Genomic DNA, 57,671 nt, shown 5'->3' on the forward strand with positions numbered 1-57,671 from the left:
GTGCGGGTGACGGCCATGCCGCCGGTGCCGGGTAGCACGCGCGGCACACTCACCACGATGTGGACCAGGCTCTCCCCGTCCAGCGACTCGTACACGTGCGGCCGGTCGCCCGGGTACCGGACGAAGTCGCCGGCCGTCAGCTCCACGGGGGCGTCGACAGGGCCGACCCGTACCCGGCCGCTGATCACGTACAGGTGCTCCAGAGTGCCCACCGGGTGCGGCTCGGACGGCCTGTCCGCGTCCGGCGAACGGCCCACGCGGACCAGGTAGTTCTCGATGACACCGGAGCCGTACACATGGTCCAGGGAACGGGACTCGTACCCGTCGTGCCGCTCCCAGACGACGTCGTCACCCCGCTGCACGGTCATCACCTGTTCCCGCTCGGACACCAGCCGGGTGACCGGCACGCCGAGCGCGCCGGCGATGGAGAACAGCGTGTCGACGGTGGGATTCCCCGTCCCCAACTCCAATTTGGACAGTGTCTGTTTGGCCAGGCCGGCCTGGCGGGCCAGTTCCGCCAGAGACAGGCCTCGCTGCTCTCTGAGGCCGCGCACATTGCGCGCCACCACGCTGTTTGCCGAGGACACGGCACCACTGTAAGGGAGAGGGCAATAGCGCACGCAGGGAAGTCGACTCCGGCTCGTTCGGCGGACGCCGAGGTCCGTAGCGCGCTCCACGCCCAGCGGGCGGTGCCTCGAACGCGCGGTACGCCGGAACCGGCAATGGCTCCTTGACGCCGTGTCCAATTGGCTCTGGTGACCCGGCCGCCCCCCGCCTACCTTGTTGAAGTGTCAAGCGACCCGCCGGAGACTTCCGGCCGGTCCCCCCCCCCGCAGATGGCTTTTTCCCTCCCCGCCTCCCCCCAGCCGAAGAACTCGGACCGCAGCCAGGGATTGGAAGCCCACCCCTCATGCAAACGGAAATCCACGCGTCGAGCTTCTCCGTCTGGCACCCCTGCGCGGGTCTTGTCGCCGAGGAGAATGCCGAAAGTCTCGTCGTCGCCGATTCATGGCTCCTGGCCGACGGGAAGGCCCGCGCGTACGAAATGCACTGGGCGCGGTTCACCCGGGCCGTCGCAGAATTCGGCGTCGAGCCCGGGACGGTCCGCCCCTTCCGTGCCGAGGTCACCGAGACACTGCCACGGACCGGTACCTGGTTTCCCCGCGTCGAACTCCTGGCCGGAACACAGCCCAGACTCGCCTTGCGGGTCCGGCCGGCGCCTCCCTTGCGGGAAAGGGCGAGCGTCAGGGTGGCGGACGGACCCGACCCCCGCACCCGGCCCGACCTCAAGGGCCCCGACTTCCCCCTCCTCGAACCGCTCCGCCGACGTGCCCAGGAGCAGGGCGCGGACGAGGCCGTACTGCTGGACGAACACGGCAGGGCCGTCGAGGGCGCCTTCAGCAGTCTTCTGTGGTGGCAGGACGACGTGTTGTGCACACCTGCCGAGGACGGCCGGATCCTCCCGGGCGTGACCCGGCGCCTGCTGCTCGACCGGGCCGAGCGGCTCGGCGTCACGGTCCGCCACACCCGGGCCACACCGGCCGAACTCGCCGGGCGGGAGGTGTGGATCACCAGCGCCCTGCACGGCATCCGGGTGGTCACCGACTGGGGGCCCGGGCTCCCCGTGCCCCCGGCGCCGACCCGCGTCGACGAGTGGCGCGCCCACCTGACGGACCGCCTCGCACCCCTGCCCCGCCACTGACCACCCGCCACAGGCCGTCGGGCCCCCGGCCCGCACGTCCCCGCAACTCCCTCACCCAAGGAGAGGTCGAACATGAAACTCCGTTCCCTGCAACGACACCTGGCCTCTGTCCGGCGCATGCACCTCGGCCCGTCGCAGCGCGGTCTGCGGGCCCGGCTGGAACTGGTGGCCGAGAAGTCCCTGGGGGTCGGCACCTTCCTCTGGCACACGCTCGACCGCGCGGAGGACCTGGACGCGCCGCTGCTGCACCACCTGCCGCGCGGCGGAGGCGAGAAGGACGTCCGCGTCTTCACCCTGGGGGACCTGCGGGACGCGACCGAGCGCTACGCCCGCTGGTACCACGCGGCGGGCGTGGCGCGCGGAGACCGGGTCGGCATCCAGTCCGAGGACGGCATCGCCAACTTCGTTCACTTCCTGGCCGTGAACAGCCTCGGCGCCATCCCCGCGCCGGTGAACCCGAACATGGCGCCCGACACCGCCGCACGCTACCTGGCCCGTCTGGAGCCGCGTGTCGTCGTCGCCGACTCCGGCCGGCTCACCGCCCTTCTGGAGGCCGCCGAATCACCGGGGGCCCTCGGTCTCACCGTCACACAGGAGGAGATCGACGCGGCGGGGCCCGCGGGCCCGCTGCCCACGGGTTACCCGTACCGGCACGGCGACCGGGACCCCGTGCTCATCGCCCACTCCTCCGGTACCACCGGCATGCCGAAGGCGCCGGTCCTCGGCCACCGCCAGTTCTTCACCGGCAAGCGTCCCCGTATCCTCACCATGCCGTCCGGCCTCCAGGACAAGAACCTGCTGACGTTCCCCCCGTCGCACGGATCCGGCCTCAGCTACATGATGATGGCCACCCTCACCGGCGTACCCACCCTGGTCATGGAGGACCAGCGCGGACCCGCCGTCGCCGAGGCCATGCGCTGGTGGAAGCCGACCGTGGTCATCGGGTTCCCCATCACCTTCGGTGAGTTGGCGACCCTGGGACTGGAGCCGTCGGCGGCCGCCCATGTGACGACCTGGCTGGCCACGGCGGACGCCTCGCACGAGGCGCACATCCGCGAGCTGGTCCGCCTCGGCCGGCACCGCGAGGGAGGCAAATGGCGGCAGGGCTCGCGGTACATCGACGGACTCGCCTCGACCGAGGTCGGCATGGCCGTCTTCCAGAACATCCACGGCCCGGACACCGAGGCCTATCAGCGCTGCGTCGGCTACCCCGAGCCGGTCGTGGAGGAGGCGACCGTCTTCGACGAGCACGGAAAGCGGCTCGGCCCGCACGAGATCGGCTACATCGGGGTCAAGTCACCGACGGAGACACTGGGTTACTGGGCCGACGCCGACCTGACCCACCGCTCCAAGAACGACGGCTTCTGGCTCACCGGCGACATCGGCTACTACGACGAGAAGGGCCGCTTCTACCAGTACGACCGCGCCACCGACGTCATCCAGACCGTCAACGGGCCTGTCCACAGCCTGCCGACCGAGGAGATCATCCTCAAGGCGTGCCGCCGGGCGGTGGACTGCACGGTGGTCGGCGCGGTCAGCCCCGCCGACCCGGAACTGTTCGAACCGATCGGCGTGATCCGGATGCAGGAGAACTGCGCCGACACCGCGGAACACCTGCTGTCGCAGATCAACGCGGCACTGCGCAAGGCCGGCATGCACCAGCTGTCCGCACTCGTCGTCTGCAAGGGCGAGAACGACATCCCGCTCGGTGTCACCGGCAAGGTCCTCAAGCGTGAGGTCCGCAGCGCCTACGCCAAGATCCTGGTCTCCGACGACGATCCGCGCCTCGACGTGGCCCGTGTCCGCTCGGTGAGCGGCGCGTTGGGCCAGCTGCCGCCCGCCGGTCCGCAGTCCGGCGCGGCCGCCTGACCTTCCTCCCCGGGCGGGGCCACGCCGTCTCCGTACGCCGCCGTAGGAGCTGCCTCCGTACGCCTCCCCGGTGGCCCCGCCCGCGTCCGCACCGCGTACCACGTACCAGAAGGGAAACCGGCCAGTGATCAGCGTCGCGCCCGGCACCGTGGCCGTCTACGCGGACCTCGCCTGCCCGTGGGCCCATGTGGCGGTCCACCGGCTGTGGCAGACCCGAGCCGAACTCGGCCTCACCGACGTGGTGCGGTTCGACCACCGCGCCGTTCTGCTGGAGATCATCAACCGAGGCACGCTGCCCAAGCCCGTCATCGACGCCGAGATCCCGGTCACCGCGAAGATGGAACCCGACGCGGGATGGCGTTCCTGGGACGAGCCGGACTGGCGCTGGCCTGTCAGCCGCCTGCTCGCCGCCGAGGCGGTCCAGGCGGCCAAGGCGCAGGGCCTGGCGGCGAGCGAGGCCCTCGACCGGGCCCTGCGCCGCGCCTTCTTCGCCGACAACGCGTGCATCACGATGCGCCACGTGATCCTCGAGGCCGCCGAGTCCAGCGCCGAGGTGGACGCGAACGCCCTGCGCGAGGCCCTCGACCACGGGCGTGCCCGGGCCGCGGTCCTCGCCCACGTCGACGACTTCACCTCCGGCCAGGTCGTCACCAGCCCGCACCTGTTCACCGCGGACGGCGGCGCCTGGGCGAACCCCGGCGTCGACTTCCACTGGGCCGGGCGCCCCGGTGCCAGTCCCGTCGTCCTCGACGAGGACGACCCCACGGTGTACCGCCGGATCCTGACCCGCGCGGCTCAGCAGCCCCGCCCCTGACCCGCCCAGGCCTGAAGGACACGCATGAGTTCCACGCTGGAGCCGACCACCACGACCGGGTCCGCCCACGACTCGGGGCGCGGGCGACGGATCGCGCACTGGGACCCGGAGGACGAGGAGTTCTGGCGGAACGGCGGAAAGCGCGTCGCCACCAGGAACCTGGTGTTCTCCGTCCTCGCCGAGCACATCGGGTTCTGCGTCTGGAGCCTGTGGTCGGTGATGGTCCTGTTCATGGGACCGGAATACGGACTGTCCGCCGCGGACAAGTTCCTGCTGGTCTCCGTACCGACCCTGACCGGCGCCGCGCTGCGCGTTCCCTACAGTCTCGCGGTCAGCTGGTTCGGCGGGCGGAACTGGACCGTCATCAGCGCGCTGCTGCTGCTGATCCCCACCGCCCTCGCGGCCGTGGTCATGCGACCGGGGACGTCACTGGGCACCTTCGTCCTCGTCGCCGCCGTGGCGGGGGTCGGCGGCGGAAACTTCGCCTCGTCGATGACCAACATCAACGCGTTCTTCCCGCAGCGCCACAAAGGATGGGCGCTCGGTGTGAACGCGGGCGGCGGGAACGTCGGTGTCGCCGTCATGCAGGTGCTCGGTCTGGCCGTGCTGGGCACGGCCGGCGCGAGCCACCCCCGGCTGATGTTGTGGGTGCTGTGCGCGGCGATCGTCGTCGCCGCGGTCTGCGCCGCCCTGTTCATGGACAATCTGCCCGGCACCCGCAACGACACCGACGCACTGCGGGCGGCCGTCAAGGACGTCCACTGCTGGTTGCTCTGTCTCCTCTACCTGGGCACGTTCGGCTCGTTCATCGGGTACGGCTTCGCCTTCGGGCTGGTCCTCCAGCACCAGTTCGGGCGCACGCCCCTGCAGGCGGCGGGGCTGACGTTCCTCGGGCCCCTGCTCGGGTCACTGACCCGGCCGGTGGGCGGGTGGCTGGCCGACCGGTTCGGCGGCGCGCGGGTCACCTGCGCCGTCTTCGCCTCGCTGACCATCGCCACCGCGGTCGCCGTATGGGCGTCCCACGTGCACTCGCTGCCGCTCTTCACGGCCGCTTTCATCACCCTGCTCGGACTGGCCGGCGCGGGCAACGGATCGACGTACAAGCTGATCCCGGTGGTCTTCCGGGACCGGGCCGCCCGAGAGCCGGGTGGCGGGGACGCCGGCCCGGATCCCGTGCGGGCACGACGGCTCGTGGGAGCGGTGATCGGGGTCACCGGAGCGGCCGGCGCGCTCGGCGGGGTCGGTATCAACCTCGCCTTCCGCTTCTCCTTCGCCGAGTGGGCGAGCGGAGTGCCCGCCTTCATCGGGTTCCTGCTCTTCTACGTGGTCTGCCTCGCCGTCACCCGGACCGTCTACGTGCGCGGCGGCCCCCCTGGCGGCCCATGAGCGAGTCCCAGCCCCCACCCGGACGGCCCGTGAGCGACGGCCCGGTCCGGGCACCCCGGCGGCACGTGAGTGACGACCGCCGACTCCACGTCGTGCGATGCAAGGAGAGACCATGACCCTGCTCATAGATCCGGTGCTCGATCTCCCCACGGGCCGGGTCCCCGACCCGGAGGAGTTCATCGCCGCCGCCATGCGCTGGCACTTCAGCCCGGAGACGGGGTCGCCGTACTGGCTCGAAAGGGCCAGGACCCTGGACTTCGACCCCCGGCGGGACGTCCGCACCTTCGCCGATCTCCGGCTCTTCCCGAACGTGGTCAACGAGTTGCGGAACGTCCCGGTCCGCGATCTCGTCCCGCGCGGCTACGGCGCGTCCCCCCACATCGTCGGCGTGTACGAGAGCGGCGGCACGACCGGCGCCCCCAAGCGGGTGCCGCTGCTGGCCGATTGGGCGGACCGCTTCGTGACCTGGTGCACCGGCCACATGGACGAGCGCGGTCACCCGCGCGACGCACACTGGCTGGCCGTGATCCCCACCGGGCCGCACATCTGGGGCGAGATGGTCGCCCGGCAGGCCCGGCACCGCGGCGGCTTCGTCTCCTACGTCGACCTGGACCCCCGCTGGGTGAAGAAGTGCCTGGCCGAGGGCCGGACCGAGGAGGCCGAGCGCTACGCCGCCCATGTGATCGCACAGGCGGAGTTCGTCCTGGACAACCAGGACATCGGCGTCCTCGTGACCACGCCGCCGCTGCTGGAGCGCCTCGCCCGCAGTGAACGGCTGGTCGAACTGGTCAACGACAAGGTGCGGGCCATCATCTGGGGCGGCGCCCACATGGACCCCGACACCCGGGACCTGCTGCGCACGGAGGTCTTCCCCGGTGTGCAGCTGTTCGGCCAGTACGGCAGCACCATGATCCTCGGCGGGATGGTCGAGCGGGAGGGCATCGACGACGCGTGCGTCTTCGACCCGTTCACTCCCTACGTCACCTTCTCCGTGATCGACCCCGAGTCGGGCAAGGAGGTCGCCCACGGCGAGCGCGGCCAGGTCGTCATGAACTTCGTCAGCAAGAGCGGCCTGCTGCCCAACAACCTCGAACGGGACCTCGCCACGAGGATCGCCCCCCTGCCCGGCCAGGTCGGCGACTCCGTGGCCGACGTCAGCCCGGTTCCCTCCTTCGACAACGAGGCCGTCATCGAGGGGGTGTACTGATGGAGGCCGGCCGTGGCGGGCCGATCCCGCTCGACGCCCTCGGGCCGCGCGGCTCCCACCGGACCCGCAACCGCCTGACCGTGCCGGACGTCACCGGAAGCCCGGTGGCCGAACTCAGCCTGGTGCCCAGGCTGTTCGTGCAGCGCAGCCTGGCCGCCCTGCGCAAGGCGCCACCGCCGGACGCGGACGAGCTGTCGGCCGTTCTCGCCCGGGCGGGGGAGGCGTTCGCCACCGGCACGGTCGGCGGTGTGTCCGCGGCCGCGTACCGGCATCGGGTGAGCCGGGTCACGGGCCTGCCCATGTCCGTGGTGCGCAAGGCGACCGAGCACATCGCGCACTGTGCCCGCGAGGTGTTCCACACGGTGGAGTGTGCCCGCCCCCGCGGCACCGTCAGCCACTGGCAGGACCCGCTGACCCGGCGTGGCGGCGGCATCTGGACCCGGCGCGGCGACGTCTTCGCGGTGCACGCGGCGGGCAACCACCCCGGGGTGCACGCGCTCTGGCTGGAGGCCCTGGCCCTGGGATACCGGACGGCCGTACGGCCCTCCAGCCGCGAACCCTTCACCCCGCAACGGCTGGTGACGGCACTGCGGGAGGCCGGCGTCGGCGACGACCGGCTGGTGCTGCTGCCCACCGACCACACGGTGGCCGACGACATCATCAGCGGCGCGGACCTGTCGCTCGTCTACGGCGGCGACCCGGTCGTGACCAAGTACCGCTCCGACCCGACGGTGCTCACCCAGGGCCCCGGACGCTCCAAGATCCTGCTCTGCGCCGGTCAGGACCCGGCCGCGGCGCTCGACACCATCGTGGCCTCGGTGAGCGAGGAGGCCGGGACCGCGTGCGTCAACACCACCGCCGTCCTCGTGGACGGCGACCCCGCGCCGGTGGCCGAGGCCCTGGCCGAACGCCTCGCGGCCCTGCCGAGCCTGCCGCCGGAAGACGACAAGGCCGTCCTCCCCGTCCACCCCGTGGCCGGGGCGCGGGCCCTGGAGAAGCATCTGCTGGAGCACACCGGCGGTGGCACCGTACGGCTCGGCGGCGACGGGATCGTCGAGGAACTCGGCGACGGCAGTGCCGTCCTGCGGCCCGCGGTGATCCAACTGGACCGGCCCGACGCCCCACAGGCCGGCATGGAGCTCCCGTTTCCCTGTGTGTGGGTGGCGCCGTGGGCACCCGCCGACGGCATCGCCCCCCTGATGAACTCGCTCGTCCTGACGGTGTTCGGCGGCGACGAGGCTCTGATCGAGCGGTTGATCGCCGAACCGAGCATCAGGAACATCCACCTCGGCGACCGCCCGACGCACTGGATGGCACCCGGCGTTCCCCACGACGGCCATCTCGCCGAGTTCCTCATGCGCAGCAAAGGCATCGTCAGATCGGCGACGGCCGGACCGTGGAGGGAAGGATGAGGGAAGAGTGACCCGCCTGCTGCACATCGCCGCCTCCCCGAAAGGCGCGGATTCAGATTCCCGGGCGATCGCGGAGACATTGGTCGAGGCGTATCGCGACGCCCACGAGGACGGGATCGCCGACACGTTCGACCTGTGGAAGGAGCCGTTGCCCGCCTTCGACGCGGCCGCCGTAGCGGCCCAGAAGGCGGTGCTCGCCGGGAAGCCGCTGGAGGGGGCCGCGCACGCGGCGTGGCAGGCGGTGCGCGGCACCTTCGAGCGGTTCGACAGCTACGACAGATATGTGTTCAGCGTGCCGATGTGGAATTCCGGAATTCCCTATGTGTTGAAACACTTCATCGATGTGGTCAGCCAGTCGGGGATGCTTTTCCGGCTCGATCGGACATCGGGTTACACCGGGCTGCTGCAGGGAAAGAAAGCAGTGGCGATCTACACGAGTGGCGTCTACGCGCCAGAAATGCCTGAGGGCTTCGGCTCCGACTTCCAGTCGGCGACCTTCAACGACTGGCTGCGCTGGGCAGGCATCACCGAGATCGACGAAATTTCCGTCAGGGCACTGCGGTTCGCCGCGGACCCGGATACCTTGCGCCGCGAGGCACACGCCCGGGCGCGGGAACTCGGCAAGACGTTCTGATCCGTCGGGAGAGAACATTCCCCCGTCCCGGTAAATCGGCTCTCTTCAGTGCCGAAGTCATCCTCGAATTGGCTCTGTTCCCCGCCGAACGACATGAATTACCGTGGCCGGAACGACCTCGTTTTTCCATGAAGAACCTTCGCTGTGGCGGCCCGTCAGGACAACCGTGCGCCGTGCGCCGAAGTGTTTCGCCTCAATTCGGTGGAGGAATAGCCGCATGTTACTTTCCCCCTCGCTCCGGCGAGCTCGCCCGGTCGACGACCCGGCCTGGCACCCGGCCTCCTGGCGTGGACGGCCGATCCAGCAGCAGCCGCCGTGGCCGGACCCTGACGAGGCGGCGGCGGTCTCCGACCGCCTGGCCGTCATGTCGGCCCTGACCACCCCGCACGACATACGCAACGTACTCGCGGCCATGGTCCGGGTACAGGCCGGTGAGGCGTTCCTGCTGCAGGGCGGGGACTGCGCGGAGCCCTTCGGGCCGGAGGCCGTCGCCGGGGTCCGGGCCAAGCACCGGGCGCTGGGCGGCCTCGCCGAGCGCGTCAGCAACCGCCTGGACCTGCCGGTGGTCACCGTCGGCCGGATCGCCGGACAGTTCGCCAAGCCGCGCTCGCGGCCGGTGGAGACGGTGGACGGTCAGGAGCTGCCGGCGTTCCGGGGACTGATGGTCAACGCCCCCGGTCCGAGCACGTCCGACCGCACGCCCGACCCGCACCGCATGCTGTGCGGCTACTACACGGCGAAGGCGGTGCTGCACGAACTCGCCTCGCTGGCCCATTCCACCGCTCAGACCCTCGGCCCCCAGGTGTGGGACGCGCGGGCGGCCCGCGAGCTGCCGCACGTCCCGGGCCGGGCGTACGAGCACGACGGCTCACTGCGCTCGATCGTCCCGGGCTATGGGCAGACCCGCTGGTCCGAGGGGCCGGGATGGCGGCACACCGGGCTGTGGACCAGCCACGAGGCGCTGCTCCTGGACTACGAGGAGCCACTGACCCGACGGGACCCCCTCACGGGAGAATGGTTTCTGCTCTCCACTCACCTGCCGTGGATCGGGGACCGGACGCGCCAGGTCGACGGCGCCCACGTGGCGTTCCTCGCGGGCATCTCCAACCCGGTCGCCTGCAAGATCGGCCCGGCCGCCGAACCCGACGACATCGTCCGGCTCTGCGAGCGACTCGACCCCTTCCGCAGGCCCGGCCGGCTCACCCTGGTCTGCCGCATGGGCGCGAGCCAGGTCCGGGAACGCCTGCCCGCGCTGGTCTCCGCCGTACGCCGTGCCGGGCACCCCGTGATCTGGGTGTGCGACCCGATGCACGGCAACACGACCACCACCGCCACCGGCCTCAAGACCCGTCACCTCAAGACCGTGGTCGACGAGGTCACCGGCTTCTTCGAGGTGCTGCGCGGGCTGGGGGAGTGGCCCGGGGGCGTCCATCTCGAGATGGCGGGCGGCGATGTGACCGAGTGCCTCGACGGCTCCCGCCTGACCGACGAGGCCCACCTCACCGAGGCCTACCACACCCTGTGCGACCCCCGGCTCAACGACGAACAGGCGCTGACGCTGGCCGACATGGTCGCCAAGCTGGCCGGCTGAGGCCGCCAGGGCGAGTCCGCCTCACCACGCGGCCCTTCACCGCCGCGCACCCCCTTTCCGGACCCCGCCGGGTCCTTCCGCGCCGCTTCCCCGAGGAGAGCGACGATGCGAACCCTGCTCATCGACAACTACGACTCCTACACCTACAACCTCTTCCAGCTCGTCGCGCAGGTCAACGGCACCGAACCCGTCGTCCTCGCCAACGACGCGCCGGAGTGCGACGGCATCGACCTCACCGACTTCGACAACGTGGTGATCTCCCCGGGCCCGGGCAACCCGACGCGCGCCAAGGACTTCGGCGTCTGCGAACGGATCATCGCCTCGGCACCGCTGCCCGTCCTGGGCGTCTGCCTGGGCCACCAGGGCATCGGCGCGGGCGAGGGCGCGGAGGTCGTCCGGGCCCCGGAGGCCCGGCACGGTCACCTGACCGCCGTACGACACGACGGAGAGGGTCTCTTCAAGGGCATCCCCCAAAGCTTCACCGCCGTCCGCTACCACTCTCTGTGCCTGCGCGAGCCGCTGCCGCCCGCGCTGGCGGCCGTCGCGTGGGCGGAGGACGGGGTGCTGATGGGCATCCGACACCGTGAACGGCCCGTGTGGGGCGTGCAGTTCCACCCCGAGTCGGTCGCGACGGAGTTCGGGCACGAGCTGCTGGCCAACTTCCGGGACCTCACGGAGCAGTTCCACACCGCTCACCGCCGCTCACCGGCCCGCGCCCCGGCCGTGCGCCTCCCCCGGCCCGCCGCCCCGCGCCCCGCACCGTCCACGGCGCCCGGCCCCACGCTCGCGCAGCCCTCCCCGCCCGCCGGAGCCCGTCCCGCGCCCCCACACGCCGGCGAAGGAAGCGGACACAGCGGGCGGCCTGCCCAGAGCGGGCAGCCGCACGCCCCACGGCGCTCCTACCGGCTGCGCACACGGATCATCGACTCCGCGGTGAACACCGAGGCCGCCTTCAACCGGCTGTTCGCCTCCTCCTCGCACGCCTTCTGGCTCGACAGCTCCCTGGTCGACCCCCGGCTGTCCCGCTTCTCCTTCCTCGGTGACGCCTCGGGGCCCCTGTCCGAGGTCGTCCGCTACCGCGTCGGCGAGGGCACGGTCGAAGTGACCGAGGCCGGGCGCCCGCCACGGAGGATCGACGGCGACGTCTTCGAACACCTGCAGTCCGTGCTGCACAGCCGCCGGGTCGACGACCCAGGGCTGCCCCTCGACTTCACCTGCGGCTACGTCGGGTATTTCGGCTACGAACTGAAGGCCGACTGCGGCTCCACCGCCAAACACACCGCGCCGACCCCCGACGCGTACTGGATCTTCGCCGACCGGATGATCGCGGTCGACCACCAGCAGGGCGTCACGTACCTGCTCTGCCTCACCGACGGCGCCCTGCGCTCCGACACGGAGGCGACCCGCTGGCTGGAGCAGACGGCGTCGACACTCGCCGCGCTGCCCCGGCCCCGGCCGACACTCGTTCCCGAACGCGTCGCCGTGGACGCCACCCGGCTCGAACCGGCGCTGGTCCGCGACCGGGAGCGGTACCTCGCCGACATCGAGGAGTGCAAGCGGCAACTGCTCGCCGGGGAGAGCTACGAGATCTGCCTGACCAACGCCGTCCAGCTGCCCCGCCCCGCCGACGGGCTGCGCTTCTACCAGGCGATGCGCCGCTACAACCCGGCCCCCTACTCGGCGTACCTGCGTCTGGGCGAGGTCGAGATCGCCTCGTCCTCACCGGAGCGCTTCCTGAGGGTGACCCGCGACGGCACGGTCGAGAGCAAGCCGATCAAGGGGACCGCGCCGCGCGGCGCCACCGAGGAGGAGGACGCCCGCCTGCGCCGGGAACTCACGACCAGCGCCAAGACCCGCGCCGAGAACCTCATGATCGTGGACCTGCTGCGCAACGACCTCGGCCGGGTCTGCGAGGTCGGCAGCGTCACGGTCCCCCGGCTGATGAAGACGGAGACCTACGCCACCGTGCACCAGCTCGTGTCCACGATCCGTGGCAGGCTGCGCGCCGACGTGGACGCCATCGACTGCGTCCGGGCCTGTTTCCCCGGCGGATCCATGACCGGCGCACCGAAGCTCCGCACGCTGGACATCATCGACGCGCTCGAGACCCAGGCCCGCGGCGTGTACTCCGGCACCATCGGCTTCCTCGCCTGCAACGGCACCGCGGACCTCAACATCGTGATCCGCACCGCCGTCATGACGGGCGACCAGCTGCACGTGGGCGCGGGGGGCGCCATCGTCCTCGATTCGGACGCCGTCGAGGAGTACGACGAGATGCTGCTCAAGGCGACGGCACCGCTCCGGGCCCTGCTGGCGGGCGCCCTCGACACGGACACCGCGGCACCCCGTGGCGCGCAGCAGGCCCGGGCGGCCGGAACAGCCGCGCTGGACGACCGATGACCGAGCCGACGGGCACCCCCACGCACTGCCCCTACTGCTCGCTCCAGTGCGGGATGGTCCTGCGACCCACCGACGACCGCACGCACCACGCGGGACCTCCCGCACCCAGCACGCCGGCCACTCCGCTCTCCGTCGAGGAGTGGCCCGGCTTCCCCGTCAACCGGGGCGCCCTCTGCGGAAAGGGCCGCAGCGCCGCCGACCTGCTGAACCCGGCCGTACGGCTCACCGCTCCGCTGGTCCGCGACCGGCCCGGCGCGCCCCTGCGCCCCACGACCTGGAACGAGGCGCTGGACCGGGTCGTGTCCGGGGTCCGCCGGATCCGTGACGGGCACGGCGCCGAAGCCGTCGGCGTGTTCGGCGGCGGCGGGCTGACCAACGAGAAGGCGTACCTGCTGGGCAAGTTCGCCAGGGTCGCCCTGAGAACACCGTCGATCGACTACAACGGCCGGTTCTGCATGTCCTCGGCCGCCACCGCCTCGAACCGGGCCTTCGGCCTGGACCGGGGACTGCCGTTCCCGCTGGCCGACATCGCCGCGACGGACTGCGTGCTGCTCGTCGGCAGCAACCTCGCGGACACCATGCCGCCCGCGCTGCGGTACCTGACCGAGCTGACCGGGCGCGGCGGACGGCTGATCGTGGTGGACCCGCGCCGCACCCGTACGGCGGCGCAGGCCCATCTGCACCTCCAGCCCCTGCCCGGAAGCGACCTGGCCCTGGCGCTCGGCATGCTCCACCTCGCCATCGACGGGGGCCTGGTGGACTCGGAGTTCGTGGCACGGCGCACGACCGGCTTCGAGGCCGTGCGCACGATCGCCATGGACTACTGGCCGACCCGTGTGGAACGGCTGACCGGTGTGCCCGTGCACCAACTCCGCCGAGCGGTACAGACGCTGGCCGCCGCACCCGCCGCCATGGTGCTCACCGCCCGGGGCAGCGAACAGCACAGCAAGGGCACCGACACCGTGCACGGCTGGATCAACCTGTGCCTGGCCCTGGGCAAGGCCGGGCGCCCCCGCAGCGGCTACGGGTGCCTCACCGGCCAGGGCAACGGCCAGGGAGGCCGCGAACACGGCCAGAAGGCCGACCAGTTGCCCGGCTACCGCAGCCTGACCGACCCCACGGCGCGCGAGCACGTGGCGCGCGTGTGGGGGATCGAGCCGGCCGACCTGCCCGGTCCGGGCCGGTCGGCGTACGAACTGCTCGACAGCGCCGGAACGCCCGGCGGCGTACGGGCGTTGCTGGTCTTCGGCTCCAACCCGGTCGTGTCCGCGCCCCGGGCCGCCCATGTCGAGGAGCGGCTGCGGGCGCTGGAACTGCTGGTCGTGAGCGACGTCGTGCTATCGGAGACGGCCGCGCTCGCCGACGTCGTCCTGCCGTCGGCCCAGTGGGCGGAGGAGACGGGCACGCTGACCAACCTGGAGGGCAGGGTGGTGCTGCGCCGCAAGGCCGTCGACCCGCCGCCCCAGGTGCGCACCGATCTGCAGATCCTCTCCGCGCTGGCCGACCGGCTGGGCGTCCCCCACGGGTTCCCCGCCGAACCCCGAGCCGTCTTCGAGGAGTTGCGGCGCGCCTCCGCCGGCGGCCCGGCCGACTACTCGGGTATCAGCTACGACCGGATCACCGGCGAAGGAGGAGTGTTCTGGCCGTGCCCCGGCGAGGAGCACCCGGGCACGCCCCGGCTCTTCCTGGACTCCTTCGCGACCCCGGACGGCCGCGCCCGCATGGTGGCCGTGGACTACCGTCCGGTCGCCGAACCTCCCGACGAGCGGTATCCGCTGTACCTGGTGACCGGGCGGGTGCTGTCCCACTACCAGAGCGGAGCACAGACCCGACGGGTGCCCGCCCTGCGGGCCGCCGAGCCCGGGCCGTTCGTCGAGCTCCATCCGCATCTCGCCGACCGGCTCGGCGTGGCCGAGGGCGACCAGGTGGCCGTGGTCAGCCGCCGGGGCCGTGCCGTCGCCCCGGCCCGGCTCAGTACCGCGATCCGCTCGGACGTGGTGTTCATGCCGTTCCACTGGGCCGGGCCCGGGCGGGCCAACACGGTCACCAACCCGGCGCTCGACCCGCTCTCCGGCATGCCCGAGTTCAAGGTGTGCGCCGTACGCCTGGAACCGGTGACCGCCCCCGTCCCGAACCCCGCCCGCAAGGGCGTTCGGCACATCGTCGCGCACGGGGAAGCGGCCCCGCACACCGCCGCCCCCGTGACCTCACGGACCTGACCCAGGAGGTAACCCATGGGAAGGAGCGTCGGCCGCCGAGTGGTCGTGGTGGGCCAGGGCATGGCGGGCGCCCGCTTCGTCCGCCGACTGGCGGCCTGGGCCCCGGACGTCCGGATCACCGTCTACGACACCGAGGCCCGCCCCGGCTACAACCGCCTGCTGCTCACCGGCGTCCTGGCGGGCCGTCACCGGCCCGAGGACATCTCACCGCCCCAGGTGCCGGGCATCGACGTCCACGCCGGAGTCCACCTCGTCGCGGTGAACCGGAACACCCGTACCGTCATCGCCTCCGACGGGACCGCGCAGCCGTACGACACGCTGGTGCTGGCGACCGGCAGCCGCCCCACCCACCCCTGGCGGCTGGGGCGAGCGGGGGACGGACGGGCGCTGCACACCCTGACCGACTGCCTGCGGCTGCGCGAGGACACCAGGAAGGGGCGCACGTCGGTCGTCGTCGGCGGGGGCCTGCTCGGGGTCGAGACCGCCCTCACCCTGGCGGGACGCGGCCAGGACGTGACCCTCGTCCACCGCGGCCGGCATCTGATGGACCGCCGCCTCGACGCCGCGGCCGGCGCCATGCTCCGCGCGGTGCTCCGCGACTGCGGGATCACCGTCCGGACAGGCGTGTCGGCCTGCGCTCCACTTCACGGGCCGGGGGCCACCGGCGTGTTGCTCGACGACTCCACGGTGGTGTCCGCCGACACGACGGTGATCGCCTGCGGTGTCACCCCGCGCGTCGGCCTCGCCCGTGCCGCCGGACTCGCGGTGAACAAGGGCCTGATCGTCGACGCCGCGCTGCGCAGCGTCACCGACCCGTCCGTCCACGCCATCGGCGCCTGCGCCGAGCACCGCGGGGTCGTCCACGACACGGCGCTGCCCGCCTGGGAGCAGGCCGACGTCCTGGCCGCGCGCCTGTCCGGCCGCGATCGTGGCGCGACCTACCGCGGCACCCGGGTCCTCACCCGTCTCACCGCGGCGCCGGTCGACCTGGCGGTGTTCGGAGTGACCAGGGCCGACGAACCCACCACGCGAGGGCCGTCGGCGCCTGCCCGACCGGACACCGACGTGGTGTGCCTGTCGGACGCCGTACGCCGGATCTACAAGAAGGTCGTCACCCGGGGCAACCGGGTCGTGGGCGGCATCCTTCTCGGCGACCTGTCCACGGTCGACGTGGTCCGCCGCGCCTACGAGGAGGCCGTACCCCTGCCGCAGGACCGCGTCCACCTGGTCTCGGCCGTCGGAGCGGCATCGTGAACGAGCGTCTGGTGCTGGTCGGTTACGGGATGACGGGCCACCGGCTGCTCACGGCGTTGCGAGCCGCGAGCGGGCCGCACGGCAGACAGGTCACGGTCCTCGCCGAGGAGACCCGGCCCGCCTACGACCGGATCCGGCTCTCCGAGTGCCTGCGCGGCACCCGGCCGGAGAGACTCCTGCTCGACGACGTCACACCCGGCGGTGACGGCGCCGGTGTCCGCGTTCACCTCGGCGACCCGGTCGTGGCCGTCGACCGCGCAGGGCGCATGGTCACCACGGCGTCCGGTCGTACGTTCGGCTATGACGTCCTCGTCCTGGCCACCGGATCCCGGCCCTTCGTGCCCGAGGTGCCCGGGGCGGACGCGGAGGGGTGCTTCGGTTACCGGACCGTCGACGACGCGGCCGCCATCCGCGACCGGGCCTCCCGTGCGGGCACCGCGGCCGTGGTCGGCGGGGGACTGCTGGGGCTGGAGGCCGCCGGAGCGCTGCGCGCACTGGTTCCGGACACCCACATTGTGGAGTTCGCACCCTGGCTGATGCACCGCCAGCTCGACGAGCAGGGCGGCCGCACCCTGCGCCGTCACATCGAGGACCTCGGTGTGACGGTGCACACCGGTACCCGCGTCACGCACGTCACCACCGACGAGCACGGCCGGGCGTCCGGACTGCGGCTCGCGACGCCGGACGGGGATCCGCTCCCCGGCGTCGACGCCGACCTCGTCGTCTTCGCCGCCGGAGTACGGCCACGCGACGAACTCGCCAGTGCCTGCGGGCTCCTCGTGGGCCCCGGTGGCGGCATCGTCGTCGACGAGTCGTGCCGCACCAGCGATCCCCGTGTCCACGCCATCGGCGAGTGCGCGCTCACCCCGGACGGCCGGGTGCACGCCCTCGCCGCCCCAGGCTTCGCGATGGCCGATGTCGTCGCCGACGGGCTGCTCGGCACGGCAGCCGCCTTCACCGGGGCGGACACCTCGACCAGCCTGAAGCTGCTCGACGTGGCCGTGGCCAGCTTCGGGGACGCGCTCGGCGAGACCCCCGGCGCACACGAGGTGCGCTACCTGGACACCGCGGCCGGCGTGTACCGGAACCTGCGCGTCGGCGACGACGGCCGGCTGCTCGGCGGCGTCCTCGTCGGCGACTCGTCCGGCTACGCGGCCCTGCGCTCCCTGACGGACGCCGCCGTCCCCGGGGCCTCCTCGGCCCGGGACCTGGTCGTCCCGGGCCCGGCGGGAGCGGCGGTCGCCGGACGGATGCCGGACGACGCGACCGCCTGCTTCTGCCACCACGTGTCGGCCGGCACCGTGCGTCGCGCCGCCGCGGCGGACGGCCGACCGGACCTGGACGGGGTACGGCGGCGGACCCGCGCCGGGACCGGGTGCGGCAGTTGCGTGCCCGCCCTGGCGTCACTGATCGACGAACAGCTCACCGCGCATGACCACGGATGAGATCGGCGGCCTTCTCACCGATCATGATGGTGGCCGCGTTCGTGTTGCCGCGCACCAGGGTCGGCATCACGGAGGCGTCCACCACCCGCAGTCCTTCGACACCGAGGACCCGCAACCGGGGGTCGACCACACCCCCGATCGCACAGGTGCCGACAGGGTGGAACAGACTGTTCATGACCCGCCTGGCGAAACGCAGGACGTCCGCCTCGTTGTCGGACTCCGGCACGCTGAGCGGGGCCCGTCGGTGCGCCTTGAACGCCGGCTGTTCGGCCACCTCCAGCAGCATCCGCACACCCCGGACCGCCGTCTGCCGGTCCTCCTCCGTGGTGAGGTAGTTGTGCACGATCCTCGGCTCGCTGCCCGGCATCGTCGTGCGCAGCGACACCTTGCCGCGGCTGGTGGGGCGCAGCAACGTCGGGCCGAGCATGAAGGCGTGGTCGTACGGGGCCGTCAGCCCCTCGTCGAGGAACATGGCCGGACTCGCCGTCACCTGTACGTCGGGGGCGTCCAGATGAGGCAGGGTGCGCAGAAAACCCCCGGCCTCGCCGAGGTTGGAACTCATGGGTCCGTCCGCGGTGTCCCGCCACCGGGCGAGGTTCTCCGGGGTGAAGTCGGTCTCCTTGGTCCGGGTGTTGGAGAGATATACGAGCGGGATGTGCGGGTGGTCCTGGAGGTTCTCCCCGACGGGCAGGTCCGCCAGCGGGGTGATGCCCATCGGTTCCAGGTCGGCCGGGCGCCCGAGGCCGGAGAGCATGAGCAGCTTGGGCGAGTTGTACGACCCCGCGCACACCACGACCTCGCGCCGGGCGCGCAGCTGGACCACCGCACCACCGTGCGAGGCCTCCACCCCGACCGCGCGCGTGCCCTCGAAGAGCACCCGGTGCGCGAGCGTGTCCGTGAGGACGTGCAGGTTCGGTCGGTGCGCCGCCGGACGCAGATAGGCGTCGGCGGCGCTGCACCGCCTGCCGTCGCGGACGGTGACCTGGTACCAGCCGAACCCGTCCTGCTCCGGGCCGTTGAGATCGGCGTTGAACGGATGACCGGCTTGCAGGCCCGCCTCGATCAGATCCGACATGATCGGATGCGGCGCGGCGTTGTCGGTGACCCCGAGCGGGCCGCCCACCCCGTGCAGGGCGTCCGCTCCGCGTGTGTTGTCCTCCGCGCGCTTGAAGTACGGCAGCACGTCGTCCCAGCCCCAGCCCGTGGCACCGAGCGCGGCCCACTCGTCGAAGTCGAGCCGGTTGCCCCGTATGTAGATCATGGCGTTGACCGAGGAGCCGCCCCCCAGGGCCCGCCCCGCGGGCAGCACCCGGCGCAGCCCGTCGAGGCCCGGCTCCGGCTCGCTCAGATACGCCCAGTCGTAGACGGAACGCATCAGCCGTGGCCAGGCGCTCGGCAGCCGGATCTCCTCCGCGGTGTCGTCGGGGCCGGCCTCGATCAGCAGCACACTGGTGTGGGGATCCTCCGTGAGCCGGCCGGCCAGAACACAACCCGCCGATCCCGCACCGACGATGACGTAGTCGTACATGGACTCCTCCTGGAGATCGTTGATGTGAGGTCGCTCAGACCGCGATCCGGGTCGCCCGCGACACGGCGGCCGCGAGGTGCCGGGCGCCGAGGGCCGCCTGCGCCGGGGGAGTGGCGCCGTAGCCGAGGACCAGACCGGGGACGGGTGCGCCCGTCTCGGAGTAGTAGGAGGACAGCGGATAGACGGTGGTGCGGGACTCGTTGCAGAGCGCCGCCACCCGGCTGTCGTCCGTCCCCGTCGGCAGCCGCGCCACCAGATGCATGCCGGCGGACGCGCCGGTGAGGCTCACCAGCCCGCCGAGCCGGCCGCGCAGCGCCGCGACGCAGCCCTCACGCCGCTCGATGTAGGCCTGTCGCATCCGGCGGATGTGCCGGGCGAAGTGGTCGTCCCGGATGAAGTCGAGTACGGCTGCCTGTTCGAGCACCGGCAGCGCTCCGGTGGTGACGCGCTGGGCGGCTGTCACCGGGTCCACGAGGTCCGGTGGCACGACGGCGTACGCCATGCGGAGCGCCGGGAAGAGCGCCTTGCTCAGCGTGCCGACGTACACCACGTGGTCGGCCTCGTCCATCTGTTGCAGAGGCGGCGACGGAGTGTCCGACCAGAACTCGCCGTCGTAGTCGTCCTCGATCACCCAGCCGTTCACCCGCTCTGCCCAGTCCAACAACTGGCCGCGCCGGGAGCTCGACATACGCACACCCAGGGGGAACTGGTTGTTCGGCGTGACCACCGCCAGGCGGGCGCCCGGATGGCGCTTCTCACCGAGGGCGATGCAGAGCCCCTCGTGGTCGACCTCGACCGGACAGGGGGCGACGCCCGCGACCGACAGCGCGGTCCGGACGCCCGGGTATCCCGGGTCCTCGACGAGGGCCTGCTCGCCGGGTTCCAGCAGGATCCGGGCCAGCAGATTCGTCAGTGCCTGGGTGCTCGACGCGATCAGTACCTGCTCCGCCGTGCACTTGACGCCGCGTGCCAGGCCGAGATAGGCGGCCAGTTCCTTGCGGAGGGGCCAGTATCCGGCGGGGTCCTGATGGGTGAGCTCCGCGCTGCTCAGCCGCGCGGCGCGGCGGGAGAGGACTCGGCTCCACAGGCCCGTGGGAAACAGGTCCAGCGCGGGCACACCGAGCACGAAGGGCTGGGCCACGGGGGAGGCCGTCTGGTGACGGACGCCGTAGGCGCGCGCCGCCCGCAGCATGCCGTGGGTCGCCCGGGAGAGCCGAGGGACGGGGCGCGCCATGACGGGCGGCACCGGAAGGCGGGTCACCGTGCGCGGGCCGACGGCGGCGACCCGGTGGCTCCGCGCGGCCACCCGTGTGCCGGACCCCACCTGACTGTCGGCGAGACGTTCCGTCACGAGTTGCTCGTATGCGACGAGCACCGTGTTGCGGGAGACCTGGAGCTCCTGGGCGAGGGCCCGTGTCGCGGGGAGGCGGAGGCCCGGCTGGAGCTGCCCGCTCTCGATGCCGGCCCGGATCTGTACGTAGAGCTGCTGATAGAGCGGGACCGGAGACTCGCGGTCGAGAACGAATCCACCGAAGGGAAGAGACGTCGATTCTCTTGGCACGCGGACCTAACCTCCTGGATCGGATGGTTTGGGGGGAAGGGGCCTCGTACGGTCGACCTCCAGATGAGCAACTCTCTGTTGCCGTCCCGTCACGGTAAATTGCCGTGCCCGGGCGGACGAGGTGTCGTGCCGAGGGGCGGAACAGCCCGTTCCAGAGAGTGACTTGACGTGCACCCGAGCCTGCCGGGAACCGGCTGCGAACCGGCCCGCTGAGCGCGCCTGTGGGCTCCCCGTTCGGGTGGTTCGGACGACCGGTCCGCAGTTACCGCGGGTAATCGCTGCCCGCGCCTTGACGCGCCTACTTCGAACAGCTGAGATGTGGGCACTTTCGTTGGAAAGTGTTCTTTCCACCCGCTCGGAGAGCCGCATGCCGCACATCAACGCACGAAGCTGGACCCGCCGGATCACGGCCCAGTTCCTCACCCTCGGCCTCGCCGTCGTCGGTCTGGCTGTTGTGGGCGGCCAGGAGTCCCCGTCGGTCCTGCCGGTCGAGCCGGCCGCAGTCAGCACCGACCAGATCGACGTCACGCCGCCGCCGATGGGCTGGGCGTCCTGGAACACCTTCTTCAGCAGCATCGATCACAACGTGATCAAGCAGCAGGCCGATGCCCTGGTGTCTTCCGGGATGGCTGCGGCCGGCTACAAGTACGTCAACCTCGACGACGGCTGGTGGCAGGGGCAGCGCGACGCGAACGGCAACATCGCGGTCGACGAGACCCAGTGGCCCGGCGGTATGAAGGCGGTCGCCGACTACCTCCACAGCAAGGGCCTGAAGGCCGGTATCTACACGGATGCGGGCAACGACGGCTGCGGCTACTACTTCCCGACCACGAAGCCCGCGACGCCCGGCTCCGGTATGGAGGGCCACTACCAGCAGGACCTGGAGACCTTCCAGCGGTGGGGCTTCGACTACGTCAAGATCGACTGGTGCGGCGGCCGTGCGGAGAAGCTGAACCAGGAGACCCAGTACAAGCAGATCGCCGCCGCCAACGAGGCGGCCTCCGCTGTCACCGGCCGCAAGCTGGTGCTGTCCTTCTGCGAGTGGGGCACCGGTCTGCCGTGGAACTGGGCGCCGGGCCACGGCGACCTGTGGCGTACGAGCGACGACGTCCTCTTCTTCAGGGAGACGCCGGGGCTGACGAAGATGTACCGCAACTTCGACCAGGCACTGCAGCCCGCCGCCCAGCACACCGGCTACTACAACGACCCCGACATGCTGATGGTCGGCCTGAACGGTATGAGCGCCCAGCGCAACCGGCTGCACATGAGCCTGTGGTCCATCGCCGGCGGCCCGTTGCTGGCCGGCAACAACGTGGCCACGATGACCACCGAGACCCGTGACATCCTCACCAACCCCGAGGTCCTCGCCATCGACCAGGACCCGCGCGGCCTACAGGGCGTCAAGGTCGCCGAGGACACCCGCAACCTGCAGGTCTACGGCAAGGTGCTCTCCGGCAGCGGCAAGCGCGCGGTGATGCTGTTCAACCGCACGGGCTCCGCCGCGAACATCACCGTCCGCTGGGCCGACCTCGGACTGACCTCCGCGTCCGCCACCGTCCGCAACGCCTGGACCCGTGCCGACGCCGGCTCGTTCACCACCGGCTACACCACGTCCGTCCCCGCGAACGACGCGGTCCTGCTGACCGTCTCCGGTACGGAGGCCGCCGGTTCGACGTTCGAGGACACCACCACCGCCGCCACGCCCACGCTCACCGGTGTCACCGCCGGCTCCGCGGGCACCAAGCTCATCGACATCACCTACGCCAACGGCGGCACCACCGCGCGGAAGGCCACCGTCCAGGTGAACGGCCAGTACGCCTACCGCGCGGCCTTCCCACCGACCGGCTCGGCCACCACCTACCGCACCGTGTCCGTACTCGCCCACCTGGCCAAGGGCGCGAACACGGTGAAGTTCGCCGCCGTCTCCGGCAGCACCGCCCCGGACATCGACGCCATCCGCGTCCAGGGCATCCCCGGCACCGACGGCACCGCCCTCGCCGGCGGCGCCTCCAACCGCTGCGTGGACCTCGACAGGAACACCTACGTCAACGGCACCCAGGCCCAGCTCTGGGACTGCTCGGGGGGCCGCAACCAGACCTTCACGCAGACCTCGCGCGGCGAACTCGTCGTCTACGGCAACAAGTGCCTCGACGCCCTCAACAGCGGCACCACCAACGGCACCAAGGTCATCATCTGGGACTGCACCAACGCCACCAACCAGAAGTGGACCGTCAACCCCGGCGGCACCATCACCAACAACCTGTCAGGGCTCTGCCTGGACGCCTCGAACGGGGCGACGGCCAACGGCACGAAGCTGATCCTGTGGACGTGCAACGGCCAGAACAACCAGAAGTGGACCCTCAACTGACCCACCCCTGACCACCCGTCGCGAAAACGCGACCCCAACCTCCGGCGACCCTACTGAGTATCCGCCGCTGCCCACACGGTGGCGGAGCCGTCCTTGGCTACGAGCGCGAGCCGGCCCCCGCCGTGGCAGAAGGCGAGGCGGACGAACTCCTCGGCCAGCCAACCGGTCGTCGCCACAACCTGGAGATCCTGGATCCGCAGTATCACGACCATCCGTGAACCGATCCCGGCAGCGATGAACCTGCCACTCGGATCACAGGCCAGCTGCGTCACCGGGCCGACCCCGAGGTCGTGGTACCTGGGGACGGTCGCCTTCCGCGACAGAACACCGAGGTACGTGGGGTGGGGCAGGTTCTCCGTCATCGCTGAGTCCACAGCCCCCTGCAGGCTCCACAGCATGGTCCGGTAACGCGAACCCCAAGTCGAGGAGCGAATGGCGCCCAAGCGTTTGTGGAAGTCCTCCGACGGCGCACTGAAGTAGACCGTGCCCGAGACGGGGGCCACCGTCGCGCAGATCGCGTACGGCAGTACGACCAGGTGGTGGCTCCCGGACTGCTCTCTCAGCAGTTCCGACCTTCCCGTGCCCGCGGCGACCACTGTCCGGCCGCCCGGCCCTACGGCCAGCCAGGCCCCGCTGCCCTGATTGAAGTGCGCCCGTGCAGGATCCCAGCCCTCCGACGTGGCACTGCCGAGGGTGGTCGGTTGGTAGTGGTCGGAGATACCGCCGGCGAAAGAGCCGTCCCGGTCCGTCATCAGGGCCTTGACCGTCACTCCGGTCTCCCAGGTCGGCTTCCAGACGCCGGACGTCGAGGCCCAACGTTGGACCTTCTCGGAGGAAGCCAGCAGCGCACAGTCCGGTCCGGGCATCACCACGTGCGTGACGGGCTGCCCCATCCGGATGACAGTGATCGGCTCACCCGACTCCAGGCTCAGGATCTCCACGTCACGGGCGCCCGGGGCGACGACACGGGCCAGGCGCGTGCCGTCCGTGCTGACGGCGACCGGTCCGCAGGGCTTCGTGGCGGGAACGCGCATGCCGGGGCGGAGGATCCGCAGGCCGTCCTCGGCGGCGCCGAGCGGGGCAGCCCGGACACTGGCCAGCCAGTCTTCCGAGGCGAAGCTCTCGCCCTGACGGCGGTGCTGGTGAACCAGGGTGCCGGGCATATGGGTACGCAGGTCCCACAGGGTGCCGTCGGGCAGGGACACCCGAGCCACGGGGGCACCGTCGGCGAGACGTTCGCCGGGCTGGGCCAGCCACCGGCTCAGGGTGGCTCGGCCCTGCGGGAGCGGCCAGCACAGCGGGACCAGATCGGGGGCGGGCCGCCCCGGCAGAAGCGTGCGAGTGGGGGCGCTGCGGGCCCAGGCCGTGGCACCGTCCACCACCGCACAGCCGATGTCCATGGGGCGGAACTGCGTGAACGACGCCAGGAGTTGGGTGACCATGGGCATCCGGCTGGTGCCGCCCACGAGAAGGACCCCTGCCAGCGCCTCGCGGCTGACGCCGCATTCGTCCAGCAGCTTGTCCACCAGAATGAGGGTGCGTTCCAGCAGGCCCGACTGGTGGACGAGTTCCTCCAGACGGTCTCGGGTGAGGCGGATGCCCTCGTGCAGGGGGCCCAGGTCCACCAGGCAGGACGGGTCGCTGGAGAGCTGGTGCTTGACGTCGCGCGCGGCGATCCGGAGGGCGCTCTCGGCCCGGTGCAGGGCTTGGCCTTCGAGGCCGGACATGCCGACGATCTCCTGGAGGATCAGCGCGTCGACATCGGCGCCGCCGCAGTCGGGCAGGGAGTCGGCGGCGATCACATGATGGTGGTCCTCGCTGATGCGGACGACGGCCGCGTCGAAGGTGCCGCCGCCGAAGTCGTAGACCAACAGCAGCTGTCCGGGCACCGGGGGGCGGCCGGAGATCGGCGCGAAGGCGGCGGCGACCGGTTCGTGGAGGTACTCGATGTCGCGGAAGCCCGCGGCACGGCAGGCATCGTCGAGTTCGGCCCAGCGCTGGTCGTCCGGATTGCCGATGGCGAAGTCGCCGGGACAGGTCACGAGCAGCCGGTCGATGGCGGTCTCGGCCAGCCGCTCGGCCTCGGTGCGGATGGCGGAGAGGAGGGCGGCCGAGAGGTCGCCCGCCGTGACGTGGCGGCCCGCGGGCACTGTGCCACCGGGCGGAAACGAGCTTGGGTGGGGCGGCCCGCCCCGGTGGTCGCCGGCGGGGAACTCGATGTACTCGCGGGATATCGCCCCACCGCCGAGACGGCGCTTGAACTCCGCCCGGAAGCGCAGCGGATCGTTGCGGCGGCGGCCGTCGGCGAGTTCCCCGACCACGATCTCATGAGGCTCGACGAATGCGTAGCTCGGCCAGGAGCGGGCTCCGGCGACCGGCTCGGGGATCGGCTGGGCCTCACCGCCCATGAGCAGAGTGGCGGTGGTCATGGTGGTTCCGAGGTCGACGACGAGGATGTGTTCCCCGGTCGGGTCGGCGGCCTGGCCGGCGGCGGCTGCCCCGGGCTGGGCGTGGGGCGGTGTCACCTTGGGTCCTCCAGATGGCGTCGGGCGGCGTCGATGTGGGCGATGAGGTTCTGGCAACGGTCGTGGACGATGCGGGCGGTGGCGCGGTTCCCGCCGGGGAAGCCCAAGGCGGTGCGCGGCAGCCAGCGTTCGGCGAGTTCGAGAGCCCGGCGGCGGGCCTCGTCGAGCGGTGTCGCGGGCGGCAGCCCGAGGCGGGCGTGGACGGCCCGTCCCCGCGCTCCGACCAGGGCGAGGAGTTGCTCCTGGTCATCGGCGGTCAGGGCCAGTTGGCCGGTGGCGATCTGGTGCAGCAGGTCGAGCTCGCGAAGTGCGGGTTCGTGGGTGAGGAAGCCGGTGAGCAGGCGCTCCACCGCGTCCGCGGCGAACCGGTCCTCGCCCGTGAGGCTGTGGCGCAGCCGCCGTACCGATGCGATCACCATGCCCGCGACCATGCGGATCTTGATGGTCTCGGAGCGGTGCGCGAAGTGGTGGTTGACGGTGCCGCGCAGTGCGTTGATACCGGATGCGTCCTCCAGGCCGGCTCTCAACGTGGACGAGGTGTCCGCGCCCTCGCGCACCAGGCCGGTGGCGGTGAGCAGCCCGTAGCCGCTGAAACGCTCGTACAGTGCGGCCCGGCGCCCGGGGGTGAGCGGAAGATCGCGGTCCGCGCGGGAGAAGACCTGGGCGGTCAGCAGATCCGCCCGGAGGCGTTCCGGCGGTACCCGGGCGAGTGCTCGGAGATCCTTCAGGTCCTCGACGCTCAACCGGGTGGCGGTCTCGGCGAGCAGTCCGCACACCGGGGTGACCTCGAACATCAGACGGCGGATCGCGGGGCGGGCTGTCAGCCGGGCGATCAGTTCGCGCGCGGTGGCCATGGGGTCCGGGCTTTTCGGCCACAACTCCTCCACCTTGGTGATCACACCGACGGCAGTGACCGGTGAGCGGGTGACGGCGTCGGGTCCGAGGAAGGCGTCGAGCATCTCGGTATCCGTCTCGGCCATGCCACGCCTGCTCATCACGACGATCAGCCCGTCCGCCTGGGTGGAGGCGGCCGCCGTCTCGGCGTGCACGTTCTCCCGGCTGCGGCTGAGGAAGTCCAGGGTCCGCCGGGAGTCCCCGTCCCGGACCGAGCACAGCCCCGCGGTGTCGATCAGGTCGAAGCCGGTCAGGTGCCGACTGGGGCAGACCACTTCCAGGTGGTCGATGGCGGCGAGCAGCTCCTGGTTGTCCGTTGCGCGCGCGGCGTACCGCTCCAGTTCGTCGAGGTCGGCGGGGAAGGACGTGCCGTCGCGGTGGTGCACGGTCAGTGAGGGGGCATCGCCGTAGCGGACGCGGTTGATGCTGTACGACAGCTCCAGGGCGCCGGTCGGTGTCAGGCGTTCCCCGATCAGGGCGTTGACCAGTGTGGACTTGCCCTGGCTGACCCGGCCGACGACGGCGACCCCCATTCTCGTGCCCAGCCTCGCGGCCCCGGTCCCGATGGTCTGCCGCACGGGGTCCAGGGCCGGCCGGTCCGCCGCCCGTTCGGCCTCCGTCAGGACAGTGAGGAACCGCCCGGTCAAGGTGGACTCGTCGTGCGGACCCGCGCTCACTCCTCTTCCCCGTCCGCCGGGTCGCCGGAGGCGTTGCTGCCGGCTCCGTCGTCCCCGTCTCCGGGTGTGCTGCCTCCGCTGTGTGGGGCGTGCGCCTCGCGGGCCAGGGCTTCGGTCTCCTCGAGCAACCGCTCGGCGGCTTGGCGGGCCGTGCGCAGCGGCTGCTGGGCGTCGGCCAGCGTGCCCAGGGTGGCCAACGCCGCCTCGCGGGTCGCCCGGCGGGCCTCCTCCAGAAGCGGGAGGGTGATGTCGAGGGACTCTCGCTCGCGGTCGATGAGGCTCTCCATCTCCGCGATCACGGCCTTGGCGAACTCCGCCACGCGCGTGTCGATTTCGCTCGTGACGACCTGCTGGGCGAGGGGGCGCAGCCGCAGCAGGTCCGACTGGAGCTGGGCACGCCGGGCGGCCAGACGGGAACGCGGAATGTTCCTGATCTCGACGGTGGTGTGGCCGGGGCCGCGTACCGTTCGGGTTTCCTGCACGTAGCGGACGTTGAGTGCCCGACCGACCTTCTCTCCCATCGCCGCGCTGAAGGTGCGGGCCAGGCCGGCGGCCCCGCTGCGAATGATTCCGGCGCGGTTCCCCGACCCGTCCTCCCAATGGGCGCCGATCACCTCGGTGCGTTGCGGGCCCGCGTGGTACACCTTCTTCTTCTTGGGCCTCAGTCTCCGGTACGAGGGCAGGTCGACCACCGAGGAGTGGGCGGAGCCGGCGAACGCGGGCGCCGCCAGGGCCAGTCCGGACTCCGCGGCGAGGGCCTGGACGATGCCGGTGGCCTGCCGCGCTCCCCACTCGTCCACGGAACCCATGGCCAGCAGGCACTCGTTGTTGACCTGCTCGTCCAGGTGCTCGGGCTGGGTCAGGTAGTACTCCTGGGCGCACAGTTCGGTGGACGCGCGCTGCCAGATGCTGTCGAAGGCCTCCGTCACTCGGCGTTTCATCTCGCCGTGCAGCTCCTCCAGTCTCGCGGCGGCCTGTTCACGCCACCTTGCGCTCTGCTCGGACAGTTGGTCCAGACGGTCCCGCTGCGCGGCGGCCTCGGCCGCGAGCCGTTCCAGCTCGCGGCCGGTGGTGTCGCGCAGCGCCGTCTCCTGGGCGACGAGCGGGGCGAGGAGGGCCTCGGCGGTGGCCCGCGCCTCCTGCAGCGGGGCACCGAGCAGCACACGTATCCGGCGCGCCGCGAGAGTCCGCCACAGCGCCTCCTCGAACGCGGGTAATCCGCTCTCCTCCAGGAAGGCCGGATCCCCGGTGCACAGATAGTGCAGCTTGCCCAGCGCGGAGACCGGGTGGACCGGAGTGGCGGCGGGGGTTCGCCCGACGCGTTCCGCCACCCGTCGCCGCATCTCGTCCGCGAACGCGTGGTAGTCCGGCCTCTGGTCGATCATGTTGAGCACCACGAGCAGAGCGTCCTCGCTGTCGGCGGCTCGCAGCGCAGTGCCGGCCGTGGCCAGGAACGTCAGCTCGGGCTTGGTCAGCGGATCGGTGACATCGGCGACGAAGACGATCGCGTCGGCGAGCCGCAGGGCGGCGTGGGTGATCCGTGAATGCGCGGGGAAGGTACCGCCCACGCCGGGCGTGTCCACGAGTACGAGTCCGGAGCGCAGGCGCGGATTGGGCAGGCGCAGGTGCACGGTGACCGTGGCGTCGGTGTGCTCCTGCCCAAGTCCGTGGGCGGTCTCCCCGGCGTGGTCGTCGATCTCCTCACGGGTGATACGGCGCTCCTCCACCGAGCCGTCGCCTCGGGTGACGCGGACGTGGTACTCCTCCGTCTCGCCCCACTCGACCGTGGTCACCAGCCGGGTCGTCGGGTACGGGGCCGTCGGGAACAGATCGGTGGACTGGTCCAGCAGTACGTTCAGCAGGGTGGACTTGCCCCGGTTGAACTCACCGCAGATCACTACGGTGAGCCGGCCGTCGACGAGGCGTTGCAGGACCTCGTCGAGCCGTTCCGCGGTGTGTGGGGCGGCCGCGTCGTCCACCCGGCGCAACAGGTCCCGGCAGAGGCCGGTGACATCCTCACGGAGTTGTTCGAAGGTGTCGGTCACGGTGGCTGTGCTCTCCTCGGTCCGGGTGGGTGCGGCCGGTGGGGCGGTGGGACATGCGAGCGGGAAAGAAGGATCGCGCCCGGAGCGCGTCGCGCGAGGGGTTCTGGAGCGAGGCAGGGGGTGGCGTGTCCCGGGGGCGACGGACGCGGACGGCTATCCAGTGCTGGGGTTCGGACCGCCCTCCTGCCGACCCTCCCCGGGCGTCGGGACGGAATCCGGGGCGGAATCCGGATATGCCGTCAGCGGCAGGCGGGGCAGGGGCTCGTCGAGTTCGGCCACGGCCGCGCTGCGGTGCCGGTCCAGCGCGGTCGCCGCCCGGCAGCCGAGATCTTCCGCCCACAGCGCGTTCAGTGCCTCCCGCGCGTCCTCGTAACCGAGCCGGTGCAGCGCCTCCACACGGGCGGGGGACAGGTCGAGCGCCGCGCTCGTCGTACCCAGCACCGGCGCACGGTGGGCGAGCGAGCGGCGGGGGTAGATCTCCACGATCTCGCAGCCGGGGTGCCGGCCCGGCTCGAAGAGCGGGGCGTGCGACAGGTGCACGGCGATCACCCGCGTCGCGGCGATCCGGCCCGCCAGGGCCGGAACCGGCAGATTCCCCCCGCCCAGCACATCCCCGTCCCGGTAGGCGACCCCGCCGACCATGCGCGGCGGCATCACCAGCGGGATGGCGGCGCTGCCGAGGATCGCCTGGTGGATCCGGGAGTCCGGCAGATCGTTCACGTACAGCCAGATGGAGCGGCGGCGCAGCACCTTCGAGCGGGCGACGTCGGCGACCCACGTCAGTCGCAACGGTCTGCCGCGCAGCGCCGGGCCGTCATGCGGATCGCGGGGCAGCAGGTCTGAGGCATGCGCGCTGATGACGTCGGGCGGCAGAGACCGGAAGAGGGTGGCGTAGAACGGCACCCCGGCCCTCAGCCGCGCCGGATCAACGCTCCGCTCCACCAGGGAATCCAGATATCCGGGCCGGAGCATCGGGCCCTTCAGCCGGTGGACCAGATTGCCCATCTGGTACCCGGCCGGTTCCCCGAAGGGCTCGTGGTGCGGCCGGGGCGGCGCACCGCTCTGCTCGGCGGTCTCCTGCCACAGCCGGCTCAGCCGCCCCGCCGCTTCCTTCAGGGAGGGCGCGCAGGCCACGACCGCCCCGTTGAGCGCGCCGATACTGGCCCCGGCGACGGCGACGACCGGCACGCCCTGCTCCGCGAGGAAGGCCACCACTCCCGCCTGGTAGGCGCCCTTCGCCCCGCCTCCAGCCAGGACCAGCCCGACCGGCAGCCTGCGCGGGTCCTGGAGCCCCGCTTGCCGCAGGACCTCCACCGGATCCCGCAGCCCGAGCGGCTGGGGAACGGGCAGCGGTGCCCCCTCCGTCCAGACCGGGCCAGAGGCCAGTGCCTCGGCTCGGGACTGCACCTGGCGGGCCCGCCGGGCGACTTCTTCGGGGTCCACGGCCCATCACCTCCGCCCAGGGAAGGGGCAGGCGTCCCGCCGGGCGCGCAGAGCGTGGTCGGCCTGTTCGTCCACGGCTTGGCGGACGAAGCCGCGCCCGTCCAGGCGGCCGGGCATCCAGCCGTCCGAGCGTGGCGGAGGCCCGTCCTCCGGAGAGAGCCGAACCCTCAGTGCCGCGGTCAACGGCCCTCGGGGGCCGTCCAGTTCCGGCAGCAGCCCGGCCCCCAGGATCTCCGCGACCAGCAGCCGCGGTTCACCGTCGCCCAGATCCTGGGCGACGGCGTCCAGTACCTCCGCCAGCGGGCGCCGCCGCGTCCAGGCCTTCGCGGGCTCGGCGAGCAGCCTGTCCGCCAGTTCATCGCGGTACCGGCGGACATCACCGGTGAGGAACTCGTACATGCCGCAAGGCCCCCGGAACACCTCCTCCGCCAGCAGCAGCACCTGGCAGGTCCAGGGAAGTCCGGTGTAGGTCTGTCCGGATCTCCATCGGCGGACGGCCGTACGCAGATGGAAGTCGGCTGCGTCGGCGGCCTCCAGCCCCTCCACCCGACGCTCCAGGACACCCAGCGCACCGCTCAGTTCGCCCCATTCCCGCTCCATGCGGCTGTGCAGGTCGCCGATGAACTCGGCCAGACCCGCAAGGCTCTCGCCCAGCTCCGCGACGAGTCGGGCGTTCTCCAGACCGCGCCGCTCCACGGCGTTGAGGATCATGTCGGTACGCCGCAGGTGGCCGGCGATCCGCGCCACCTCCGCGTCCACCCGCAGTGCCTGGCTCGACAGTCGGTCCAGGTGACGAGCCACCTGCACCTGGTTGAACACGAGAGCCCGGTCTGCGGACACGCGTTCCTTGTGCGCCCGGCCCCGAACGACGGCCACCAGACGAGCGAACGGTCCCCGCCCCGCACTTGTCTCGATCTGGGTCTCGGTACGCCGCACGCCCCGCATCAGCTGCTGAAGCATTTCCAGATCGGCGCGGCCGCGTGCCGCCGGCACCCGTAGAACAAGGCGCTCCAGCTCGTCGCCGCGCTTCACCACGCGGCCCGCCGCATGAGGCGGGCGCGGTGCGCCCGTATGTGTCTGCTCCGATCCCACTGCACGGCCCCCCGCGCATCGCCCCCACCGGATCGGCGCGCATGCGCCTGACCGAATCAAGTCACCCTAATACGGTCCTTGTCGGTGTGCCACCGATAGAACCGAAATACCTCCCGAACTCCCCAATGCCGGTCAGTCGGCCTGTGTTCTGGATGTGTCGGACTATGTCGCGCGGGACCGGCAACGGCCCGAGATGCCGCTCGGTGTCCGGCCGACGGGCGGTGCGTCGAAGCACTCGATGAGCCGGCTGCCGCCGGTGGTGGTCGCGCCGCGGCTCAGGCCCCGCACCCGTGTGCCGCCACGCGGCTCCACCCCTGGCAGCTCCGCCACACGCCGCCGGACCACGTGCTCGACCAACGGGCGGATCGCGGGGACCAGTTCCAGCACGGGTGTGCCGGAGGGCGCCCATCCGCGTTCGCCCAGCCCTGCCAGGTCGCCCGTCCGGCGGTACCCCGCCCGCGTCGACCAACTGCCCCCGCAGCCCGGGAAGAAGCTCCTCGATCGCCGACAGCCCGCGGTGGAGCGGCACACGGGGCACACGGGCTCAGAGGAAGGCGTGCCCTTCTCCCCGGTAGGTGGGGGCCTGGCCGACGATCTCGCCGCCGGAGACCAGGTGGAGGATGTTCACCCGCTCGCACAGTTCGCCGGCTTTGGCGTGCCGGAACCACACGTGGTCGCCGAGACGCAGTCCGTGGGCTGCCGGGCCGAGCACCGGTGTCTGCGCTTCCCCCGCTCCTTCCAGCGGGTGCATCCGCAGGCCCCGGGGCCAGCTGAGAGTGGGCAGACGGTCGCGGCCGGGCGGGCCGGAGGCGACCCAGCCGCCCTCGAGTACGGTGGCGATCCGGTCCGTGGGACGGCGTACGACGGGCATGACGAAGTAGGCGGCGGCCCGTGGACGGAAGCGCCGGTAGAAGTCGAACAACCCGGGCCCGTACAGGCCCGAGCCCGCGCCGATCTCGGTGATGACGTGCTCGGCCGAGGTCTGCTCCACGGAGCCGGTGCCGCCGCCGTTGACGAACTCCAGCGGGGCGACGGTCTCGACCGCGGCGATCGCGGCGGCACGCCGGTCGGCCAGTTCGCGTGCCGAGAGGCGTTGCACGGCGCGGAGCGCGGCGCGCTTGAGCGGGGATCCGGGCTGGTTGTCGCCCATGCCGGCGATCTGTCCTTCGTAGGACATGACCCCGGCCAGGTGGAACCCCTGACGGCTCTGGATCGCCCGGGCGAGCGTGGCGGCCTGGTGCGGGGTGTGCACGGGGGAGCGGTACGGGCCCAGGTGGATGCGCCCGCCGGCCAGTTCCAGGGAGGCGTCCAGGTCGATGCACAGCCGCAGAGGGAGGCGGGCGGCACCGACGGCCTCGTCGATGAAGTCCAGTTGGGCGACGGAGTCGATCATGAGGGTGACGCGGGAGGCCGCCCTTTCGTCCTTGGCCAGGTGCACCAACGCGGTGCGGTCCGCGGTCGGGTAGCCGATGACCACGTCCTCGTGGTCCTCGGCCAGCCACAGGGCTTCGGGCAGGGTGAAGGCGAGAATGCCCCGGTAACCCTGACGCTTCAGGACACGCTGGATCAGGTCGCGGCTGCGGACCGACTTGCTGGCCAGGCGGATCGTGGCGCCCCCGCCCGTGCGGTCCGCCAGATCGCCGGCGTTGGCGTCGAAGGCATCGAGGTCCACCACGGCGAACGGCGGGTCCAAGTGCTGGGTGGCCCGCTGTATTTGGGTCATCCGGACCTCGCTGAAGCCGGCCACGGCGGAGGCGGCCGATTTCACGTCCGGCCAGGACGCCACACGTGCGCTCACATCCGCACCCTTTCTCGATGGTTCGGTGGACCGGCCCGGTAAGCGGCGGCCGGGAACCCCGTCAGCCGGCCGAGCGGTCCGAGGGCCGCGCCGCATCGGACCGGCGGCGGCCCGTGGGGTCGATGATGCGCTCCCGTTTCCTTCTTCCCCTGGTCTCGGCGAGCGGGATCACCCACCGCATCAGGCGGGGGAGGACGCCGGCGATCCGCTGGACACGGCCGCCCAGGGCAGGGAACACCACCTCGACCGGCCTGGAGGTGATCGCGTCGACGACGGCCTTGGCGATGTCCTCCGGCGCGCAGGACTTCTCGGCGAAGGAGATGGCGCAAGCGGGGTCGGCCAGTTCCTGCTCCAGCATGTCCGTGCGCGTGGACGGAGGATGAATGATCGTGAAGTCCAGTGGCCCGTCGCGTTCTTCCAGGGCCGCGCTGTGGTGAAAGGCCCGCAGCCCGTGTTTGGAGCCGCAGTACGTCGCGTATCCGGGGAGCGGGAGGAACGCCGTCATGCTGCAGACGGTGATGATGTGGCCGCGGCCCTGCGCGGTCATCCGCTCGATCGCCGTGCAGGTGCCGGTGATCGCGCCGAGCAGGTTGACCTCCAGGATGTCGCGGTGCTGTTGGGGGCCGAGGTCACGTGCGTGGCCGGTATGGATGATGCCGGCGTTGTTGACCAGCACGTCGACGGCTCCGAACGCGGCCTCCGCCGCTTCGAAGGCCCTGACCCACGCCTGCGGGTCCCGGACGTCCAGGACACAACCGGCGGCCCGGCTGCCCAGACTGAGCGCCCTGGCCCGCACGGCCTGCTCGTTGACGTCGGACAGCATCACGCGGTGACCCCGTGCGACCGCCGACTGCGCGATCGAGGCCCCGATGCCGGAGGCCGCGCCGGTGACGAGGAGGACCCGGCTGTCTTCAGACACATCATTCATGGCCACAGAGTCTCCTGGTCGTATGTCCAAGTCAACCGTCCGACATGAAGTCGCCCCCCGTTGTCGCCCGCGGGTTCACAGCCGGAGCATCTCGACGCGACCACCGTTCAGCTCTGCGGCGCGGACGGGGTCGTCGGTCGGTACGGTCGCGGCGAACAGGGTGCGTCCGTCGTGACCTGCGACCAGGCAGCTCAGGGTGTTCTGGCTCGTCGTCACGCGGTCGAGGACGCGACCCCCCTCGGCCACCCGCACGCATTCGCCACGCAGTGCGTTCGCGATCCACATCGTCTCGCCGTCGCTGTGCCAGGCGATGCCGTCGGGGGCGATCGGTGAGGCGGAGCGCTTGGCGATGGCCGGGTGGTCCAGCAGCGCGGAGATCCTGCGGGTGATGCGGCCGAGGAGCCCCGGATGGTTCACGGCGTGCCACAGGAACGGCGAGATCAGCGGGGCCCAGGGGCGCGGCTGTCCGAGTGTGCCGTCGGGGAGCACGGGGAAGGCGGTGAGCCGCATGGCCAGGGTCTCGGCCGCCACCATGGTGGTGCCGTCGGCCGTCAGGGCGCATCCGTTGGGGAAGAGCATCGGCTCGGTCAGTCCGAGCAGGGTCCCGTCCGGGGCCAGGCACGCGATCGGTGCTTTCGTCGGGCCGGGCGGCGCGTAGAGCATGGCGTTGGCGTGCTCGCGGGCGAACGCGTGGTAGTCGAAGCCGAAATTGCCCACGTAGGCACGTCCGCGCGGGTCGACGAGCATGTCGTTGACCGGGCCGCCGACGAGATGCCGCAGATCCGCGTGCTCGACGAGCTCGCCGTCCGTCTCCAGCCGGTACACGACACCTCCGTCCATGGAGGCGACGAGCAGGCGCCCGTCCGGAAGCCAGCCGAGCCCGCCGGCCCGGCCGGGAACCTTCAGGACCGTCTCCGCCTCGCCCGCGCCGTCCCAGCGGTGCACCGTGCCATGGGCCAGATCGGAGAACCACAGGGCTCCCTGATGCCAGCGCAGTGACTCGGGAACACCGAAGCCGCTGAGCGCGACCGATGCCGTCCGTTTCATTCCAGCCGCTCCTTGGTGACGGGCGTCGGGCCTGGTTTCTCTGCCGCCCAACAAGTTGGTCACTCGTACAAGACGCTTGACTTGTACGAGTGACCGTCTCATTCTGGGCAAACCGAAGTCAACGTTCCGGCAGGAGTTTTTCCGTGGCCCGGACGCGATCGCCCACACCCGACGGCGCACGGGCGGACGCCCCCGTCGCAGGAGGTGGCGCGAGCGGGCGCACGAGCCCGACAGGCCCAGCCGGGCTGGGCCCAACTGGGCGCCCGAAGCCGTGCGGAATTCCTCGCGCACGCTCGCCAGTGGCTGTAACGGAATCGGGCGGGCTGCGGCGGCCACGGCCCCCACACCCCGCCCGACTTCGTCATGCGTCCTTGGCGGCGAGACTCACGAGGTGCTCACCGGTGAGGCGGAGCACCTCGCGGGTGTTCTCGCTGTCACGGTCGGCCAGCCAGCACAGCGTGACGCCATCCAGCACCGCGTTGAGGTAGCGGGCCAGCACGGGAAGGGGCACCGTCCATGTGATGCCCGCGCTCTCGGCGGCCTCGGTGAGGAGCTGCTCGTGGACTTCCAGATAATGCTCGTACTGCCGACGGGCCAGATCCTCGAAGCCCTCCTGGCGCAACGCGTAATGGGCGAGCTCGTACCCCACCAGATGCTCTCCCGGGCTGAGCTCGACTCCCTCCCAGAAGGCGAACAGGCTCCTGGCGATGCGTTCGTCGAGGTCGCCTCCTCCCTCGAACACGTCCCGGGCCTTGGCCACGCCGCTGTCCGTGATGCGGGTGATCACTTCCTGGAGGAGTTCCTCACGTGAGGTGAAGCAGTAGTGGAAAACCCCCAACGGCATCTTCGCCTCGTTGACGACAGCGCGGGTCGTGGTCCTGGCGACTCCGTCGCGAACCATGACGCGGAACGCCGCGGCGATGAGTTCTTCCCGACGATCCTTCGCTGCCATGCGAGACATCCGGTCCACCGTTCCATCAAGAGTGAAATGCTCGTTTCATGCTAACCGCCGTCTTGGACGCTTGACCAACTACGATGCCGGTCGCCCCGTGACCAACGGCGGCGGGCCTCGGACGGCACTGGGGCTGCGGACATGGACAGCATCAGCGGACCGACACCACGTTCGGCGCACCCCGGCACCGGCACCCTGCCCAAGGCTGAAGACCGCGTCGGCCGGTCGTCGTACCCAGGCCCGATTGAATTGGGTCCCCGACGGCGACGTCGGCGGCGGCCCGCCAATTGTCAGTGGGTCCCCCTACGGTGTGAGCAGTGGGATCCGCTGGAAAGGCCACGGGTCCGCTGTGGGGAGGGGTGTGTCATGTCTGCCGGGGCTGCGGTGTCGACGACGTATCTGGAGTTGTCGCAGGAGGGTGACGGTGCGCACAAGTTCTACGAAGTGACCGTCGACGGGCAGGTGGTGACGGTGCGCTACGGGCGGATCGGAGCCGGCGGACAGACCCAGACGACGACGTTCGCCACGGCGGAGAAGGCGCAGGCGGCGGCCGCGAAGAAGGTGGGCGAGAAGGTCCGCAGGGGATATGCCCCGGCCGTACCGGGACAGCGTGCCCCGCGTGCGGTGACCAGGCGTCAGGTGGCTTCGGCGCCGTCCACCGCGCGTGCCGTTGCCCCGGTGCTGTGGCGGTTCGCCACCGGCTCCTCGGCGTTCGGTATCCACGTCGACAGTGAGCGCTGCTGGGTCGGCAACCAGGCGGGCGACGTGTACACCCTGGACCACGACGGCAACACGCTGGCGCGCTTCAGTCTGCCGGACGGCGTGAAGTGCCTGGTGGCCGACGACTTCTGGATCTACGCCGGCTGTGACGACGGCAAGGTGTACGACCTGTCCTCCAAGCTGCCTTTCGCCGCCTATGACATCGCGGCGGACGTCGACATCTTCTGGCTCGACATCCACGAGGGCGTCCTGGACGTCTCCGATCGCGAAGGCCGACTCACCGTCATCGACCACGAGGACGAGCACCAGTGGTCCCGGCGCAGTCAGGGTGAACACGCCTGGATGGTCCGCGCGGACGACCGGGCCGTCTACCACGGCCACCACCGGGGGGTCACGGCCTACGCGCCGGACGGCGGCGGGGAGCTGTGGCACACGCCGACCCGGGGCGGTGTCCTGTTCGGCTGGCAGGAGGACGACGCGGTGTACGCGGGTACCGCCCACAAAGTGGTCCAGCGGCTGTCGAAGGGGACCGGCATGATCGAGGCCACGTACCCCTGCGACAGCGCGGTGTACTCATGTGCCACGTCACCCGGGGGACAGTTCGTCTTCGCGGGCGACGCGGCCTCGTCCGTCTACTGCTTCGACCAGGACGGCACACGCCTGTGGAAGCTCGGCACCGGCGGTGGTTCCGCTTTGTCGATGCAGTACCACGACGAGCGGCTGTACCTGGTGACCACGGACGGTTCGCTGGTGTGCGTGGATGCGAGCGAGGCCGCCGTCACCGCGGCGCAGCAGGGCACGGTGCCAGTGGTGCGGGACGTCAAGCTCGCCGCAGCGCTGCCGACCTACGAACCGGCCACGGCCGCTGACGCGGTGACCACCGTCGCCCAGGCCCCGGCGGGAGCGGTCGTCGTGGAGTGCGTCAAGGAGGCGGGACGCATTCGGGTGCACGTGGTGTCCGAGGGCTACGACCAGGCGCTGAACGTCCAGTTCCCGCGCGCGATACGCGAGCCTGGAGCACGCTACGTCGTGGACGCCCTGCACGCTGCGGCAGGCGGCTTCTACCGGGTTCGCGGCGACATCCGACGACTGCTGTGACATGCCGAAGGGCTCGGCCGAACTGTTCCTGGCCTCGACGGCCCGACGGGAACCGACGGGTGGACAACGGCATGCCCGGCCGGACACACCTGGACGGCTCCCGTCCTGCGAACAGGAAGGGAGCCGTCCAGGTGGGCCCGGAGGCGTTGTGCCTTCAGCGGGTCAGGCGTGACGGTGCGAGCGCCGGTTGCCGGTGACGAGGCGGTAGAGGGCGAGGAGGATGACGGAGCCGGCGATCGCGGCGACCCAGGTGGAGAGGTCGAAGAACCCGTCGATGGAGTCGACGCCGAAGATGACCTTGCCGAGCCAACCGCCGAGCAGACCACCGACGATGCCGATGAGCATGGTGATGATGACGCCGCCGGGGTCCTTGCCCGGCATCAGGGCCTTGGCGATGGCGCCGGCGAGCAGGCCGATGATGATCCACGCGATGATGCCCATGGTGCGTCTCCGCTTCCTGTATAGAGGTTGTGGCAGTTCACCGTCTGCACCGATTGCGCTCGAACAAACATCTGACCATGTCGGCTCCTGACTCGTGAGGAGCGGGCGCCAGGGGGGGAGGGCGCGATCAGAGAACGCGGAATGCCGACTCTGTGGCCTCCCTTGTGTCCAAGTGCGAGCGTGAGGTAAGGGTCGGCTGGTCTGGTCGTTGGTCGGGTCATGGGGAAGCGTGAGGCAGGGCTGTGGATCCTGTCGGCCCGCCGATCCGAGTTCTGCCTGATCGGTCACCGGCAGAGCCGGCCGGACGGCCGCGATGGTACCGGTGCGTTGGCCAGGACGTCCGCCGTCGCGGCTGTCGTTGATCGGGCGCGAATCAGCTGCTGGCAGACCTCGCGGCCTGCTCCGCGCGCATCGACCTTCTTGCTGAAACCGAGTGCGACCACAGGACCACACACGCGTCGGGCGGTTGCTTCAGACTCCGACGTGGCAGCTGTGACAGCCTGCGGACATGCCAGAGCTGCGCGTTCATGCAGGCCGCCACTACGCCATCCAGTACCACTACGCCTTGCCGGACGACGCATGGTGTGTGGAGCTGAGCGAGGCCGTTCCGGTGCCGGCTTCGTGGGCTGACATTCCCAACGCAGAGACGCACCTGCCAGGAACCGCGTTCGTGGTGGCGGTGATACCCGACGAGGACCCGAGTCTGGAGCCGACCGTCCACATCCACAGCCACGACGAGCACGTCATCCCCTACGAGATCATGCGCTGGTTCATGGAGCAGGTCGCCGAGCAGGTTGAACGCTGCCGCCTCGCGTTCGAGCAGGGAGCACCTGAAGCAGTGGAATGATCGCGCAGTGACTGGTGTGATCACGGCGTCGGAGCCTTCCTGAATAGCCCCGTTCAGCGGACTGATCCCGTCGGCAGTTCGGCAAGTTGATCACCGCGTGACGACGCGAGGGCGTAGACCCCGTCCGCAAGGGACGGCCATGGACCTGCCGCTGGAGGACCGGGTCCTGCTGGTCGCCGCGCACTGGCGGAGGAGGGCGTCAACGCGGAGCGTTGGCAACCGACGACAACGCCGCAGATGCGCGTGCCAAGCCCCGCGGCCCAGGCGTGATCCAAACGACAGGCCCTGCGGCCCTCGCTGGCTCTGCAACGGCGCAAACGGTTCCGCAAGGACACCATGCTGATCGTGGACGGCACCCTGGTGCCAACCCGCGATCACACCATCGCCGAGCAGTCGAAGAACAACCGTTGCTCAACCAACCACCAGGTCGTCATCGACGCTGACACCCGACTCGTCGTCGCTGTCAGCCAGCCCCTGCCCGGCAACCGCAACGACGGCAAGGCATGGGAGCTTTCCGGCGCGAAGGACGCCGTCGGCAAGACCACGGTCATAGCGGACGGCGGCTACCGCGGCACCGGTCTGGTCATCCTCGGCCAGGGCCTGCCGGGACACCTCCACGGCCAGCGGCGCCAGACTGCCGCAGCATCGCCGGTGACGCCGCAAGTCCCCTGCCCGGCCCGCCGAGCACAGCTCGCGCCGCCGGGCGGGCTGGGGGAGATCGCGAAGCCGCTGATCCCACTGTCGAAGGTGCGGCCACACACATGCCCGGCGGGTCGGGTCACCCCCGTGGTTCGCGACACGTGTGTGCGTCGTGGCGGCCGTACGGGCCGCAGCTGAAGACCTCGGTGGGCATCTCCTTCATTGCCGGAATGCGGTCGATGCGCAGGAGCGACAGAGGTTTGCCGACGGGCTCGCCCGAGCCCGGGGAGTAGACGAGGTGGCCGGTGACGCCGGGCCAGCCGCCGGCCTGGTTCTGTCGGAGGATCTCGGCGTGGACGGCTGCCGGGTCGAGCATTCGCCCGTCCCATCGTTGCGGCCACACACGGACACGTCCGGCCAACTGCTCCACCGCTTGGGTCAGGAGCATGGTGGCGTCGTAGGCGAGCCCGACGTGCTCCCCCAGCCATTCCTGGGCACCGGGTTTGTGGACACACCTCGCGGGGCGGAGCAGGCCAGGCCTTCCCACAGCGGCCAGGAACTGGCTGGCCACCGTGTCCGAGTCACTGCGACGGCGCAGCGCGGCGCAGGTGGCCAGGCCGGACTTCGACACGTACAGCATGGTCAGATTGTCCGGCGCCGCCTCGCGCAGCGTCGGGTTGGCCATGAAACGGTTGACGGAGTCATCGGCCACGAGATGACGTGGCCAGCGCTGGTTGCGGCAGTCCTTCGCCAGGCCGTGCAGGAAGTCTCCGTACTCCGACCACCGACCGGCGAAGAAGAGCATGCCCTGGTAACCGCACTCCTGTGCCATGGACAGCCCGCTGTGCCAGTCACGGAAGGTGAGGTCATGGGTGCCCTTGAACTGTGACCGAAGGTCCTCCAGGAGCGTGGCGACGTAGAGGTCGTCCTGGCGGCTGGACCCCTCCCCATAGGTGGCGTAGACATGCAGCCCCTTCCACCCCTTCCGGCGCGCGTAGTCGGCCAAGAGACGGGCCTGATCACGGTTGGGCGGCGCGATTTGCAGGTAGAGGGCGGAATTCTTGTCGATGTGGTCGGCGGAGAGTGCCGGCGCGATGGCGGGCAGACCGATCCGGTTGAGGTGACGCAGGGCGGCGGCGCTGGCCCTCCGGCTCTCGACCGGGCCGACGACACCGATCACGGGGGCATCGGACTCCCGACGCGTCAGCTCGGCGATCATGTCAACAGCGATGTCGGCCTGCTTCATCTGGAAGCCGGCATTGGCGATGACGATGCGCAGCAACGGCACCGAGAAGTTGTTCACCGGCGCCCGCAGCCCGATGTGCTGGGCGACGGCCATGCCCTCCAGTCCTTCACGTTCGGCCGCGTACGCTTCCTCACCCCGGCGCGTGGCACGGCCGGTCAAGGTGCCCAGGTACACGATGGTGGCGTACGGGCGGCGACGGCCGCCGCGCTCCCAGAGGTCCTCCGCGTCCCGGTTCTGAGCGAAGATACGCTGCTGGATGTCGTGCAGTCGCTCCTGCCCGGGCTCGTCGTTGAAGGTGAACGCTTGGGCGTCGCTGAAGCCGATGCACTGTCCGCCCACGTCCCTGACGGTCACGTCACCGGCAAGGGGCCGGTGTGGACAACCCGGCAGGCCCAGTTGATAGCCGGACCATGCCACGGTGGGAGCGAGAAGTGCCAGGCATGCGGTGAGAATGACGACACGCCGACTGAACCATGGTGGCAAAGGTGCCGTGACAACGACGGATGCGGGCACTCGTTCCGTCTCGGTGGAGTCGTCCACCCAGAACCGACGCTGCGCACGGACCCGGGCCGGTGGTACGGAGCGTCGCGGGCGCAGACGAGTGCTGTAGGAGACCGGGGCCCACTGCGTGGGGTCGATCGCGGGCACGTCTGTCATGTCCAGAGCGTCGGCGGGCGCGGATGGGCCGCCCAGGCCACCCCAGTGTCGGCGGTGGTCGAAGTGCACGAGGAGCACGGGGACGGGCCGCCCGGTCTCCTCACGTACCTGTTCCACGAGTCTGAGCAGGGTGCGCCCCGCGTCGGTCGCCTGGGTGCCTTGGAGGACCACCACGGGATAGGCGGTGTGCCGCCATCCGCGCCGTCGGAAGGGACCGCGCCGAAACGCGCGGCGCAGGTCTTCGAGAAAGGCGTGCACCAGCAACTTGGCCACGTGGTCGGCGGGTTCCTCGCGCCGGTAACCGACGGTCAGCCGCTCGGTCAGGCCGAGGAAGTCTCCCGACAGCTCCGGCCTGAGGTAGGGCTGACGCATGAACCACCAGTAGCCGCGCCCGAGGCCGGGCACACGTCCGCTCGCCACCACTCGGAACAGCGCGGGTGGGACCACCAGTATCAGCACACTCCACAGCAGTTGCAGCAAGGGGTTCACGGCACCGATGCCGATACCGATACCGCTGTGGTCGGCGGCAGGGAGGGTACCGCGCAGGAAGTCGCGCAGTCGCCGGGCGAGTTCGGTGTGATGTGTGTCGTGACGGCCGTCGTTCGGAAGTCGCTCCCCCATGGCCCAGTTCACCAACGAGAAGTGGCGGAACCGCAGGCGCGGCTGTCCGCTTCGCTGTGGTGCGAGGCCGTGGCAGATCCGGGCGAGAAGATCACGCAGCGCGTCGGCGTCCTGATGGCTGACCACATGGCCCGCCCGGCCGGCGCCGTCGGACAGGAGCGTCGTACCGGAGCCGGTCCTGGGATCGCGTGTGCCGTCGTCGGGAGCGGGTCGGCTGTGGCCCGGCGCACCGGCCTGGGGCATCTCGCCTTCGGAGCGGTCATCGTCGGCTTCGCGGTGGTCACCGTTGTCGTCGGGACGGTCATCCGCATCCGGTAGGTGCACCACGCAGTGGGGGACGGGCCGGGCAGCCTCGTCCAGTCGACTCTTGAGCGCGGCTTGGACGGCCCGGGCACCCGGGCCACCGATCTCGAAGGACGGCAACCACCGTTCACCGCGTGGGGGTCTTTCCACCAGTGACCGCACCAGCCGTAGAAAATCTCCTGTTCCCGGCGGCCCGTCCAGCATCCCGTTGTCGGCTGCCTGCCTGAAGGCATAGCGGTCCTCTGCCATGTGCTCCCCCGATGCGTCCACCATTGTGCAGCTTGCCCGCACCGGTATAGCAGCAGACAGTGAGCGTGCGGGTGCACTTCGCTACAACCGGGGATACCCGTAGACCAGGTGCGTCCCTGCATGACGCGGATGTCTGCCGATGCCAACTGGCGTATCACGACATGGGTGTCACCGTCGTTCCGCATGTGTTCCACGACGGTGCGGGGGCCAACGGTTCGGTGTCCAGTGAGCCGGGCACGCGGCCGGGTGAACCCAAGAACGCCTGACGGAGGCTGACCGTGAACCGGCGCAACGACGCCGTACGCCGGGCGCGTGAACTCCGGCTGTTGGGACCCTCGCGTCGTCAGCGTGGCGCGCCGGTGACCGGGGCCCGCGTGGTGTGCCCTGAGATCTCGGAACAGCTCACCCGTGAAGGAGAGACAGGGCATGTTCGGACAATCCCAGGCGTTCAGCGGCTTCGCGGTCGACGACCTCGGCGAGGCCCGCCGGTTCTACGGTGAGACTCTCGGTCTCCGCGCGGAGGAGAGGGGGGAGGGGGACATGCGGATGCTGACCCTCACGCTCGGCGGAGGCGCACGGGTCCTCGTGTACCCGAAGGAGTCACACGTCCCCGCGACCTTCACGATCCTCAACTTCCCCGTGGACGACATCGAAGCCGCTGTCGACGAGCTGGAGCGGCGCGGAGTGAGCCTTGAGCGCTATCCCGGGTTCGACCAGGACGAGAGGGGCATCGTCCGGGCCGGTGACGGCGGCCCCGCCGCGATCGCGTGGTTCACCGACCCCGCGGGGAACGTTCTCTCCGTACTCCAGGAGACATGAGGACGGTGGGCACGCGCGCTGCGGGAGGAGCGCGCGTGCCCACCGGGGAGGCGTTGCTGGAACTGCGGGCGAGCGGCGTTCAGCGCTCCGAGCCGGACATCGGATCGAGGAGAGGTCGAACCGATCGCGGTTCATCACCTTGTCCGAATACGTGGGCCCCGGGCTTGAGCACGGCGAACGACTGCGCGACGGCCGCGCACCCGTCCATCTGGTTCCGGGCCGATGTACGCGGGGTCGACCGCGCCGTGACATTTGCCGAATGTGTGGCCGTCGAAGATAGGTGCGACCGTCTTGAGGTCGCCGACTTGGTGTCGCGCCTTGAACGCAGCCCCAACCGGCGCGCGTCCACGCAGATCAGGGCCCTGGACGCATCGTTCTCCAGGCTTGATGTGTCCGACGAGACATCGGCTCGCTGAACCGGATCACTTCATGGGTGGCGTGTGATCGGCAGGCAGCTCCACATCGCCGAGACCCGCCACCACATGGCCCGGCGGATCTTTTTCGGCCAGTGTGACGAACTCGGTTCACGTTCGGTAGCGGCTGTGGCGCCGGCGCGAGAGGGCAGCGGCGCCCTGGCAGGCGAGGGTCGCGGCATCGTCTGCGTACTGGGGGATGTCGTCGGGCCATTTCGAGGTCGGCTGGAGAATCAGCAGCGAGACGGCACCGTGCAGCGACGCGCAGATGGCCCGGGTCAGCGCCGTCACATCGCCGTGGAGCATGTCGGCGTCGGCGCATCGCTGCACCGTCTCCCGCAGGAATCGGAAGCAGGTGTCGGCTACCTGCTCGGTGGCGGCTGTCGCGGGTCCGGTCGCGACCAGGCGGTAGCGCAGGGGGTGGGCGAGCCCGAACCTGATGTAGGCGACACTGCGCTGGTGGAGTTCGGCGAACGGGTCGGTGGTCTGGGCGCTGATGCTCAGCATCCGTCGGCTGAGTTCGTCCCAGACCCCGAGGCACACGGTGTGCAGCAGTTCCTGTCGGTTGTCGAAGTGCAGATACACCGAGGGGGTGCTGACCCCGACAGCCTGTGCCACCGCGCGGATGGTCACGCCGTCCTCGCCGGCGTCGTCGAGCAGCGTGTTGGCCGCTTCGATGAGCTCGTCCCTCAGTCGGCCGCCTTGGCCTCGCTTGGCGCGACTGCGCCGACGGCCTTCGGCTGTGCCGGCTCGGCCGTCGGCCGTGTTCTGGCCAGGGTCCTTAGTCATGGCGCCTCCGGAGGGCGACGAGTTGAGTGACGCGGGCGCAGAGCCGGTCCCTGTCATCCCGGATATCGATTTCCACGGTGACCGTTGACTTGCCGACATGCAGCGGGCGGGAGGTCGCGTAGGCGCCGGTGCCGTGTACGGGCCGCAGGAAGTGGGTGGTGGATTCCATGGTCGCGGGGAGGGCGTCGGCGGTCCCGTTCAACGTGGCGCACACGGCGCCGGCTACATCGGCCAGCCCCATCAGTGCCCCGCCGTGCATCGCGGCACCGACGGTGGACTGCTCGGGCGTGTAGGCGAGTTGTGCGGTGACAGCGTCGGCCTTGAGAGCTCCGAAGCGTATCCCGAGCGTCCTGGCGAACGGCGCCAAGGCGTAGACGTCTTGCTCGGTGATGGTCATCGCGGCCCCAGGTTGTCGCAGTTAAGTTAACGGTGACAAGTTATGTGGATGCCACGCTTCGTGTCCACCTCTGTGGCACGAGGCGGCAGGGCTGTGCCGTCTTCCGGCGCAGTCGGGGGTGGGGCGGGAGATGCCGCGACGTCACTCGGGTGACACAACGTCACGTACCTGGAGAGTCAACCCACTTCGGTTCGCCGGCCCACCCCGGCCGCAGAACAGAATCAGGCGGAAGTTTTGGCTCTCCGTGTCCCCGCTCCTGGTGGCGTCCACCGGGCATCAGCGGTCCCGGAAGAGGCGCCGCGACCGCCTGACACACTGTGGGTCCATGCCGTTGCCGCCAGAGGGCTGAGGGCTGAGGGCTGAGGGCTGAGGGCTGAGGGCTGAGGGCTGCGGGGCTGCTGGGTGACTGGCACGTTCCGGTGAAGTTCTCGCTGTTCCGGGCAGGGGTCGTCTGGATCGGAGCCACTGCGGGTGCTGTACGCCACCACTGCCAGGCCGATGGCCACCGGAGCGACGCCGGGCGCGTTCTGGCGAACTCGCGGCTGCCGGCCGTGGACGGAACCTGCTGGGACGCCGCGGACAGCGAAGCCGACGAGGCCGCCTTCGGTCGGCCGGGCAACGGTCGTGGGACGGGCGGGAGGGCGTATCCGCACGTGCGCCTCCAAGACGGTGACGGGCCCCTGGAGACCCCCGTCCCGGCGACCGGCCCGTACGGTGGTAACAGCTGTTACCATGCTGGTATGGCGAAGACACAGCTGGGCGCTCGGGTGGACGAGGACATCGCGGAGCTCGCGAAGAAGCGAGCCGCGGATCTGGGGGTGAGTGTCGGGGACTACCTCGCGCGGCTGGTGCAGGACGACGCCAGCGGGCTGCGCGCCCGTGCGGTGGGGGCGGCGGCCCGTTTCCTGGCCGACCACCAGGCGGTCTTCGACGAGGCCGAACAGGCCCAGCAGGCGTCCCGGGGAGCGCACGCGGCCTGATGGACCTGAACATCGACGTTCCCTGGATCCTGCAGGTCGCCGAGGCGGCCGGAGCGGACGACCCGGCGCCCGACGACTACGGTGTGCCGGTCTCGGCGGTCGCCCGTCACCGGGCCGAACTGTTCGAGCGGCCCGTCTACGACGGCCCCTACGCAAAGGCTGCCGCCCTGGTGCACACGCTGGGCCGGTGCCGCTGGCTGGAGCGCTCCAACATGGCCGTCGCCGCGGCTACGGGTGTCATGTACCTCGAAGCCGCCGGGATCTCCGTCAAGCCCGGCCGCGAGGACGCCATCGCCCTGAAGGACCTGCTCCTCGACCCCGCGTGCACCGCCGGGAAGATCGCCGCTCTGCTGCGGACCTGGCCCACCACCACCTGACGCTGCCGGCCCGCCCGGCGCTCGGGCTCGGTTTCGGCCCGAGTCGAGGCGTACTCCGGCGTCATCGCGCTTTCGCCGTCCTGTGCGTCACTGGACCGTTGCGGCAGCCGTCAGTGCTCCAGGGGCTGTCACCGGTCCTCGACATGAGAGGGTGGCGAGCAGCTCCCGCCTTGGCGTTCGTGAAGCGGTGCGTGAGAGGCGGGTGCCCGGCTGGAGGCATAGGTGAAGCGCCCTGACATGTCCCGCGGTGCCCGTCTGGCAGCCCACGGTGCCGTTTCCACATCGTTGGCGCTGTGCAGTGATCGCAGACTGCACGAGCTCGTGGACGCCGCCACACCGATCGGTTCCGGCATCGGCGGGAAGACAGTACTGCTGGAAGTCGACGGAACCCCGGTCTTCGTCAAGCAGATACGCCTGACGGATCTGGAGCGGCGGCCGGAGAACGTTCATTCCACGGCGAATCTGTACGGCCTGCCGGCCTTCTGTCACTACGGCGTCGGGAGTATCGGCGGCCCGGGGTTCGGAGCCTGGCGAGAGCTGGCCGTGCACACCATGACGACGAACTGGGTGATCGCGGGAGACTACGAGGGCTTCCCTCTGATGTACCACTGGCGGGTGCTCCCAGATCCTGGCCAGCCGCTTCCCGAGGAACTGGCCGATGTCGAACGAGCTGTCGCCTACTGGGGAGGCGGAGCGGAGGTACGCAGCCGGATCGAAGCTCTCCAGCAGTCCTCGGCCAGTCTCACGGTGTTCCTGGAGTACCTCCCGCACAACCTGCACGACTGGTTGAGCGTCCAGATGGGCGCCGGTGAGGAGGCGGCGGAGCGGGCCTGCACCATGGTGGACAACGAGCTGAAGGCCGGAATCTCGTTCATGAACGCTCGCGGGCTGCTGCACTTCGATGCCCACTTCGAGAACATCCTGACCGACGGTCGGCGGCTCTTCTTCGCCGACTACGGCCTTGCGATCTCCTCTCGCTTCGAGCTCACACAGGACGAAGCCGACTTCTTCGACCAGCACCGCACCTACGACCAGAGTTACGCCGTCACCTATTTGGTGAACTGGCTGGCCGTCGCTCTGTACGGATACCCACCGGAAGAACGCAAGGCTTTTGTGCAGGCCTGCGCACAGGGGGATCACCGGGGACACATCCCAGCGGCGCTCGCGGCAGTCCTTGTCCGCTACGCGCCGGTCGCCGAAGTGATGGGTGACTTCTATCGCCGATTCCAGCAGGAGAGCCGGGCAACCCCCTTCCCGCTGGAGGCGATCTGCCAGATCGGACAGCAAGAACAGCGGTCGCGGGATGCATGGCCCGCTGGGCCGCAGCCGGGGTGATCGGCCAGATCCGTGACCATCTCGGGGGCGGATCCGCCGGGACATGGGCAAAGGCCCCCGCGGTGGGCACCGTGATCGACTCCCAGAGCGTGAAAGCCGCGGAGACTGTCGCCAAGGTGATCGTGTGGGCCGACGCCGCCTACGCCTATGATCACTGCGGACCGAACGCTCACTCGCGGCGAGTGATGATCCCATCGACTTGAGGTCTGTCATGATCAAAGAGTTGCTTCAGGAACTCATGTCGACCGCGTTCGGTGGCTGGACTCCGAACGACGGTTGCGCTGATGCCGAAGTCACGGCTGCCGGGGATCGCTTGGGGATCAGCCTGCCGGACGCTTTGCGTGACTATTACGCTGCCGCGGGCCGACACCCGGAGCTGATGGGCATGGGCGGCCACGAGCACACCCTCCGGGTGATGGTTCCCGGGCACCTGGGTGTCGAGGACGAACATCTGGTCTTCTGTGGGGAGAACCGATGGCCCGCCCAGTGGAGCGTGCGCCCGGATGACGCCGGCTGTCCCGACCCCAGGGTCCATGGCCGAAGCGAGCCAGGCGGGAAGTGGTACAGCGAATCCCGGAGACTGTCGTCCTTCCTGATCAATGTCGCCGGCAGGCAGGCCGTGAGGTCACTGCCGCACCAAGCCACCTGCCGGATCCGTGAGCAGCAACTGGGGGTCGTCGAGTCAGTCCTCAGCTACGTCGGGTCTCGCGAGATGCAGAAGGGCGGTGACTGGCTGAGCTTCGTCGACCAACCGCGACGCATTCTGGCCAGTTACTCCTACAACACCGGCACCTTGCGCGTCGCGGCCGTGGACCACACCGCACTTGAATCCCTGCACGAGCGTTCAGGTCTGCCACTCAAACCGGCATGAAGCCGGGAAACGGCTACACACATTGACGCGGGCGGCCTCCGAGGGTCTGCGTCCCTGCTGAGGCCCGCCCCCGTTGCGGCTCTGCGGTCATGGCTGGTCAACGGCGGTCCGGTTCTCATGCATCGTGCCGCACGAAGCACCACAGACCAGAAACACGCAAGCTCGTCGCAACACGCGAGTGATCACGTGATGCGACGCTCGCTCAATTCCACCGGTACGGCGCGCCAGAGCCCTGCCGCGCCGTACCACTTCTTGCCGCCGGTACGCGTTGCCTTGAGCGCGGTCGGCAACGGACGGTTACGCCGTGCCGCAGTCCGGCAGATTGCCGGTGATCTCGCGGATGTCCAGGTCCCAGATGTAGCCGACCGTGTTGGCCCACTGGGTTCCGTTGCGTCCCGGCCGTTCGATACCGAGAACCATGCGGTTGCCGTTGTTGTCGTTGATCTTGCAGATGCCGGCCACGTCGTCACCCGCCCACGCGGTTCCGATCCGCGGTGTGCTCAGGCCGGGAGCGGAATACAGGCCGGTGTCGATCCGCGGGTGGACGCTTCGGCCGTAGACGTCGCACGACGGCAAATGGTCGGTGTTCTCGCGGATGTCGCCGTCCCAGATGTAGCCGACCGTGTTGGCCCATTGGGCCCCGTTGCGTCCCGGCCGTTCGATACCGAGAACCATGCGGTTGCCGTTGTTGTCGTTGTCCTGGCAGATTCCGGCCACATTGTCGCCCGCCCACGCGGTTCCGATCCGCGGTGTGCTCAGACCCGGTCCGGAATACATCCCGGTGTCGATCCGCGGGTGGACGGCCCAGCCGATACCGAGGGGGCCGGCGGCGGGTGCGGCGGTGGCGCTCAGCGCCACGGTCGCGCAGGCCGCGATGACGACAGACAGAGGCCGTGAGATGTGCATGGTGGTTCCTCCCGTTTTCGGTGCCCTGGCCATACCGGCCGCGGGACAGGTGTGCCGTTCCCGGATGGGCTACGCCCTCCGGCTCATCAGGGCTGCTGATCGGGCCACTCGGGAAGATCGCACCCCTGGACTTCCCGGCAGCATCGCGTTCGTACCCGGCCCCTGGCGGAACGGCTTTACGGCTGGATCGGCGGCTTGCCGCAGCAGGCAAGCGAATGTGTGACGCCGTTGACTATCACACGGTCAAGACAGGGACGTCATCGAACGAGAGGCACAGGATTCGTGGCTATCGATAACATGCTCGTTATCGCAGCAAGTTGGGCAGTGAAGGGGGATTCTCCGTGGGGGCGTCGGTGTCGAAAGAACCGAGCATTCATCAGCTTCGGCTCTATCTCACGCTGAGCGAGGAACTCCATTTCGGACGTGCCGCCGCGCGCTTGTTCATCACGCAACCGGCGCTGAGTCAGCAAATCAGAGAGCTGGAGAAACGCTTGGGGGTACGCCTGGTGGAGCGCACCAGCCGGGCGATCACTCTGACCGATGCAGGGCAGGCACTGCTCCCCGAGGCCTGCGCGGCGGTCGCGGCTGTCGACCGGCTGCGGCGTGTCGCCGAGGCGCAGTTGCGACAGGTCTCCGGACGGCTGGTCGTGGGAACCATGGGAGCCGAGGCATCCATGGCGCACACCCGTGCCGTACTCAGGCTGCTGCCAGACCGTCACGCCGGGACGAGCGTGCAACTGGTCAACCTCGGCTTCGGCGATCACATGGCCGCGCTGGCACAGCAAGAGGCCGACGTGGTCTTCCTCCGTCCTCCGGTGACGGACGACATCGAACTGCACCACCTGGCCACCGAGCCACGAGTGGCCTGCCTCTCCGCCGGGCATCCCCTGGCGATCCTGCCCCGGCTCACCCTGGCTCAACTCTCCGGCGTCCCGGTGGTGGACATGCCTGAGCAGGTTCCGCGGCTGTGGTGGGACTTCTGGGCGGCTGATCCCCGCCCGGACGGCAGTCGCGTTCACTACGGGCCGGTGGTCACCGACATGGAGTCGTTGCTGCACACAGTGGCCGCCGGAGAAGCGATGTGCTTTCTGCCGGCGGCCGCCCGTGAGTACTTTCCACGCCCAGGCATCAGATACATCGACGTGGTCGACCTAGCCCCCTCCACATCCGCCCTCGCCTGGCTCCACCGAAGACGTTCCGAATTCACGATCAGAGCCATACGGCACGCTGCGCAAGAAGCCACGAGACGGGGTTACGCCGAAGCCCTATGACGCATCCAACAGCGGTTACTTGACCGAGGTCGTGGAGCCGGCCGACCACCTACTCTCTGCCGCCCAACGCGCCGGACCTCAACCCCGTCGAAGGCGTTCTGGTACGACTGCGATCTTCCTTCGCTGCGCGGCTCGTACACTGACGACAATGGAGGACCAGGCGGCCACAGGGATCGGTGCACGTCCGGCGCCCGACTTGCGGGAGTACGTCGACTCGTATGTCGGCTTCGACCTCCGCGGGCTCCCGACGGGGGTGCACTGCGGCCCTCCGAGCCGCGCGCTCACTGCGGTGATCAGCCTCTCGGATCCTTTGGAGATGGCGGCGGGCGTAGACGACGGGTCACCGGTCACCCGATTCGGCAGCGTGGCCGGCGGTCTGATGAGCCGGTCCGTCGCGATTCACCACGACGGACGCCAGCAGGGCATCAAGGTTTCGCTGACACCGCTTGGGGCCCGGGCCATCTACGGCATGCCGGCCGCCGAGCTCGCCCACCAACTGGTCCCACTTGACGAGCTTCTCGGAGCGCTTGCTGTCGAGTTGGTCGACCGGCTCCGATCGGCGACAACATGGGCGGCACGGTTCACCACACTGGACGAACTGCTCCTCCGAGCCGTCGGCCGTGGCGCCTGCGGAGACCCTGTGCGGTGGGTGCGCCCCGAGGTGGCCGAGGCATGGCGCCGCCTTGTCGCCGAGCGGGGTCGCGTCCAGGTCGGTGCGGTCGCCGCGGAACTCGGCTGGAGCCGTCGGTACCTCAGCGAGCGGTTTCGCGGTGAGGTGGGCCTGTCTCCGAAGACCTTCGCCCGAGTCCTGCGCTTCGAGCACGCGCACGAAAGGGCAGCGGCGCAGGACCCGCTGCCGTGGGGCGATGTGGCAACCGTCTCTGGCTATGCCGACCAGGCCCATCTCGTACGGGACTGGCGCGAGTTCACGGGCCGATCGCCGACGGCCTGGCGTCGCAGCGAAGTCCTCCTGGGAGCCGGGTAGCAGTCAACCGTCTGTCCTCCGCGTCGGCTTCTCTTCCCTTTTCTTCAAGACCGCCCGACCGCTGTCGTGGACGATCGTCGGCATGAGACTCGGCAACCACGAACGCAACGCCATGGACCTGCGAACCACCCCCGTGCACCTCGGACTGGGATCGAGAGCGAAACCCGTCGAGGGTTTCACCTGGGACCCGGAGGTGCTCCAGGCCTACAGCGCCGCGGTCGCGGCAGACGGTGCCGGGGTATGGCACGTGGTCGACATGGAGGGGCCGACGTCCGTCCTCTCCATCACAGCGACCCTCGGCACCGACCACCGTCCGCGGAACGACACCCGCCCGACCGAACACATCGGCACGCCCAGCCCGGAGGAAGCGCCGTGACGACACGCATCGCGTGCCTCGGCGACAGCCTCACCCGCGCGCAGTTCAGCGTCGACTACCTGGATCTTCTCGGACGGCGCCACGCTCCCGGTGACGTGCAGCTTGCCCGTTTCGGCGCCAACGGCGACTTCGCCCACAACCTCTTGCAGCGCCTCGATACCGTCGTCACGAACCCACCCGATGTGATCACCGTGTTGATCGGGACCAACGACGCCCGAGCAAGCCTTGCCGGCTACCCCGTCGAACAGGCCATGAAGCGCAAACAGCTACCCCATCGCCCGTCGGCCGGCTGGTTCCAACAGTGCCTGGGAGCCGTCGTCGCACGGCTGCGAGCGGAGACCGACGCGACGATCGGTCTGCTGTCGCTGCCAGTACTCGGCCAACAGCTCGACGGTGCAGCGGCACAGGCATCGCGGGTGTACAGCCGGATGATCGCCGAGGTCGCCTCCGCCAACGAGGTGGCCTACCTTCCGCTCCACGAACGACAGATCGAGGAACTGCGCCAAGCGGACCCGCCGCCGATCTCCTACCGGGAGGTGACGCCCGCAGCGGCCGTCGGCGTCCTCGTCCAGCGCGCAGTGCTGCGCCGCAGCCTCGACACGATCTCGCGGCGGCGAGGTCTCGTGTTCACGACCGACCACATCCACCAGAACAGCCGGGGCGCCACCCTTGTCGCTGAGGTCATCGACGCCGGTCTGCTGACCCAAGGGGGACCGCCACCAGGGCAGGCGGTCCCCGCCGGTTAGGGCCGACTATGTCGGGTACTCGCGCGGCTGCACGGGCATTCGACAGTCCAACCTCTGCTGGGCGTCACCACATTGGTTCAAGGACAGATGCCCACCTCACATGCGATAGGACGTGTACATCCCTGTCGCTCCGACGCCCCTCGGGCACGACACGCTGTTGTAGTCCCCCCTCCACCACGGGCTGGCGTCGTACGAACGTCCGTTGGCGCAGTACACCTTGATGCGCACGTCGGCACGAGAGCACGTGGCGTGTGCCCAGCCCGTGCGACCGGCACCGAGGTCGGTCCACTCCGATCCCGACGTGGGACAGTTCTCGTAGACCCTCGGCGCGGGTGCCGCGGAGGCGGAAGAGGTCGTCACCGCCAGGCTGCCGGTGACAGCCAGGACACCACCGGCGAGTGCTACCGCTGTGCGATTCATCTTGCGCATCTCTCTTTTGACCCTCTCTTGTTGATCTCGGACATGACGCTTCCCGGCCGCGACGGATCTCCGCAGCAGTGCCACGGTTCGGCCGCCGGCCAGGCACGGCTCAGACTGCTGGCCGTCGGCAGGTCGAGACAACAACGGCTGACTGTCCCGGACAGGCGCCGACTGTCCGGGCTGGTCAGGGCCTTGTCCGGACTGTGTCCCGGACACTCAATGGCTCAATGGGCATAGCGTCGTTGCCGCACCGGCCGCGAGCACACTGCGGCCACAGGAGCACTTCCCGGCGTTCCTCCGGGGCAGCCCAGGGCCCGGCCAACCGGCGGCCGCTGGGAGCACGCCGCGCCGGGCCCGCGCACGTCGCACCCCGTGGCGGGTGCAGGGAGCACAAGCAGATGCGCTGCCGCATCGACACCAGGTAGGGCCCCTCCCCGCGACCGCGGGGGATACGCCATTGCGGTGCGGGATCACGTCGCCGCGGCGGGACTATCGCGCGAAGGGGGAAGCGGGCGCCGACGTCGGCGGGTGCGTCGTGGGGGAGGCGGAGGGTTGCTCTCCGGAGGAGGCCGTGGTGCCGGCTGACGGGCCACTCGGCACTGTGGTCGGTTCCTTCTCCTGCGGGGTGGCCGTGATCGCGGTGAACACGGCGACCACGGCGGCGGTGCCCGCCACGATCAGGGCCCACCGCGTGCGTGCGGTCCGGATACGCGCAGGCGCGCCGTTCGCGGAGACGACCGTCTCCCGCGGCGGTTCGGCGACGAGCACCGCAGGGTCCTTCGGTGCGAGCGGAGGCGGATCGTCCGGCACCGTCTCCGGCTGGGTTTCGCCAGTGCGCGCTTGCGCCGAGCGTGGCTCCGGCGCCGAACCGGACATGGATGCCCCGGCCCCGCCCCCGGCGGCCGTGGCCCGCCGGTGCCGCTCCCATGCTGCGTCCGCCAGGACCCAGCGTCGGTGTAACTCCCTCAGCTCCTCGGGAGTCGCCTTGCACACCCGGGCGAACCGGGCGACGGCAGCGTCGTCGGCCGGCACTCCTTCCCCCTTGCAGTACCGGTGCAGCGTCGAGGTGCTCATACGGGCCCGCTTCGCCAGAGACTCGTAACTCAGCCCGGATCGCTCCTTCAACTCGCGCAGCAGCGCGGCGAAGTCAGCTATCTCTACAGCCGCCTCCATCAGTTCCTCATCCCGTTCGGCGTCCCACGATGGCCGCGTTTCTCCAGGTCAGAGCCAGTGCGCACATCCCAACATTCCGAAACTCCCGATGGAATGGCGGATGGGACGCCGCACGGCACAGGCTTGGGCCATCCAAGCACGGCGCCTTCCCGGACACCGTGGCCGACCCCTCTCACCCTTTGAGGGGCCCGTACTTCCGTGTCCACGCACACACAGCACAACCACGCCGCGCCCAGGATGACTTTCGGGTCGACTCCCTCCCGGGGCAGGACCTCAACCACCTGTTACCCGGGAAGGCGAAAACCCGGCATGGCACCAACGAGAGTCGATGTCAGGGAGAGCTTTCGATTCGAAGCGGCCGCACCGATCGAATACCAGGCATCGAGCACCGAGCAGAGGAATCAGGCATGAACCGAAAGCCCAAGAGGATATTCATGGTCGCCTTGGCGACGATCGCCGCGTCTGTCGCCAACGCGGCACTGTTCGCACCAGCCGCGAGCGCCACCGAGAACACCTGGATCAAGATGGACTACTCGGTGGGGACGGACAGGTGTGTCACCGCCAAGTCGACCGTGCTCTCCTCTGGCAGGTGGGATGTGGCCGTCGAAGAGTGCCGTTTTGGGGATCGGAACCAGCTGTGGGACCGGAGAGGGGCGGAAATCGTCAAGGCGTACACGAATCAGTGCCTCGACAGCAACGCGGCTGGCGACGTGTACTACATGCAGTGCAACGGTGGCAACTATCAGAAGTGGGAGTACCGACAGGACTCTGCCGGTACTCGGGCAAGGAACGTGGCCACCGGCAAGTATCTGTGCGCCGCGGATGAGTTCGCGTGGGATGTGATCACCCAGTCGGACGGTTCGTTCAGACAGTGCGCGTGGTCGTTCTCCGGCGGCGAGTAGTCCTCCCGTAGGAAGGATTGACGCGTTTCCGGGCCGGCCCTGTTGATCAACCCGGCGACAGGGCCGGCCCAGCCATGTCCCCACGCCGATTCCAGCACGACAAGTCGAAGCCGACTTCAGGTAAGCGGCCCTGCCTTGGCTGATCACGCAGATCCCGCTGCCGGGCCCCTGGCGTCACCGCGCCGGGCTGGGTTGGGCCTACGGCCCGCCCGCCCATCGTGAAAAGCACGGGCGCAGCCCGGTCGCTTTTCAGGGGCGCGGGGAACTGCGCGAACAGCCCTCATCCACGACGGTCAGAAAGGCGGTTCGTTGCCGCAGCCGCCCGGATCGGCGCCAGGCGTCGGTCCCTCGACGAAGAAACGAGGACAGCTCCCCGCTTCGTGCTACGGTCGCGTCCGACACCTAAACGGGGGATGGTCCCCACTTCTTACCGGGAGCCGCCGATGCGCACCCAGCGCCATACCGTTCGACTCGTCGACCTCACCGACGACTTCACCGCCGACCCCTACTCCGCCTTCAACTCGCTGCGCTCCCGCGGCTCCGTCCACCACGTGCGTTTCCCCACCGGGGACGAGTCATGGCTGGTGGTCGGGCACGAGGAAGTGCGTCTCGCGTTCGCCGACGCCCGGCTGCGCAACGACGTACGGCACTCTGCCGACTTCGAGGACGACGGGCTGTACTCCGTGGGCCGCAACATGCTCCAGGTCGACCCACCCGATCACACCCGACTGCGGACGCTCGTGGCCCGCGAGTTCACCGCCCGCCGCGTCCAGGCGCTGCGGCCCCGCGTTGAGGAGGCGGCCAGTGCGCTTCTGGACGCCATGGACGCCATGGCCGCCGACGGCCGTGCCGACCTTGTGGCCGCATACGCCTATCCGTTGCCGCTCACCATCATCTGCGAGCTGCTCGGCGTGCCGGACGTGGACCGGGATGCCTTCCGGGCGTGGTCCACGAAGGTCGTCGCCCTCGACGATGCGGAGCAGTCCGCCCGCGCCAGCCAGGAGATGACCATGTACCTCGCGGGGCTGGCGGAGGAGAAACGGCGGCTTCGGGACGCCGCGGACAGCGATCTGCTGCACGCCCTGGTCCGCACCCACGACAGGGACGGCGGTGACCGGCTCACCCCGGAGGAACTGCTCGGAATGGCCTTCCTGCTGCTCGTCGCAGGGCACGAGACCACCGTCAACCTCATCGCCAACGCCGTCCAGCTGCTGCTCGGCCATCCCGGGCAGCTCGCCGCCCTCCATGCCGACCCCGAGTTGCTGAAGGGCGCCGTGGAGGAGACGCTCCGCTTCGAGT

General features: G+C 70.2%; 46 protein-coding genes and 2 pseudogenes (1 of these 48 running past the window's edge). 30 read left to right on the forward strand and 18 right to left on the reverse strand.

Annotation, left to right across the window (positions count from 1 at the left end; all coding sequences use genetic code 11):
- The coding region (locus tag SMA5143A_RS40085; protein ID WP_258194018.1) for a helix-turn-helix domain-containing protein at window positions 1-587 on the reverse strand (587 nt) is incomplete at its 3' end.
- 323 nt (window positions 588-910) lie between these two features.
- Between SMA5143A_RS40085 and SMA5143A_RS40090 the strand changes: the two genes are divergently transcribed.
- The 12 genes from SMA5143A_RS40090 (at window position 911) to SMA5143A_RS40145 (ending at window position 17,933) form a co-directional block, all read left to right on the forward strand.
- The gene (locus tag SMA5143A_RS40090) at window positions 911-1,702 is read left to right on the forward strand and encodes an aminotransferase class IV (protein WP_107467728.1); all 792 of its coding nucleotides are present in this window, start codon (window positions 911-913) and stop codon (window positions 1,700-1,702) included.
- 72 nt (window positions 1,703-1,774) lie between these two features.
- Window positions 1,775-3,571, forward strand: a complete 1,797-nt coding sequence (locus tag SMA5143A_RS40095; protein ID WP_107467729.1) for a class I adenylate-forming enzyme family protein — start codon at window positions 1,775-1,777, stop codon at window positions 3,569-3,571.
- Between the two features lie 124 nt (window positions 3,572-3,695).
- The gene (locus SMA5143A_RS40100) at window positions 3,696-4,385 is read left to right on the forward strand and encodes a DsbA family oxidoreductase (protein WP_107467730.1); all 690 of its coding nucleotides are present in this window, start codon (window positions 3,696-3,698) and stop codon (window positions 4,383-4,385) included.
- A gap of 24 nt (window positions 4,386-4,409) precedes the next feature.
- Window positions 4,410-5,771: an MFS transporter gene (locus SMA5143A_RS40105; protein WP_107467731.1), complete on the forward strand. Its 1,362-nt coding sequence runs from the start codon at window positions 4,410-4,412 to the stop codon at window positions 5,769-5,771.
- 112 nt (window positions 5,772-5,883) lie between these two features.
- Window positions 5,884-6,978 carry an AMP-binding protein gene (locus tag SMA5143A_RS40110; RefSeq protein WP_107467732.1) on the forward strand — a complete coding sequence of 365 codons (1,095 nt, stop codon included), beginning with the start codon at window positions 5,884-5,886 and terminating at the stop codon, window positions 6,976-6,978.
- Window positions 6,978-8,390, forward strand: coding sequence for an aldehyde dehydrogenase family protein (locus SMA5143A_RS40115; RefSeq protein WP_107467733.1), 1,413 nt, complete (start codon window positions 6,978-6,980; stop codon window positions 8,388-8,390). The genes SMA5143A_RS40110 and SMA5143A_RS40115 overlap by 1 nt, the downstream gene beginning before the upstream one ends.
- Window positions 8,391-8,397: 7 nt before the next feature.
- Window positions 8,398-9,024, forward strand: a complete 627-nt coding sequence (locus SMA5143A_RS40120; RefSeq protein ID WP_107467734.1) for an FMN-dependent NADH-azoreductase — start codon at window positions 8,398-8,400, stop codon at window positions 9,022-9,024.
- A 217-nt stretch (window positions 9,025-9,241) separates the two neighbouring features.
- Complete coding sequence (locus SMA5143A_RS40125) at window positions 9,242-10,615, forward strand: 3-deoxy-7-phosphoheptulonate synthase class II (RefSeq protein WP_107467735.1); 1,374 nt, start codon at window positions 9,242-9,244, stop codon at window positions 10,613-10,615.
- 105 nt (window positions 10,616-10,720) lie between these two features.
- Window positions 10,721-13,015, forward strand: coding sequence for an aminodeoxychorismate synthase component I (gene pabB, locus SMA5143A_RS40130; protein WP_107467736.1), 2,295 nt, complete (start codon window positions 10,721-10,723; stop codon window positions 13,013-13,015).
- Complete coding sequence (locus tag SMA5143A_RS40135) at window positions 13,012-15,234, forward strand: molybdopterin oxidoreductase family protein (RefSeq protein WP_107467737.1); 2,223 nt, start codon at window positions 13,012-13,014, stop codon at window positions 15,232-15,234. The genes pabB and SMA5143A_RS40135 overlap by 4 nt, the downstream gene beginning before the upstream one ends.
- Window positions 15,235-15,249: 15 nt before the next feature.
- The gene (locus SMA5143A_RS40140; RefSeq protein ID WP_107467738.1) at window positions 15,250-16,488 is read left to right on the forward strand and encodes an NAD(P)/FAD-dependent oxidoreductase; all 1,239 of its coding nucleotides are present in this window, start codon (window positions 15,250-15,252) and stop codon (window positions 16,486-16,488) included.
- Complete coding sequence (locus tag SMA5143A_RS40145) at window positions 16,485-17,933, forward strand: FAD-dependent oxidoreductase (protein ID WP_107467739.1); 1,449 nt, start codon at window positions 16,485-16,487, stop codon at window positions 17,931-17,933. The genes SMA5143A_RS40140 and SMA5143A_RS40145 overlap by 4 nt, the downstream gene beginning before the upstream one ends.
- Here the strand turns inward: SMA5143A_RS40145 and SMA5143A_RS40150 are convergent.
- Both SMA5143A_RS40150 and pdxR read right to left on the reverse strand, forming a co-directional pair.
- Window positions 17,911-19,461 carry a GMC family oxidoreductase gene (locus SMA5143A_RS40150; protein WP_107467740.1) on the reverse strand — a complete coding sequence of 517 codons (1,551 nt, stop codon included), beginning with the start codon at window positions 19,459-19,461 and terminating at the stop codon, window positions 17,911-17,913. The genes SMA5143A_RS40145 and SMA5143A_RS40150 overlap by 23 nt on opposite strands.
- Window positions 19,462-19,495: 34 nt before the next feature.
- Window positions 19,496-21,022 carry a MocR-like pyridoxine biosynthesis transcription factor PdxR gene (gene pdxR, locus SMA5143A_RS40155; RefSeq protein ID WP_107467741.1) on the reverse strand — a complete coding sequence of 509 codons (1,527 nt, stop codon included), beginning with the start codon at window positions 21,020-21,022 and terminating at the stop codon, window positions 19,496-19,498.
- A gap of 367 nt (window positions 21,023-21,389) precedes the next feature.
- Here pdxR and SMA5143A_RS40160 point away from each other — a divergent pair, with 367 nt between their 5' ends.
- Window positions 21,390-23,390, forward strand: a complete 2,001-nt coding sequence (locus tag SMA5143A_RS40160) for an RICIN domain-containing protein (RefSeq protein ID WP_107467742.1) — start codon at window positions 21,390-21,392, stop codon at window positions 23,388-23,390.
- 50 nt (window positions 23,391-23,440) lie between these two features.
- Here SMA5143A_RS40160 and SMA5143A_RS40165 read toward each other — a convergent pair whose 3' ends face one another.
- The 9 genes from SMA5143A_RS40165 to SMA5143A_RS40210 all read right to left on the reverse strand — a co-directional run bounded on the left by SMA5143A_RS40165 (window position 23,441) and on the right by SMA5143A_RS40210 (window position 36,791).
- Window positions 23,441-25,915, reverse strand: coding sequence for an Hsp70 family protein (locus tag SMA5143A_RS40165; protein ID WP_107467743.1), 2,475 nt, complete (start codon window positions 25,913-25,915; stop codon window positions 23,441-23,443).
- Window positions 25,912-27,486 (reverse strand): dynamin family protein, encoded by a 1,575-nt coding sequence (locus SMA5143A_RS40170; RefSeq protein WP_107467744.1) that lies wholly within the window; start codon window positions 27,484-27,486, stop codon window positions 25,912-25,914. Before SMA5143A_RS40170 ends, SMA5143A_RS40165 begins: the two co-directional genes overlap by 4 nt.
- Complete coding sequence (locus SMA5143A_RS40175; protein WP_107467745.1) at window positions 27,483-29,531, reverse strand: dynamin family protein; 2,049 nt, start codon at window positions 29,529-29,531, stop codon at window positions 27,483-27,485. The genes SMA5143A_RS40170 and SMA5143A_RS40175 overlap by 4 nt, the downstream gene beginning before the upstream one ends.
- Before the next feature lie 153 nt (window positions 29,532-29,684).
- Window positions 29,685-30,974: a patatin-like phospholipase family protein gene (locus SMA5143A_RS40180; protein ID WP_146194036.1), complete on the reverse strand. Its 1,290-nt coding sequence runs from the start codon at window positions 30,972-30,974 to the stop codon at window positions 29,685-29,687.
- Between the two features lie 6 nt (window positions 30,975-30,980).
- Entirely contained in the window at window positions 30,981-31,814 is an 834-nt protein-coding gene (locus tag SMA5143A_RS40185) for a hypothetical protein (RefSeq protein ID WP_146194037.1), read from the reverse strand.
- Window positions 31,815-32,610: 796 nt separating this feature from the next.
- On the reverse strand, window positions 32,611-33,852 hold the full coding sequence (locus tag SMA5143A_RS40195; protein ID WP_375136603.1) for an amino acid deaminase/aldolase: 1,242 nt from the start codon (window positions 33,850-33,852) through the stop codon (window positions 32,611-32,613).
- Between the two features lie 73 nt (window positions 33,853-33,925).
- Window positions 33,926-34,792 carry an SDR family NAD(P)-dependent oxidoreductase gene (locus tag SMA5143A_RS40200; protein ID WP_107467748.1) on the reverse strand — a complete coding sequence of 289 codons (867 nt, stop codon included), beginning with the start codon at window positions 34,790-34,792 and terminating at the stop codon, window positions 33,926-33,928.
- Window positions 34,793-34,867: 75 nt separating this feature from the next.
- Window positions 34,868-35,839, reverse strand: a complete 972-nt coding sequence (locus SMA5143A_RS40205) for an SMP-30/gluconolactonase/LRE family protein (protein ID WP_107467749.1) — start codon at window positions 35,837-35,839, stop codon at window positions 34,868-34,870.
- Window positions 35,840-36,200: 361 nt separating this feature from the next.
- Complete coding sequence (locus tag SMA5143A_RS40210; RefSeq protein WP_107467750.1) at window positions 36,201-36,791, reverse strand: TetR/AcrR family transcriptional regulator; 591 nt, start codon at window positions 36,789-36,791, stop codon at window positions 36,201-36,203.
- Between the two features lie 366 nt (window positions 36,792-37,157).
- On the opposite strand from SMA5143A_RS40210, the gene SMA5143A_RS40215 reads away from it, so the two are divergent.
- Window positions 37,158-38,609, forward strand: coding sequence for a WGR domain-containing protein (locus tag SMA5143A_RS40215; RefSeq protein WP_107467751.1), 1,452 nt, complete (start codon window positions 37,158-37,160; stop codon window positions 38,607-38,609).
- Between the two features lie 162 nt (window positions 38,610-38,771).
- Here SMA5143A_RS40215 and SMA5143A_RS40220 read toward each other — a convergent pair whose 3' ends face one another.
- A complete protein-coding gene (locus SMA5143A_RS40220) occupies window positions 38,772-39,050 on the reverse strand; it encodes a GlsB/YeaQ/YmgE family stress response membrane protein (protein WP_107467752.1) in 279 nt (92 codons plus the stop codon).
- A 508-nt stretch (window positions 39,051-39,558) separates the two neighbouring features.
- Between SMA5143A_RS40220 and SMA5143A_RS40225 the strand changes: the two genes are divergently transcribed.
- Window positions 39,559-39,897 (forward strand): hypothetical protein, encoded by a 339-nt coding sequence (locus SMA5143A_RS40225; protein ID WP_181362256.1) that lies wholly within the window; start codon window positions 39,559-39,561, stop codon window positions 39,895-39,897.
- Between the two features lie 43 nt (window positions 39,898-39,940).
- Window positions 39,941-40,485 (forward strand): annotated as a pseudogene (locus tag SMA5143A_RS40230) (transposase); the annotation flags it as partial.
- A 190-nt stretch (window positions 40,486-40,675) separates the two neighbouring features.
- Here SMA5143A_RS40230 and SMA5143A_RS40235 read toward each other — a convergent pair.
- Entirely contained in the window at window positions 40,676-43,060 is a 2,385-nt protein-coding gene (locus SMA5143A_RS40235; RefSeq protein WP_107467753.1) for a hypothetical protein, read from the reverse strand.
- Window positions 43,061-43,081: 21 nt separating this feature from the next.
- Between SMA5143A_RS40235 and SMA5143A_RS43350 the strand changes: the two genes are divergently transcribed.
- The 3 genes from SMA5143A_RS43350 to SMA5143A_RS42785 all read left to right on the forward strand — a co-directional run bounded on the left by SMA5143A_RS43350 (window position 43,082) and on the right by SMA5143A_RS42785 (window position 44,847).
- Window positions 43,082-43,378, forward strand: a complete 297-nt coding sequence (locus SMA5143A_RS43350; protein ID WP_107467754.1) for a hypothetical protein — start codon at window positions 43,082-43,084, stop codon at window positions 43,376-43,378.
- Window positions 43,379-44,038: 660 nt separating this feature from the next.
- Complete coding sequence (locus SMA5143A_RS40245; RefSeq protein WP_107467755.1) at window positions 44,039-44,431, forward strand: VOC family protein; 393 nt, start codon at window positions 44,039-44,041, stop codon at window positions 44,429-44,431.
- 35 nt (window positions 44,432-44,466) lie between these two features.
- Window positions 44,467-44,847, forward strand: a complete 381-nt coding sequence (locus tag SMA5143A_RS42785) for a hypothetical protein (RefSeq protein ID WP_146194040.1) — start codon at window positions 44,467-44,469, stop codon at window positions 44,845-44,847.
- A 108-nt stretch (window positions 44,848-44,955) separates the two neighbouring features.
- Here the strand turns inward: SMA5143A_RS42785 and SMA5143A_RS40250 are convergent, their stop codons facing one another.
- A complete protein-coding gene (locus tag SMA5143A_RS40250) occupies window positions 44,956-45,633 on the reverse strand; it encodes a TetR/AcrR family transcriptional regulator (RefSeq protein WP_181362257.1) in 678 nt (225 codons plus the stop codon).
- On the reverse strand, window positions 45,626-46,030 hold the full coding sequence (locus SMA5143A_RS40255; protein WP_107467757.1) for a PaaI family thioesterase: 405 nt from the start codon (window positions 46,028-46,030) through the stop codon (window positions 45,626-45,628). The genes SMA5143A_RS40250 and SMA5143A_RS40255 overlap by 8 nt, the downstream gene beginning before the upstream one ends.
- 740 nt (window positions 46,031-46,770) lie before the next feature.
- Between SMA5143A_RS40255 and SMA5143A_RS40260 the strand changes: the two genes are divergently transcribed.
- The 5 genes and pseudogenes from SMA5143A_RS40260 (at window position 46,771) to SMA5143A_RS40280 (ending at window position 49,593) form a co-directional block, all read left to right on the forward strand.
- Window positions 46,771-47,010 (forward strand): hypothetical protein, encoded by a 240-nt coding sequence (locus SMA5143A_RS40260; protein ID WP_107467772.1) that lies wholly within the window; start codon window positions 46,771-46,773, stop codon window positions 47,008-47,010.
- Window positions 47,010-47,387 (forward strand): fic family toxin-antitoxin system, toxin component, encoded by a 378-nt coding sequence (locus SMA5143A_RS40265; protein ID WP_107467758.1) that lies wholly within the window; start codon window positions 47,010-47,012, stop codon window positions 47,385-47,387. The genes SMA5143A_RS40260 and SMA5143A_RS40265 overlap by 1 nt, the downstream gene beginning before the upstream one ends.
- A 237-nt stretch (window positions 47,388-47,624) precedes the next feature.
- A complete protein-coding gene (locus tag SMA5143A_RS40270; protein ID WP_107467759.1) occupies window positions 47,625-48,722 on the forward strand; it encodes a hypothetical protein in 1,098 nt (365 codons plus the stop codon).
- Window positions 48,683-48,838, forward strand: a pseudogene (locus SMA5143A_RS44425) (IS5-like element IS4811 family transposase); the annotation flags it as partial. The gene SMA5143A_RS40270 and the pseudogene SMA5143A_RS44425, both read left to right, overlap by 40 nt.
- A gap of 95 nt (window positions 48,839-48,933) precedes the next feature.
- A complete protein-coding gene (locus SMA5143A_RS40280) occupies window positions 48,934-49,593 on the forward strand; it encodes a hypothetical protein (protein WP_107467761.1) in 660 nt (219 codons plus the stop codon).
- A gap of 297 nt (window positions 49,594-49,890) precedes the next feature.
- Here the strand turns inward: SMA5143A_RS40280 and SMA5143A_RS40285 are convergent, their stop codons facing one another.
- Window positions 49,891-50,499, reverse strand: coding sequence for a hypothetical protein (locus SMA5143A_RS40285; protein WP_107467762.1), 609 nt, complete (start codon window positions 50,497-50,499; stop codon window positions 49,891-49,893).
- 341 nt (window positions 50,500-50,840) lie between these two features.
- Here SMA5143A_RS40285 and SMA5143A_RS40290 point away from each other — a divergent pair, with 341 nt between their 5' ends.
- The 4 genes from SMA5143A_RS40290 (at window position 50,841) to SMA5143A_RS40305 (ending at window position 53,877) form a co-directional block, all read left to right on the forward strand.
- On the forward strand, window positions 50,841-51,770 hold the full coding sequence (locus SMA5143A_RS40290; RefSeq protein WP_181362258.1) for a LysR family transcriptional regulator: 930 nt from the start codon (window positions 50,841-50,843) through the stop codon (window positions 51,768-51,770).
- A gap of 148 nt (window positions 51,771-51,918) precedes the next feature.
- Entirely contained in the window at window positions 51,919-52,755 is an 837-nt protein-coding gene (locus tag SMA5143A_RS40295) for a helix-turn-helix domain-containing protein (RefSeq protein WP_107467763.1), read from the forward strand.
- Window positions 52,756-52,837: 82 nt separating this feature from the next.
- Window positions 52,838-53,131 carry a hypothetical protein gene (locus SMA5143A_RS40300; RefSeq protein ID WP_107467764.1) on the forward strand — a complete coding sequence of 98 codons (294 nt, stop codon included), beginning with the start codon at window positions 52,838-52,840 and terminating at the stop codon, window positions 53,129-53,131.
- On the forward strand, window positions 53,128-53,877 hold the full coding sequence (locus tag SMA5143A_RS40305; protein ID WP_107467765.1) for an SGNH/GDSL hydrolase family protein: 750 nt from the start codon (window positions 53,128-53,130) through the stop codon (window positions 53,875-53,877). Before SMA5143A_RS40300 ends, SMA5143A_RS40305 begins: the two co-directional genes overlap by 4 nt.
- A 909-nt stretch (window positions 53,878-54,786) precedes the next feature.
- On the opposite strand, the gene SMA5143A_RS40310 is transcribed toward SMA5143A_RS40305, so the two are convergent.
- Window positions 54,787-55,470, reverse strand: coding sequence for a helix-turn-helix domain-containing protein (locus SMA5143A_RS40310; protein WP_107467766.1), 684 nt, complete (start codon window positions 55,468-55,470; stop codon window positions 54,787-54,789).
- Window positions 55,471-55,877: 407 nt separating this feature from the next.
- Between SMA5143A_RS40310 and SMA5143A_RS43355 the strand changes: the two genes are divergently transcribed.
- Entirely contained in the window at window positions 55,878-56,372 is a 495-nt protein-coding gene (locus tag SMA5143A_RS43355) for an RICIN domain-containing protein (RefSeq protein ID WP_181362259.1), read from the forward strand.
- Window positions 56,373-56,815: 443 nt separating this feature from the next.
- A protein-coding gene (locus SMA5143A_RS40320; protein WP_107467767.1) for a cytochrome P450 family protein crosses the window boundary here: on the forward strand, window positions 56,816-57,671 show its 5' portion. Its footprint extends 359 nt past the window's final position; only the first 856 of its 1,215 coding nucleotides appear in the window; the start codon lies at window positions 56,816-56,818; the stop codon falls past the right edge of the window.

Origin of the sequence: Streptomyces sp. MA5143a (assembly GCF_900290235.1) — a bacterium.
Classification (GTDB): Bacteria; Actinomycetota; Actinomycetes; order Streptomycetales; family Streptomycetaceae; genus Streptomyces.

What these genes read in the sequence shown, in the direction of transcription:
- SMA5143A_RS40090 (WP_107467728.1), top strand. Translation starts at nt 911, where the DNA reads ATGCAAACGGAAATCCACGCGTCGAGCTTCTCCGTCTGGCACCCCTGC.
- SMA5143A_RS40095 (WP_107467729.1), top strand. Translation starts at nt 1,775, where the DNA reads ATGAAACTCCGTTCCCTGCAACGACACCTGGCCTCTGTCCGGCGCATG.
- SMA5143A_RS40105 (WP_107467731.1), top strand. Translation starts at nt 4,410, where the DNA reads ATGAGTTCCACGCTGGAGCCGACCACCACGACCGGGTCCGCCCACGAC.
- SMA5143A_RS40110 (WP_107467732.1), top strand. Translation starts at nt 5,884, where the DNA reads ATGACCCTGCTCATAGATCCGGTGCTCGATCTCCCCACGGGCCGGGTC.
- SMA5143A_RS40115 (WP_107467733.1), top strand. Translation starts at nt 6,978, where the DNA reads ATGGAGGCCGGCCGTGGCGGGCCGATCCCGCTCGACGCCCTCGGGCCG.
- SMA5143A_RS40125 (WP_107467735.1), top strand. Translation starts at nt 9,242, where the DNA reads ATGTTACTTTCCCCCTCGCTCCGGCGAGCTCGCCCGGTCGACGACCCG.
- pabB (WP_107467736.1), top strand. Translation starts at nt 10,721, where the DNA reads ATGCGAACCCTGCTCATCGACAACTACGACTCCTACACCTACAACCTC.
- SMA5143A_RS40135 (WP_107467737.1), top strand. Translation starts at nt 13,012, where the DNA reads ATGACCGAGCCGACGGGCACCCCCACGCACTGCCCCTACTGCTCGCTC.
- SMA5143A_RS40140 (WP_107467738.1), top strand. Translation starts at nt 15,250, where the DNA reads ATGGGAAGGAGCGTCGGCCGCCGAGTGGTCGTGGTGGGCCAGGGCATG.
- SMA5143A_RS40150 (WP_107467740.1), bottom strand. Translation starts at nt 19,461, where the DNA reads ATGTACGACTACGTCATCGTCGGTGCGGGATCGGCGGGTTGTGTTCTG.
- SMA5143A_RS40160 (WP_107467742.1), top strand. Translation starts at nt 21,390, where the DNA reads ATGCCGCACATCAACGCACGAAGCTGGACCCGCCGGATCACGGCCCAG.
- SMA5143A_RS40200 (WP_107467748.1), bottom strand. Translation starts at nt 34,792, where the DNA reads ATGAATGATGTGTCTGAAGACAGCCGGGTCCTCCTCGTCACCGGCGCG.
- SMA5143A_RS40205 (WP_107467749.1), bottom strand. Translation starts at nt 35,839, where the DNA reads ATGAAACGGACGGCATCGGTCGCGCTCAGCGGCTTCGGTGTTCCCGAG.
- SMA5143A_RS40210 (WP_107467750.1), bottom strand. Translation starts at nt 36,791, where the DNA reads ATGGCAGCGAAGGATCGTCGGGAAGAACTCATCGCCGCGGCGTTCCGC.
- SMA5143A_RS40215 (WP_107467751.1), top strand. Translation starts at nt 37,158, where the DNA reads ATGTCTGCCGGGGCTGCGGTGTCGACGACGTATCTGGAGTTGTCGCAG.
- SMA5143A_RS40220 (WP_107467752.1), bottom strand. Translation starts at nt 39,050, where the DNA reads ATGGGCATCATCGCGTGGATCATCATCGGCCTGCTCGCCGGCGCCATC.
- SMA5143A_RS40225 (WP_181362256.1), top strand. Translation starts at nt 39,559, where the DNA reads ATGCCAGAGCTGCGCGTTCATGCAGGCCGCCACTACGCCATCCAGTAC.
- SMA5143A_RS40235 (WP_107467753.1), bottom strand. Translation starts at nt 43,060, where the DNA reads ATGGGGGAGCGACTTCCGAACGACGGCCGTCACGACACACATCACACC.
- SMA5143A_RS40245 (WP_107467755.1), top strand. Translation starts at nt 44,039, where the DNA reads ATGTTCGGACAATCCCAGGCGTTCAGCGGCTTCGCGGTCGACGACCTC.
- SMA5143A_RS40250 (WP_181362257.1), bottom strand. Translation starts at nt 45,633, where the DNA reads ATGACTAAGGACCCTGGCCAGAACACGGCCGACGGCCGAGCCGGCACA.
- SMA5143A_RS40255 (WP_107467757.1), bottom strand. Translation starts at nt 46,030, where the DNA reads ATGACCATCACCGAGCAAGACGTCTACGCCTTGGCGCCGTTCGCCAGG.
- SMA5143A_RS40260 (WP_107467772.1), top strand. Translation starts at nt 46,771, where the DNA reads ATGGCGAAGACACAGCTGGGCGCTCGGGTGGACGAGGACATCGCGGAG.
- SMA5143A_RS40265 (WP_107467758.1), top strand. Translation starts at nt 47,010, where the DNA reads ATGGACCTGAACATCGACGTTCCCTGGATCCTGCAGGTCGCCGAGGCG.
- SMA5143A_RS40270 (WP_107467759.1), top strand. Translation starts at nt 47,625, where the DNA reads ATGTCCCGCGGTGCCCGTCTGGCAGCCCACGGTGCCGTTTCCACATCG.
- SMA5143A_RS40280 (WP_107467761.1), top strand. Translation starts at nt 48,934, where the DNA reads ATGATCAAAGAGTTGCTTCAGGAACTCATGTCGACCGCGTTCGGTGGC.
- SMA5143A_RS40285 (WP_107467762.1), bottom strand. Translation starts at nt 50,499, where the DNA reads ATGCACATCTCACGGCCTCTGTCTGTCGTCATCGCGGCCTGCGCGACC.
- SMA5143A_RS40295 (WP_107467763.1), top strand. Translation starts at nt 51,919, where the DNA reads ATGGAGGACCAGGCGGCCACAGGGATCGGTGCACGTCCGGCGCCCGAC.
- SMA5143A_RS40300 (WP_107467764.1), top strand. Translation starts at nt 52,838, where the DNA reads ATGAGACTCGGCAACCACGAACGCAACGCCATGGACCTGCGAACCACC.
- SMA5143A_RS40310 (WP_107467766.1), bottom strand. Translation starts at nt 55,470, where the DNA reads ATGGAGGCGGCTGTAGAGATAGCTGACTTCGCCGCGCTGCTGCGCGAG.
- SMA5143A_RS43355 (WP_181362259.1), top strand. Translation starts at nt 55,878, where the DNA reads ATGAACCGAAAGCCCAAGAGGATATTCATGGTCGCCTTGGCGACGATC.